The sequence below is a fragment of the Candidatus Viridilinea mediisalina genome, assembly GCF_002532535.1.
Taxonomy (GTDB): Bacteria; Chloroflexota; Chloroflexia; order Chloroflexales; family Chloroflexaceae; genus Viridilinea; species Viridilinea mediisalina.
On sequence record NZ_NQWI01000023.1, the window covers coordinates 1 to 57,671 of the forward strand.

40 protein-coding genes (1 of these 40 running past the window's edge) are annotated in these 57,671 nt (G+C 57.5%); 22 read left to right on the top strand and 18 right to left on the bottom strand.

Annotation, left to right across the window (positions count from 1 at the left end; all coding sequences use genetic code 11):
• Positions 1-137: 137 nt before the first annotated feature.
• The 5 genes from phnE (CJ255_RS07245) to cobO all read right to left on the bottom strand — a co-directional run bounded on the left by phnE (CJ255_RS07245) (position 138) and on the right by cobO (position 4,855).
• Complete coding sequence (gene phnE, locus CJ255_RS07245; RefSeq protein WP_097643420.1) at positions 138-950, bottom strand: phosphonate ABC transporter, permease protein PhnE; 813 nt, start codon at positions 948-950, stop codon at positions 138-140.
• The gene (phnE, locus tag CJ255_RS07250; protein WP_217352421.1) at positions 950-1,762 is read right to left on the bottom strand and encodes a phosphonate ABC transporter, permease protein PhnE; all 813 of its coding nucleotides are present in this window, start codon (positions 1,760-1,762) and stop codon (positions 950-952) included. Before phnE (CJ255_RS07250) ends, phnE (CJ255_RS07245) begins: the two co-directional genes overlap by 1 nt.
• A 111-nt stretch (positions 1,763-1,873) precedes the next feature.
• A complete protein-coding gene (gene phnC, locus CJ255_RS07255; RefSeq protein WP_097643422.1) occupies positions 1,874-2,680 on the bottom strand; it encodes a phosphonate ABC transporter ATP-binding protein in 807 nt (268 codons plus the stop codon).
• Positions 2,681-2,845: 165 nt separating this feature from the next.
• Positions 2,846-3,880, bottom strand: a complete 1,035-nt coding sequence (gene phnD / locus CJ255_RS07260; RefSeq protein WP_097643423.1) for a phosphate/phosphite/phosphonate ABC transporter substrate-binding protein — start codon at positions 3,878-3,880, stop codon at positions 2,846-2,848.
• A 123-nt stretch (positions 3,881-4,003) separates the two neighbouring features.
• Entirely contained in the window at positions 4,004-4,855 is an 852-nt protein-coding gene (cobO, locus tag CJ255_RS07265; protein ID WP_245863239.1) for a cob(I)yrinic acid a,c-diamide adenosyltransferase, read from the bottom strand.
• 169 nt (positions 4,856-5,024) lie between these two features.
• Here cobO and CJ255_RS07270 point away from each other — a divergent pair, with 169 nt between their 5' ends.
• On the top strand, positions 5,025-5,621 hold the full coding sequence (locus CJ255_RS07270) for a Uma2 family endonuclease (protein WP_097643424.1): 597 nt from the start codon (positions 5,025-5,027) through the stop codon (positions 5,619-5,621).
• A 209-nt stretch (positions 5,622-5,830) separates the two neighbouring features.
• Here CJ255_RS07270 and CJ255_RS07275 read toward each other — a convergent pair whose 3' ends face one another.
• A complete protein-coding gene (locus CJ255_RS07275; protein WP_097643425.1) occupies positions 5,831-6,679 on the bottom strand; it encodes an alpha/beta fold hydrolase in 849 nt (282 codons plus the stop codon).
• A gap of 401 nt (positions 6,680-7,080) precedes the next feature.
• On the opposite strand from CJ255_RS07275, the gene CJ255_RS07280 reads away from it, so the two are divergent.
• Complete coding sequence (locus CJ255_RS07280) at positions 7,081-7,563, top strand: plastocyanin/azurin family copper-binding protein (RefSeq protein ID WP_097643426.1); 483 nt, start codon at positions 7,081-7,083, stop codon at positions 7,561-7,563.
• Between the two features lie 176 nt (positions 7,564-7,739).
• On the opposite strand, the gene CJ255_RS07285 is transcribed toward CJ255_RS07280, so the two are convergent.
• Positions 7,740-8,285, bottom strand: coding sequence for a hypothetical protein (locus CJ255_RS07285; RefSeq protein WP_124681851.1), 546 nt, complete (start codon positions 8,283-8,285; stop codon positions 7,740-7,742).
• Positions 8,286-8,702: 417 nt separating this feature from the next.
• Positions 8,703-9,728, bottom strand: a complete 1,026-nt coding sequence (sppA, locus tag CJ255_RS07290) for a signal peptide peptidase SppA (RefSeq protein WP_097643428.1) — start codon at positions 9,726-9,728, stop codon at positions 8,703-8,705.
• Between the two features lie 11 nt (positions 9,729-9,739).
• Between sppA and CJ255_RS24635 the strand changes: the two genes are divergently transcribed.
• Positions 9,740-9,868: a hypothetical protein gene (locus CJ255_RS24635; protein ID WP_281257193.1), complete on the top strand. Its 129-nt coding sequence runs from the start codon at positions 9,740-9,742 to the stop codon at positions 9,866-9,868.
• A 49-nt stretch (positions 9,869-9,917) separates the two neighbouring features.
• Here the strand turns inward: CJ255_RS24635 and CJ255_RS07295 are convergent, their stop codons facing one another.
• Both CJ255_RS07295 and CJ255_RS07300 read right to left on the bottom strand, forming a co-directional pair.
• The gene (locus CJ255_RS07295; RefSeq protein WP_097643429.1) at positions 9,918-10,136 is read right to left on the bottom strand and encodes a Franean1_4349 family RiPP; all 219 of its coding nucleotides are present in this window, start codon (positions 10,134-10,136) and stop codon (positions 9,918-9,920) included.
• Between the two features lie 52 nt (positions 10,137-10,188).
• Positions 10,189-14,664, bottom strand: coding sequence for a tetratricopeptide repeat protein (locus CJ255_RS07300; protein WP_245863240.1), 4,476 nt, complete (start codon positions 14,662-14,664; stop codon positions 10,189-10,191).
• 142 nt (positions 14,665-14,806) lie between these two features.
• Here CJ255_RS07300 and CJ255_RS07305 point away from each other — a divergent pair, with 142 nt between their 5' ends.
• On the top strand, positions 14,807-15,109 hold the full coding sequence (locus CJ255_RS07305; RefSeq protein WP_097643431.1) for a nucleotide pyrophosphohydrolase: 303 nt from the start codon (positions 14,807-14,809) through the stop codon (positions 15,107-15,109).
• Positions 15,110-15,193: 84 nt separating this feature from the next.
• Here the strand turns inward: CJ255_RS07305 and CJ255_RS07310 are convergent, their stop codons facing one another.
• Positions 15,194-19,318, bottom strand: coding sequence for a trypsin-like serine protease (locus CJ255_RS07310; protein ID WP_097643432.1), 4,125 nt, complete (start codon positions 19,316-19,318; stop codon positions 15,194-15,196).
• Between the two features lie 152 nt (positions 19,319-19,470).
• Entirely contained in the window at positions 19,471-20,673 is a 1,203-nt protein-coding gene (locus CJ255_RS07315; RefSeq protein ID WP_097643433.1) for a two-component system sensor histidine kinase NtrB, read from the bottom strand.
• A 232-nt stretch (positions 20,674-20,905) separates the two neighbouring features.
• On the opposite strand from CJ255_RS07315, the gene CJ255_RS07320 reads away from it, so the two are divergent.
• The 8 genes from CJ255_RS07320 to CJ255_RS07355 all read left to right on the top strand — a co-directional run bounded on the left by CJ255_RS07320 (position 20,906) and on the right by CJ255_RS07355 (position 26,762).
• Positions 20,906-21,277 (top strand): roadblock/LC7 domain-containing protein, encoded by a 372-nt coding sequence (locus tag CJ255_RS07320; protein ID WP_097643434.1) that lies wholly within the window; start codon positions 20,906-20,908, stop codon positions 21,275-21,277.
• A gap of 163 nt (positions 21,278-21,440) precedes the next feature.
• Complete coding sequence (locus tag CJ255_RS07325) at positions 21,441-22,193, top strand: DUF4388 domain-containing protein (protein WP_097643435.1); 753 nt, start codon at positions 21,441-21,443, stop codon at positions 22,191-22,193.
• A 15-nt stretch (positions 22,194-22,208) separates the two neighbouring features.
• A complete protein-coding gene (locus CJ255_RS07330; protein WP_097643436.1) occupies positions 22,209-22,742 on the top strand; it encodes a GTP-binding protein in 534 nt (177 codons plus the stop codon).
• A 324-nt stretch (positions 22,743-23,066) separates the two neighbouring features.
• The gene (locus CJ255_RS07335; protein ID WP_097643437.1) at positions 23,067-23,615 is read left to right on the top strand and encodes a protoglobin domain-containing protein; all 549 of its coding nucleotides are present in this window, start codon (positions 23,067-23,069) and stop codon (positions 23,613-23,615) included.
• 252 nt (positions 23,616-23,867) lie between these two features.
• A complete protein-coding gene (locus tag CJ255_RS07340; RefSeq protein WP_097643438.1) occupies positions 23,868-24,629 on the top strand; it encodes a DUF4388 domain-containing protein in 762 nt (253 codons plus the stop codon).
• A 16-nt stretch (positions 24,630-24,645) separates the two neighbouring features.
• A complete protein-coding gene (locus tag CJ255_RS07345; protein WP_097643439.1) occupies positions 24,646-25,197 on the top strand; it encodes a GTP-binding protein in 552 nt (183 codons plus the stop codon).
• Between the two features lie 342 nt (positions 25,198-25,539).
• Positions 25,540-26,088 (top strand): protoglobin domain-containing protein, encoded by a 549-nt coding sequence (locus CJ255_RS07350; protein ID WP_097643440.1) that lies wholly within the window; start codon positions 25,540-25,542, stop codon positions 26,086-26,088.
• 158 nt (positions 26,089-26,246) lie between these two features.
• Positions 26,247-26,762, top strand: coding sequence for a PadR family transcriptional regulator (locus tag CJ255_RS07355; protein WP_097643441.1), 516 nt, complete (start codon positions 26,247-26,249; stop codon positions 26,760-26,762).
• 147 nt (positions 26,763-26,909) lie between these two features.
• Here the strand turns inward: CJ255_RS07355 and CJ255_RS07360 are convergent, their stop codons facing one another.
• The 3 genes from CJ255_RS07360 to CJ255_RS07375 form a co-directional block, all read right to left on the bottom strand.
• Positions 26,910-28,961 carry an NHL repeat-containing protein gene (locus CJ255_RS07360; protein ID WP_245863242.1) on the bottom strand — a complete coding sequence of 684 codons (2,052 nt, stop codon included), beginning with the start codon at positions 28,959-28,961 and terminating at the stop codon, positions 26,910-26,912.
• Positions 28,962-29,279: 318 nt separating this feature from the next.
• A complete protein-coding gene (locus CJ255_RS07370) occupies positions 29,280-32,075 on the bottom strand; it encodes a CHAT domain-containing tetratricopeptide repeat protein (protein WP_097643442.1) in 2,796 nt (931 codons plus the stop codon).
• Positions 32,065-33,594, bottom strand: coding sequence for a zf-HC2 domain-containing protein (locus tag CJ255_RS07375; protein WP_097643443.1), 1,530 nt, complete (start codon positions 33,592-33,594; stop codon positions 32,065-32,067). The genes CJ255_RS07370 and CJ255_RS07375 overlap by 11 nt, the downstream gene beginning before the upstream one ends.
• A gap of 187 nt (positions 33,595-33,781) precedes the next feature.
• Between CJ255_RS07375 and CJ255_RS07380 the strand changes: the two genes are divergently transcribed.
• A complete protein-coding gene (locus CJ255_RS07380; protein ID WP_165774602.1) occupies positions 33,782-34,486 on the top strand; it encodes a tetratricopeptide repeat protein in 705 nt (234 codons plus the stop codon).
• 147 nt (positions 34,487-34,633) lie between these two features.
• Entirely contained in the window at positions 34,634-35,554 is a 921-nt protein-coding gene (locus tag CJ255_RS07385; protein WP_097643445.1) for an Ig-like domain-containing protein, read from the top strand.
• Positions 35,555-35,613: 59 nt separating this feature from the next.
• Here the strand turns inward: CJ255_RS07385 and CJ255_RS07390 are convergent, their stop codons facing one another.
• The gene (locus CJ255_RS07390) at positions 35,614-39,546 is read right to left on the bottom strand and encodes a clostripain-related cysteine peptidase (protein ID WP_165774603.1); all 3,933 of its coding nucleotides are present in this window, start codon (positions 39,544-39,546) and stop codon (positions 35,614-35,616) included.
• 282 nt (positions 39,547-39,828) lie between these two features.
• On the opposite strand from CJ255_RS07390, the gene CJ255_RS07395 reads away from it, so the two are divergent.
• Positions 39,829-40,035, top strand: coding sequence for a Uma2 family endonuclease (locus CJ255_RS07395; RefSeq protein WP_097643447.1), 207 nt, complete (start codon positions 39,829-39,831; stop codon positions 40,033-40,035).
• On the opposite strand, the gene CJ255_RS07400 is transcribed toward CJ255_RS07395, so the two are convergent.
• Positions 40,005-42,944, bottom strand: coding sequence for a C1 family peptidase (locus CJ255_RS07400; protein ID WP_097643448.1), 2,940 nt, complete (start codon positions 42,942-42,944; stop codon positions 40,005-40,007). The two genes, CJ255_RS07395 and CJ255_RS07400, sit on opposite strands and share 31 nt — an antisense overlap.
• 238 nt (positions 42,945-43,182) lie before the next feature.
• Entirely contained in the window at positions 43,183-44,019 is an 837-nt protein-coding gene (locus tag CJ255_RS07405) for a purine-nucleoside phosphorylase (RefSeq protein ID WP_097643449.1), read from the bottom strand.
• Positions 44,020-44,106: 87 nt separating this feature from the next.
• Here CJ255_RS07405 and CJ255_RS07410 point away from each other — a divergent pair, with 87 nt between their 5' ends.
• From CJ255_RS07410 to CJ255_RS07440, 7 genes are all read left to right on the top strand, one after another.
• Positions 44,107-44,910, top strand: coding sequence for a DUF4058 family protein (locus tag CJ255_RS07410; RefSeq protein WP_097643450.1), 804 nt, complete (start codon positions 44,107-44,109; stop codon positions 44,908-44,910).
• 646 nt (positions 44,911-45,556) lie between these two features.
• On the top strand, positions 45,557-47,641 hold the full coding sequence (locus tag CJ255_RS07415; RefSeq protein ID WP_097643451.1) for a glycosyltransferase family 39 protein: 2,085 nt from the start codon (positions 45,557-45,559) through the stop codon (positions 47,639-47,641).
• Positions 47,596-49,752 (top strand): hypothetical protein, encoded by a 2,157-nt coding sequence (locus CJ255_RS07420; RefSeq protein WP_097643452.1) that lies wholly within the window; start codon positions 47,596-47,598, stop codon positions 49,750-49,752. Before CJ255_RS07415 ends, CJ255_RS07420 begins: the two co-directional genes overlap by 46 nt.
• Before the next feature lie 179 nt (positions 49,753-49,931).
• On the top strand, positions 49,932-52,151 hold the full coding sequence (locus CJ255_RS07425; protein ID WP_097643453.1) for a putative glycosyltransferase family protein: 2,220 nt from the start codon (positions 49,932-49,934) through the stop codon (positions 52,149-52,151).
• 55 nt (positions 52,152-52,206) lie between these two features.
• On the top strand, positions 52,207-54,447 hold the full coding sequence (locus CJ255_RS07430; RefSeq protein ID WP_097643454.1) for a DUF8728 domain-containing protein: 2,241 nt from the start codon (positions 52,207-52,209) through the stop codon (positions 54,445-54,447).
• Positions 54,448-54,573: 126 nt separating this feature from the next.
• Positions 54,574-55,353: a 3-keto-alpha-glucoside-1,2-lyase-like domain-containing protein gene (locus CJ255_RS07435; protein ID WP_097643455.1), complete on the top strand. Its 780-nt coding sequence runs from the start codon at positions 54,574-54,576 to the stop codon at positions 55,351-55,353.
• A gap of 348 nt (positions 55,354-55,701) precedes the next feature.
• On the top strand, positions 55,702-57,671 hold the 5' portion of the coding sequence (locus CJ255_RS07440) for a hypothetical protein (RefSeq protein ID WP_124681853.1). The gene runs 64 nt beyond the window's last position; the window shows 1,970 of its 2,034 coding nt (coding positions 1-1,970); it begins with the start codon at positions 55,702-55,704; its stop codon lies beyond the right edge, outside the window.

Consider the following 57,671-nt stretch of genomic DNA (forward strand, 5'->3'; position numbering starts at 1 on the left):
GGCGGACATCGTAGTGCCGACTTTAGTCGGCTGAGGTCTTTGGCAGCGATGGGAAGCCGACTAAAGTCGGCACTACCTACGGCATCTCAGGGTGGCAAAGCAACGCGGCCCAGGACTTTTTCGCCCTAACAACAACCTCAGATAATCGCCTTGCGGACTTGGGCCGAGACCGCTTCACTGATCAAGACCAAGCCAAAGATCACGATGAAGATCATGCCCGCTTGATCCCAACGTAGCGCATTGACCGAGGCATCAAGGTTGAGTCCGATGCCGCCCGCACCCACGAGGCCAATCACGGTTGCTTCGCGGATGTTGATGTCCCAACGGAAGATGCTTACCCCGGCGAAACTGGGCATCACTTGGGGCAAAATGCTATAGCTGAGTACCTGGAGCGGCGTTGCCCCAGTGGCGCTGATGGCTTCAACCGGCTCGTTGCTGGTCTCTTCAATCGATTCATAAAAGAGTTTGCCGATAAAGCCAATCGAGCGTAGCCCAATCGCAATGATCCCAGCGAGTACCCCCGGCCCCAGGATGGCTACCAACAGCAACGCCCAGATCAGCGAGTTGACTGAGCGCGAAACGACGATGATCAGCAGGGCTACATAGCGCACAAGGATGTGGGGCGTCGTGTTGCGTGCCGCCAGAAAGCTGATCGGAAAAGCCAGTATAATCCCCAACAGAGTACCCAAAGTCGCAATATTGAGCGTATCCCAAAGAGGAAGCCAAAGCTTATCCATATAGGCCCAATTGGGTGGAAACATACGCCCAACAAACTCGACAAATTGCTGAGGTGCATCAGCCACAAAGTGCCAGCGGGTTGCCTCAGAGATGAAATGCCAGCAGATCAGCACAACAATAGTCGAAGCGATCCAGCCAGCATAGTGGCGCATGCGCGTGGCGCGATCAAAGCGCTGCCACACCTTGGTTGTTGCAGTGGTCTGGACAGGCATTATTGAAGCCTCTTACGAATAACCCCGGAGAGCAACTCGGTGATCATGACGAGCGTGATGATGATGATCAGGATTGCGCTCGACACATCGTAGTCGTAGCGACTAAAGCTTGTCTGGAGGGTCGAACCGATCCCTCCGGCACCCACGATTCCGACAATCGCCGATTCGCGTAGGTTAATATCGAAACGGTAGATACTCAGGCCAACCAGGCGCGGCGTCACTTGGGGCAAAATGGCATAGGTGAGCAACTGAGGAAAACTGGACCCTGTTGCGCGAATGGCCTCCATCTGCGCCGGATCGATCTCCTCAATATCTTCGGCCAGCAACTTAGCCAAAAAGCCAATCGTCGCAAAGGTTAGCGTGCAAACGCCCGCGAGTGGGCCAAAGCCAAACATCACCACAAAGACAATCGCGATAATCACCTCTTGGAAGGTGCGCGAAATGGTGACGATGCCGCGGCAAAAGAGGTAGATCGGCAACGGCGCGAGGTTACGTGCCGCCCCAAAGCCCACCGGAATCGCGAGCATAACCCCCGCCACAGTAGAGACCACCGTCATCGTCAGGCTTTCGAGAATCCCAGCCTGGATGTCGCGCCAACGGGAGGTAAAATCGGGCTGTAGGAAGGCGCTGAAGATGCGTGCGGCCCGATCCATCCCGCGAGCGATGCGATCAGGATTGACATTGACTGACGAGAGCGCCAACACAAGATAGACAAGCGCACCAATGATCAGCGCCCAACGGAGCCATGGATTGCGAATGAAGGGCGGCTTGCGCCAAGTGCGCCCCGCTGCCATGGGAGCATATGAAGCCATAGTTTGATTTAGGTTATACCAATTACCATTGAATAGGCCGCATGCCTAATGACATTCAAGCGCATTGAGACGCCATGTCCGGCTATCGGCTATCGGCTATCGGATTTGGTATTATACGGTAGCCCGTGCCTCTAGCGTCAACTCAGCAGCCTCACTGTCACTACTACGCTCTTGGTTCCAATCCTCTTCGCCGTAGATGGTTGTGAGTTGCTGGTTGGTTAGGCCATCGGGGGGGCCATCATAGACAATTTCACCGGCACGCAGGCCAACGATGCGCTGGGCAAACATTTGGGCCAGCGGGACATCATGGATATTGATCACCACAGCAAGGCCCCGTTCGCGGGCCAACTCGGTGATCAGACGCATAATCTGGCGTGAAGTCTTGGGGTCAAGGCTCGCCGTTGGCTCATCAACCAGCAGCAGATCAGGGTGCTGAATCAGCGCTCGGGCGATACCAACCCGCTGGCGTTGACCACCTGAAAGCGCATCGGCACGCTTGTCAACAAACTCGCTCAGACCAACCCGTTCAAGCAGATGGAAGGCCGCGGCCACATCAGATTGGGGGAAGCGGCGGAACCAACTCTGCCAGAAGTTCACATAGCCAAGCCGCCCAGAGAGCACATTCTCCATGACCGTAAGCCGTTCAACCAAGGCGTACTCTTGGAAGATCATGCCAATCCGCCGTCGCACTGCACGCAATGCACCACCACGCAAGCCGGTAATCTGGGTCTGCTTGAGCCAAATATTGCCTGAGGTTGGCTCAATCAGCCGGTTGACACAGCGGATCAGCGTACTCTTCCCGGCCCCCGAAGGGCCGATCAGAGCCATAACTTGACCTTCGGGAACGACAAGGTCAACGCCCCTGAGCGCTTTGTCGCCAGTGGCGTACTGTTTCACAAGATTCTCAAGGCGTAGCATAGGCTCTCTTTATTTTTATTAGCTCGAAAAAGCCCTGGGTTCGCATGCGGCATCGCGGTGGCTTCGACAAGCTCAGCCACCGCAGCGTCGCGGTGGCTGAGCTTGTCGAAGCCACATACCTACCGAAGCCAAGCGGGTTTGCAGACTGATACAATCCCATCTTAACTACGGTTGCGTATAGGTAACGCCCATAGCGGCATCAATCTCACGGATCACCGCCCAGTACTCCTTGTAGGTAATGGGAATGAACTGGGCCTCACCCGACTTGCTGAACTCCTCTTCCAGCGACGTACCAGCCCAATCAAAGCTGAAGAAGGCCTCGCGCACCTTCGCGGCCACTTCGGGATCGAGGTTGTAGACGTGGCCATAGCCGGTGGTGGGGAAGGTCTCGGAGACATAGATCGCCCGCACCTGATCGGCGCTGATCACCCCGCGCTCAATCATGCGCGACAGCACCGAATTGGCAATCGCGGCGGCGTCGTAGTCCTCATTGGCTACCCCCAAGATCGAATTATCGTGGCCACCCGAGAAGGTTGCCTCAAAGTCACTGCCCTCAACCATGCCAAACTGCGACTCGAGCAGAGCCGAAGGGGCCTTAAAGCCCGAATTGGAGGTGGGCGAGGTGAAGGCAATCTGGCGACCGCGCAGATCTTCAATCGCTTGCACATCGCTATTGGCGGGTACGATGATCTCCATTTCATAACCAAAGGAACCATCAGCCGCAGCCATCATCGCAAAGGGCACAAAGCCCGCAAAATTGACTGCAAAGGGATTGCCGCCGGTATTGAAGCCGGCCACATGCAGACGACCAGCGCGCATCGCCTCAAGCTGGGCCGCATTGGAATCGACCGCAAAGAACTCGACTCGCTTGCCTGTCACCGCTTCCATATGGGTCAAAAAGTCGGCCCAGGCATCGCGGTAGACGGCAGGATCTTCAACGGGAGTATAGGCAAAGATCAGGGTGTCTGGATTGACCCATTGAGCCGGGTCTTTAGGCAGATCAGCAACCAGATCACCATCCTCATCGCAGAAGCGGGCATCCATTTCAGCCGGGCGGGGGCATGGTGCTTCTGCGGCGGGCGCTTCTGCGGCGGGCGCGTCGGGGGCAGCCGGTGCAGGCGCAGCGGGAGAGGCGCCACAAGCGGCGAGCAATAGCAACGCGATCAACGTAAGCAGACTAAGAGGCAACTTCCGTACCATAGAGCGTCTGTCCTTCCTCACAATATGCCATAGCTTATACACAAGCGAAGCTATGCTAGGTGAGGAAGGTTATGGTAGGATTGCCTCTGAGTTAAGATTAGTTTAAGATTGGAGTATGCCAGCTTAAAACTCGATCCCCTTCTGGGCCCGAATGCCCTGATCCACGAGGGGATGCTTGAGTGCGTTCATCTCGGTTACGAGGTCGGCGGCGGCAATGAGGGCCGGGGGGGCATTGCGCCCAGTGATGATCACATGGAGCATAGGCGGCTTGTGGGCCAGCAGCCAAGCGACCACCGCTTCAACCTCGAGCCAACCATAACTGAGCAGATAGGTGAACTCATCGAGCAGGAAGACATCATAATCACCCGAAGCAATCTGGGTTTTGGCAACTTCCCAGGCTTGCAGTGCTTTGGCTTGGGTCTCTTGCAGATCTTGGCTCTTCCATGTCCAGCCATCACCCATAGGATTCAGGGCTACGCCCAGAGACTTCAGCGCCCGCAGTTCGCCATAGTTGGCATTCTCATGCTTGAGGAACTGGATGCCCCCCACCCGCAACGTGCGCCCCTTGGCCCGCAGGAGCATACCAATGGCTGCGGTGGTCTTCCCCTTGCCGTGGCCCGTATTGACAATAATGAGACCCTTCTGCCGCTTGGCGGCCCGTGCGGCCTCGCGGCGCGCCTGCGCGTCTGCGGGCGTCTCGATGCCTTGGAAGACATACTCGGCGACTGGTCGCCCCTCAATCATGTGTTCCTGCACAATCCGCCCAAAGAGTGCCTCGTCAACCTTATGGTACCAAATGGCCTCTGGGTAGACCACCATAATCGGCCCATTGCGACAGACACTCAGGCAATTGGTGAGTGTAAAGCGGATGTGGGGCGGGGCCAACTCATAAAAGCGCATCTGAATGCGCTCGGCAATGTTCGGAAGATCTGGCGCACAGGTTTTACAGAGAAAGAGATGGTGAGGAGGGCGCATAGTGCCTCAGCGGGTGTTGCAGTAACGTATCTCTTAACGATAGCATGATCTTACCAAAACGTCAAAGGTAGCAACACAACCATTGACAACTCACCCGAAGACGTGTATAATAGAACAAATGAACCTGCGTTCTTCAATAATTAATCCAATACCTAAAGGCAAGCATCCTATGACACTTGAACTCGTGATGCGTTCACTCGATAGCAACTGGTGCTACGAACGCTGGGAGCAGTTGCCGCTCAATGGTCATCGCTACGAAATTATTGATGGAGTCCTCTATATGACAACCGCGCCGAGCAACTTCCACCAGTGGATCATTCGTATGTTGGATCGCTATATTGGCACACCGGCTGAACTACGTGGCGATCTCTATGTACTCACCGCCCCGATTGGGCTGCTGATGCCCGGATGCGATCCAGTGCAACCCGACTTTCTGCTGGTACGGCGCGAGCGAGCGGGGATCATTGCCGATCGGCGCGTGCGCGGTGTGCCCGACCTGATTGCCGAGGTTCTCTCGCCTACGCATCCAGAGCAGGACACCAAGATTAAGTGTGCAGCCTATGCGCGCGCTGGAGTGCCCGAATACTGGATGGTACGCCCGGCTACCCGTGATGTCATGGTCTGTTGGCAACCCGATCAGTCCTTGGGTACCTATACCCAGGTGCGCCTCTATGCTCCCGGTGAGCAACTGATTGCGGCAACCCTTCCCGGCGTAGTGGCTCAGGTTGATGATCTGTTTGCTGGTGCGCCTGATACGACGTTGTAGAGGTACAAAGTACTCATACCAATTTAGGGAAGGATACTGGATACTGGATACTGGATACAGGCATGAGTCATCAGGATGCGCTGAATGCCTCATGCCTGTAACGAGCCCTGAAACCTTCCTTTACCGTTGAATATGCTGCAACTCATTGGGATGCCATGTTCGGCAATCTGCAATCTACAATCTACAATCTACAATCTACAATCTGCAATTCACCAGGGCGCTACCCGGTGGGCATGGGCCAAGAAGCCGCCCAGCAGGCCCGCGAGGGCGCGCGGGGTTTCAAGGTGGGGGAAGTGGCCGCAGTTGGGAATCACGGCGAGACGCGCATTGGGGATGGTAGTGGCAGCAACACGCCCGGTCCGTTCGACCGGAAAGACGCGATCTTGGTCGCCCCAGATTAGCAGGGTGGGCACTTGGATTTGGCTAAAGCGTTTGCGTACCCCTGTGCGGTTGACATCAATCGTGGCATAGCAACGGCTGAGCGCCCTAAGGGCTCTGCTGTTCTCTGAGCCGAGCATGGCTGCCCGCCCAAGGGCGAGGAACTCGTCGGTGACAATCGGCTGCGGGTTGGCAAAGGAAGCCTCGTACATGGTGCGCACCACAAAGGGGTGCGACGAGAACCAGAGCAGCAGATGACCAATCACAGGCCAGCCCCCGGTCTGGGTCAGAAAGGGTGAGCGCACAAACCCATCCGAACCAACCAAGCCCAAACCAGCCACGCGCTTGGGTTGCAGAACCGCCGTGCCGAGCGCATACTTGCCGCCCATGGAGTGGCCCACAAAGAAGGCCCGTTCAAGCCCTAAACCATCCAACAGCCCCGCAAAGAGATCGGCCATCAACGCAAGTGAATAGCGAATATTCCCCGGCTTATCCGAGTGGCCAAAGCCTAGGGCGTCAACCGCCAAGACGCGATAGCCCATGTTGGCCAAGTAGGTACCCGTGGTACGCCAATCCTCGGCGGAACGGGCAAAACCGTGTAACATAAGCACCGCAGGCCCGTTGCCAAGCTCCATCCAGTGAAGCCGGTGGCCATCAATGGTAAGATAGTGACTCTGCATAGTTTGTCAATCTGCCATATGCAATCTGCAATGGTGTTAGTCTAACGCTACATGGGCTGGCTGGCAAGTGTTCAGGGAGGGTTCGTAACCACGTTACGCTTGTTGCTGGGGCTGCGCCCCAGACCCCGTTTTTTTGTACGGTGTTGGCGGCGAAGCCGCCAACACCGTACAAAAAGGGTTTTTTGGGGAGAGGCGAAGCCTCTCCAAAACCCCCACCGAGGGTTTAACGTAATGCGTATGCGCCCAACCCTTTACAGTTTGCGCCGCAGGTAGTGCCGACTTTAGTCGGCTGAGGTCGCCGACAACCCCCGGATGCCGACTAAAGTCGGCACTACGACGACAATGGGAGAGGCTGCGCCTCCCCAAACCCTCGCCGCCCGCCTTACCTCAAGGAACAACACATGACAACCAAACGACGTAGATGTGTACTAGGTCTGCTCTTCATGCTGACGCTCCTCCTCACTGCTTGTGGCAACGGGAATGCTGCGTCAACGGACGGGCCACCCAGGCAGCCGGGTGAACTTGAGGTCACGGCTGTGGGGACGAATCTTGCCTTTGAACAGACAACGATCAACGTCAGGGCGGGGCAGGCGGTGACCCTGACGCTGAATAATGGTGAGAGTTCGCTTGAACATAACTGGGTGTTGGTGCGCGGCGGTGAAGATGTGGCCCGTACTGTTGCGGGGGCGGCGCTGACGGCAGGGCGTGCCAACCACTATCTGCCGAGTGATAGCAGCGATATTCTGGCAGCAACGCAGGTCTTACCACCCGGCGAAGTAGAAACGATCAATTTTGTCGCCCCTGAGCCGGGGATCTACTTCTACATATGTACCGTACCAGGCCACTACCCGCTTATGCGCGGGCGTTTGGTGGTGGAGGAGTGATACCATAGCCGATAGCCGATAGCCGATAGCCGATAGCTAATAGCTGAGCGCGGTACGCTTCACTCCTGGTCTTATACCAATTACCATTGAACAAGCCGCATGCCTAATAACATTCAAGCGCATTGAGACGCCATGTCCGGCTTTCAGCTATCGGCTATCGGCTATCGAATTTGGTTCTACACAGCAGCAAGTAGCCGATCTGCCAAGTCGTAGCAGTGGTAGCGTGCGTACAAATTGGTGCGTTTACGCATCAAATGTAGATTGAGTAGCCGTGCTGCATACTGGACACCGGGATCGGCGATGAGCCGCTCAAGCTGATCGAGCCCATCAACCATGAGGCGCACTTGATCGTGGCCCGCTGCCTCATAGTTTGATGGCTCGAAACTCGCTTCGGGGTGGGCCGCCGCGAATTGCTTAGGCTGGGCGTACACCTCGGTAAATCCCTCCATTGAGACGTTGAGAAAGGCCCACAACTGCCCCGGATCTTCTTTGAAATACCCCACGACAAAGGTTTCCATCACATTGATGTTGAAGCACGCCAACCGCGGCCATGTACTGATGTTTGTCGCAGGCAGACAACTAATACTCCAGTAAGCGGGTTCGGTCGCAGCAGGACGGGGAATGCAGTGCAACGGAATGATCAGCGTGCCGTGCTCATCAACCTCCACCTCCACTGGTGCGGCGATGCGATACACGTCCTGATACTGTGGGTCATAAATCAAGCCTGCAGACTTTAGTCGGCTGAGGTCTTTGGCAGCGATGGGAAGCCGACTAAAACGCTTGGTGTGAGTTGTCGTACACGGTTTTGCATCAGGACGCCCTCGACGCGAAGGCCACGCAGCCAAACCAAACGGATTGCAATGTCGCCGATGGCGTTCTAATGCGCTGCAAACGATCTCACACCAAGCGTTAAAGTCGGCACTACCTACGGCGCAAACAGGAACGTTCCTACGAATCTTCGCTCGGGGTGACCAAGCAACAGGGCAATCAACAACATCCGCTTCCCTAACGTCGGCACTCCAACGGTAAAGCTGAAAGTGCGTTTCTGCACCCATCCCTAAACCCTCTGTGTTCTCTGTGCCTCTGTGGTGAAATCCTCTGTACCTCTTACCACAAACCCTCTGTGTTCTCTGCACCTCCTACGGCTGCCAACGGTACTCCAAGATCGGCACGGGCGGGTCGGTGAGGACGCGCAGGCCGAGGGGGTCGTTGGGGGCTTGTGGTTGTTCGAGGTTGCTCATCAGGATTGAACGCAGCGAACCGACGCGGGTGTAGCGTACCACCATGGCGCTCTCGATGCCGGCCAACTCCTTTGCGCCCTCAAGCGCCGCGTCGAGGTTGCCCAACGCATCCACGAGGCCCAGATCGTAGGCTTGACGCCCGGTGTAGAGCCGTCCGTCGGCGAGGGTACGTACCTGCGCTTCGTCCATGCCGCGCCCATCAACAATGACCTGCACAAAGCCATCGAAGGCATCATCAACAATTGATTGCAGCACCGCCATCTCTTCCGCTGTCGTTGCGCGGGTGGGCGAGCCAATATCCTTCATTTCGCCACTCTTGTAGACGATGCTCTGCAATCCAAGCCACTCAAAGGCCTCTTCGTAGTTCAGGGTGGCCAGAATCACCCCTAAGCTGCCCGTCAGGGTGTCGGGGTTGGCGTAGATGCGCTGGGCGGGCGTGCTGATATAGTAGCCACCGCTGGCGGCAACTGAGCCCATTGAGACCACGAGCGGTTTGCCGGTGTCGCGGAACTTCTGCAACTCGGCATGGATTTCGTTACTGGCAACCACCCCACCGCCAGGGCTGTCAACCCGGAGCACCAAGGCCCGTACTCGGCCATCGCGGGCGGCTTGGCGGATCTGGCTGATGATCTCTTGCTGCGAGAGTTGGGTGCTAAAGAGGTCGGTAGCGCCCCCAATTGCGCCAGTAACATCAATGATCACGATGCGGTTGGCTCCCGCCCCCTCAACCACTTGCTCGTCCCAGCTTATGGCAGGCACTGGCCCCACGCTGCCCCCGCCACTGCCAGCGGCTAGGAGTAGGGCAAAAGCACCCAAGGGTAGCAGGGTGCATGAGAAGAAGATGCCAAGAATGATCGAAAGGGCAATCAGCCAGCTACGGTTCGATCCGGCAGGGCGTGCTTGGGGGGCTGGCGTTTGCTCCATAGAGGAATCCTTTGTTTACATGGCGCGGTGGCTTCGACAAGCTGGCTTCGACAAGCTGGCTTCGACAAGCTGGCTTCGGCAAGCTCAGCCACCGCGCCACCGAGCTACCGCGCCGCTTGGCCATCCCTAACATTACATGATTGTGCTGTGGTGGCGGCTACGCCGCCACCACAGCACAATCATGAGAGCTTAAATAAAGCCGCGTCCGGCGCTCTTCGAGAGACGGGCATCCAGTTGCCCGGCAAACGCCTTGAGCCCCTCGTGATCGAGTGCTTCGAGGGCGGTCAGCTCCTCTTCGCTCAGTTCGTAGTCGGCACAAGCGGCACGGGCGTTGGTGATCAACTGCTGGCGGAACTCCGCGTCGGTGATGGCGCGGCCAATGACCTGCTGGACAACTTCTTGAGACATGGTGCTACTCCTTGGTGTTGCAGTGTGCGACAGGTAAGCCTGTGCATCTGCATCATTCTATACCCATACGACGAAGTTCGCCGTGGGCACCGATGGTCTGGAATGTAGTATGTGCTTGTTCTAAATACGCAGCAGCGGCGGAATCGTTACATGCCGCGAGGGCGCTGCCAAAACGGGCTTGGGTGCGGGCATACTCGAAGTTGCTCTTGGTGGCTTTGAGGAGTTCAAGTGCGGCGCTGAAGGCTTCTGCGTAGGGGTGGCCCTGGCGAGCGGCGATTTCAGCTTGTAGGCGCAGTGCAATGCCTTGATCCAGCTTGCTTCCAAGACTCGTAGCAATTGTAGCAGCATTCTGGGCATGCGTGGTGGCGGTAGCGAGGAGAATCTGCTGGTTTGCTGCATCCAAATGTGATTGGGCGCTCGCCACCAGCCCGGCTTCGGCGAGGGCGTTGAGCGCTTCGACTTCAAGTTGGGGCAGTTGACTCTGACGCGCCAAATCGAGGGCTTGCTGGGCCAATTCAAGGGCTTGGGGCGCTTCGTTGCGGGCGCTGTGGGCGACAGCGAGCAGCGCAAGGGTATTGCCCTCTTGGTAGGTACTCTGCTGCTCACGGTAGATAGCCAGCGCTCGGCGGTAGGCCTCAATTGCGGCGTCGTAGTCGCCCCGGCTGTAGGCAATCAGGCCCAGGGTGTCGTCGGCCTGCGCCACGCCCGCCTGATCGCCCATCTCTTCGCAGAGCGCCATGGCGTCGCGGCAGGCCGCTTCGGCTTCGGTGTAACGGTCGAGGCGGTAGTAGCCATATCCCGCGTTGAGCAGCACGCTGCTGAGGATGTATTTGGCGCTGATCTTGCGCGCAAGCTGCTCGGCCTGGCTGTAGTGGCCAACCGCACGGGCGTAGTCGCTCTGGAGTTGCGCGAGGTAGCCTAAGTTGTTGTGGGAACGGGCACAGCCATAGAGATCGTCAATCGACTCTTGGGCCGCCAAGGCATTGGCAAAGTGGAAGCGCGCCTCGTCGTAGGTGCCGCGCATCGCGTAGAGGGTGCCCATGAGCTGTTGCAGGTCGGCTTCGATCCGTTCATCTTCACAACTACCCTCATCATTGCGGATGCGGGTCAGGCCAAAGCGGCAGATTTCAAGCGCCTGATCGATTTCGCCCAGACGCCGCAGCACTTGCCCCATGTCGGCGTAGATCGCAGCGAGCAACAGCGGCGGCACCTCGTCGAGGTTGTTGCGACAGAGCGCTTCGGCGCTACGCAGGTGTTCGAGTGCTTCGCGGTAGCGCCCCTGCTTTTCGAGGGCGTCGCCCCAACTCCGCAGCACTTCGGCAGCCACGGCGGGCGGCATCGGTAACGCTGCGCCTGTGGCAAGCTTGGCGGGATCGAGCAGCGCGGCATATTCCGCAATCGCCTCCTCGTAATGGCCCAAAATGCAGAGTACATCGCCCAGCGCCTCACGGGACTCCCAGGTGAGCGGGTTGTCGGGCTGGTCGCCCAGCGCCTCAACCGCCCAACGGTAATACTGGATCGCTTGGTCGTTGGCATAATCATCGCGGGCGGTATGGCCAGCCAGCAGCAGGTAGGGCACCGCTTGATCCGGCTGGTCGCTCAGACGGTAGTGGTGGGCCAAGAGGAAGATGGCATCACCATGCGAACGGGAGGCGCGACTGAGCAGGGAGCCATTGCGTCCAATCTGCACCAAGCCGCCGCTGGCGTATTCGTCGCGCAGTTGGTTCAACTCGTTGGCATGGATGGTGGCGAGATATTCAGCGATGCGTCGGTGCAACTCGCGGCGCCGGGCATAGAGTAGGCTCTGGTAGGCAACTTCGTGCAGCAACGCATGGCGAAAGTTGTGGATGCGCTCAGGGCGTTCGCGCTCGGTCGCCGTGAGTTCAGCCTGATCAAGCGTCAAGAGGCGGCGCACCAGCATGGCGATGTCACTCTGATCACTGCGGGGTTGGATCGAGTGAACAATGTTCACCGGGAAGCGCTGGCCCACAACGGCAGCAACACGCAGCAGGGCGCGTGACGGTTCATCGAGACGATCAATGCGCGCCAGTAGCAGACCATTGAGGCTATCGGGCAATTCATCGAGCTTATCGGCATCAGTTTCAATTGCGTACAGCAACTCTTCGATGAAGAGTGGATTGCCAGCGGATCGTTCAACCAAGCGTTGATGGATTCCAGCATCCAACGGTTTGCTGCCAACCATTTGGGCAATCATGCTTGCCGCCGCCTCGTCGCTCAGCGGGCCGAGTTGCAGCAGATCGGCGTTATCGCCCTGGGGTCCACTGCCCCAACAAATCTCGCCGCGATGCAGCCCCAATATCAGCATGCGATCACGGCTGATCTGAGCGGTCACATATTGCCAGAGATCGAGCGAAACCTGGTCGGCCCAATGGAGATTATCCAAGAGCAGCAGCAGCGGTTGCTGTTGGGCCGCAGAGCGCAGCAGATCGAGGATGATTGCAAAGCGGCGCTGCTGGCGTTGACCTGGATCGAGGCCGCGCACAATGACGCTATCGGCGGCCTCGAGGCGCACAAACTCGGCCATGAGCGCAAGCCAATCGGCGGCAGGAATACCGGCTGCATCGAGGATGGCACTCAGCTTGGCGTGGCGAGTGGCCTGATCATCATCGCCAGCGATGCCACAGAGCGCCCGCAGCATGCTGCCCCATGGCGCAAAGGGGGTCGAGAGCTCAAAGGCCAAACAGCGCACCGTAATGATGCGAAAGGCGTGCTGCTGCTCGGCGAGCAGAGTATAGACCAAGCGAGTCTTGCCGATCCCAGCGTCCCCCTGGATGCGTAGCGCCCGTCCGTGGCCCGCGTGGGCGCCCGCAAGGTGGCCACGCAACCAGGCCAATTCGGCGCTGCGCCCAATCAGCGGGATTTCGGTCTGCTCATGCGTTGCAGGAGTCTCATCACGCTCACCGACAATCCGCAGCAGCGCCAGGGGCTCACTCTTGCCTCGCAGCGCAACCATACGCTGATCGCTTAGGCTCAGGGCGTGATCGAGTTGCGCCGCCGTCGCAGCGGCACAGCGAATCTCGCCCCAGGCGGCAGCACTCATGACTCGCGCAGCAACATTGACCGCATCGCCCATGACGGTATACTCTTTGCGGTTGGCGGTGCCAACATTGCCAGCAAAGACATTGCCGGTATTGAGCCCAATCCGTAGTGCGAGGTCGTTGAGGGCGGGATGCTCGGCGCCAATCAGTGCGGCAAGGGCATGACGTACATGGGCAAAACCCTCATGGAACATCAGCAAAGCGGCGCGTCCCGCCCGTTCAGCGTGATCTTCGTGAGCAACCGGCGCACCAAAGACCGCCATCAGCTTATCGCCCTCTTCGGCGAGATCGAGCTTATTGATAAAGCCGCCCATCTGGGCCACCGCAGCATGCATCGGGCGCAGCAGCGCATCCACAACAGCAGCGGCCTGATCGGGGGGCAAGCTCTCGATCATGCCACTCAGCCCCGCCACTTGGGCAAAAAGGACAGTAACCGGGCGTAGATCGGCTTCCACATGGCTACGGTTGGGATCGGCCAAGATGCGCGCCAGCAGATCGGCGGGCAAATAGGGACTCAAGCGATCCAGTTGGTCGCAGAGCATATGCATGCCAGCAACTGAATACTGAGGCGCAGGCGGATCGTCGGCGGCTGGGGTGGTGGGCATGAGCGTGCCACATTCGAGCGCCTGAACCCGCACAAAACCATCGGCCAGCGGCTCCCCAGTGGCAGGCAGGCGCAGCGCCTGCCAAGCGTGCAGGTCAAGCACCACCTCACCCTTACCGGCCAAACCCTCAGCGCGGGCGACATTGCGAACGGCATGGCCCATGGCGCTATAGCGCAGCGCAAAGGGCGGCCCGGCACTCACCAGCGCAACGGAACCAGCAGCAACACCGATATGCATCGTGAGCGGAAAGGTGCCAATCCCAGGCACTTCACGGGTAAAACCAGCCAATTCCTGCAATAGGTTCAGGGCGGTCTGGGTTGCCGCACAGGCCGCCTGTGGCCCCTCAAAGAGCACCAGCAGGGCATCGCCCCCAAAATTGAGCAGATCGCCATTCGCCTGTTCAATCAGGCTAATCATCGTATCAAAATAGCTATCGAGCGTCGCCGTCACTACCTCTGCGCCCTCACGCCCCAACGAGGTCAAACGCTCAGCGAGGGCAGTCGAGCCACTCACATCGGCGAAGAGCAGCGCACCTTCGACCCATTCGAGCCACGGGCCATGCTGAGTACTATGCAACTCACGGGCCACCAAGCGGCGTGGCAGATAGGTCGAAATGGTATAGCGCGCCCCGGCCAATGCGGCCAGCGCCATATGGCTATCAAAGGTATGCCCCGCCCCGGCCAACGCCTTCGCGGCCAAATCGGCACCAAGGTAGCACGCCAAGCGATCCTTGAGCGGCACCTTCGGCAGGGCAGATGCTGTTGTGGGCGGTTGGGTCATGATGTAGTAAGTAGTAGGTAGTAGGTAGTAGGTAGTAGGTAGTGGGCAGTAGGTAGTAGGTAGCCTGAAACCATCCTTGCGCATGTTTCTCGCACCCTGTTCATATTGTACCATTGAGTATGGTAGGTTTGAGGAGGGTGAGGGTTCTTTGTTCGCACGAGGGCGGCTTGGGCTAGCCTCGATACCTTTCAAATTCGCACCAAGAAACTAGATGAGGAACAATACCATGGCCACGATCCAAGAATTGACCGATCAGATCAACCAGTTTGTGGCGGCCAAAGGTTGGTACGACCCCAACACACGCTTCCCGCAGACACCACGAAACATCGCTACCTCAGTTGTGGTGGAGGCAGCCGAGCTGCTTGAACACTTTCAGTTCAGCGATCAAGCCCAGGATAAAGCCGCGCTTGCCGGTGAGTTGGCCGATGTCGCCAACTATCTCTTTCAGCTTGCCTATCTACTCGAGATTGACCTTGAGCAGGCGATCCAAGCAAAACTCAAGCTCAACTATGATCGTTCGTGGGAGTAAGGGAATGGGCTGGCGTTGGAGTGCCGGCTTTAGCCGGCTTTAGTCGGCACTCCAACGCCAGCCCATAGACTTTTCAGACAGCCTCTAGCGTCGCACCAGTGGCAAATAGACCTGATGCCCGCCGCTGATATTGACACTACTACTCTCGCGCACGAGGAAACTGGTACTGAACGAACGGACAAAATCCCGCCCGTAGAGATCATAGAGCTGTGCATCTGCGAGGTGCAGTGTGCTCTCCTCGACCGGACGATTCAGGCGTAGGGTTAGTACGAGCAATTCACCACTCCCACTGATGGCCGTTTGGTTGGCAAAGGCGATAGTGATCTGACCTGGAATACTCTGGTTGCTGGTCAGTTGAAAAGCAGCAAGTTGCCCAGTTCGCGCTACCTCTACAACGCTCATGAGTGCAGGATCGTAGAGGATCGTCAGTTGACCAGCCGCTACATTCATCAGGTTGGTTCCATGCAGCACCACCTGCACGCTTTCGCCCACCTCACCACTGAGGTCGTCCAAGCGCAGCGTTGTCTGGGCAGCACCAGCCCGCTGCGTCGCCGGGGTGGGCGGGGTGGGCCATGCCTGATGGGCTCCATAGTAAAGGATTTGGGCAGCATCACTCGCATCAAGCACCCCATTGCCATTGATGTCACCCGCATGAAGCTGTTCGCGTGTGGGTTGGCTTAGTTGTAGCGCAAAGACCATAGCCTGGAAGGCATCTTGTGCATTCACCATCCCATCGCCTGTGATGTCGCCACGAATGTGGGCGCTTGCGCTCCCAACAACACTGAAGACCCCATGTTCTAGGATCAAGGGCGGGTTGCTACTGCTCGTACCATCAGGCGTAGCGAGGCTGAGCGTCGAACCACCTTGTCCTGCCGGGGGCGGCATGAAGTTGATCAAATCCAAGTTGCTCTTCGCCTCTTCGGCCCCAATCACCCTGAAGGTAATCTGGAAGAGCGAACCATTCCCATAGAGCAGCCTTGGTGGCAGTGTGTCGGGAATGGCTGCGATGCGTAAACGGGTCACGTTGGTTTCACGTTCTTCGAGGGCGTATTCCCACGTATAGTTGAGCGTTAGTGCGGTACGACTGATCCGCACGGGCCTCAGTACGGTTGGATCAAAATCTAACCAGATGTCAGCCGAAGCTAACCGGATCTCCGAGGCATTGCGAATGTTGATCGGCACAATGATCTCTTGATCACGTTGACCAAACACATCGGGAATCCAGAGGCCCAGTTGGCCAAAGGTGACACATGTGGTGTCTGAGATTGCCAAGATCTGCCCAGTCCTACTCTCGGCCTGGATCTGGTAGCAGTAGCGTGTGCCTAACACGAGATCATTCGTCGTGTCATTAGCTACATCTAGGAAGAAGGTGTCAGACGTTGTACCAATCGTGGTAAATTCACCAGTTGTGCGTCGCAGAACCTGGTAACGGGCAATCTGGTTATTGTTGGGCACCGCCCAGCGCAAAGCGACACTCGGCCCTCCCGGCTCGGCCCACAGCGCAAAGTTCTGCGGGCGTGGGGTTGCCGTTGGCACAGGTGTTGGTTGCCCTGCTTCGCTCATGAACAGATTGAGCGCCACATGATCCAGGAAGAAATTGCTGTTCAGGCTTGCGTCGGTGCTAACCTGGAAGCTCAAGTTGGTACTTTGGCCCAAGAATCTACTGACGTCAACCTCATGGCGGACCCATCCGTTGGTGTTATTGCTGGTACACAGCTCAAAAGTGGCCAGCGTCTGGGTGCCTAGAGCCACCGTTGCGAAATCATAGCCACAGACATCCTGCGAAGCAATCCAGTAGAAGAAGCTGAGTTGGGCTGCAACCGGCGCTGTTCCTTGTTGTCGTTCAGGTGCAACGAGGCTCACCGCTTGGCTGAGTTGGCTCTCTTCGTTGTGGGCACCGCCCATCCAGACCGCATAGGTGGCATTGAACGGCTGTATCGCGCCAGGGAATTCATTGGCTGGCAAAATGAGTGCGCCTAGTTCACCAAAGGCGCGCGAATTCTCCGTCCAATCCCCGTTGGCTCCTTGGGCAAAATCAGCATTACGCAATACTTGATGGGCCTCCTGCGCTGGCGGTGGCGTCGCCGTAGGACTCGCTGTTGTTGTAGGTACCACCGGCGCGCCAGCACCCTGTTGCAGCGCAACATCATCGAGGAAGAAGTTGCTAATCAGCGAACCATCGGTCGTCACTTCAAAGATCAATTCGGCACTCTGCCCAGCATAGGCCCGGAGGTCAATTTCGTGTCGTGTCCATGTCGTCACCTCATTCGCTGCACAGAGATCAGCAGAGGCAATGCGGGTATTGTTGAGCCGAAGCGAGAAGAAGTCGTAGCCACACACATCGCTAGAGAAGATCATGTAGTAGAAACTGAGCGTTGGTGTCCCAGTGGGAATGGTGATCCGTTGGCTCAAGCGTGCGGTTTCATGATCCAAGCCACCTAACCAGGCCAGATAGTTGCCGCCATAGGGCGCAATTGAGCTGGGTAGGCGACTCTGTGGGTAGATGATCGCTCCGCTACCCCCAAGATTCGAGGAGAACTCGATCCACGTACCATTCGATCCCTGCTCAAAATTGCCGTTCTGCAGCACACTAACGCTTGGTGCGGTGGCTGTTGGACTAGGCGGCGGCGGGGCGCTGGTAGTAAGCGCAACATCGTCCAGGTAGAATGAACTGAACAGTGAATTATCCGTCTGAACCTCGAACATAATGGTTACATTCTGGCCTGCGTATGCTGCAAGGCTAACTTCGCCACGTACCCATGCTTGGGTGAGCGTCTCTTCACAGAGATCCATGTTCCATACCGCTGTGCCATTGATGAGCAGACGGGCCCGATCATAGCCACAAAAATCCTCAGAAAAGATGCGGTAGTAGAAATGTAAACTGCTATGCTGGGCTACAGTGACGCTCTGTGCGAGGCGTGCGGTTTCGTTGTGTAGTCCTCCTAGCCAAGCGATGTAGTTGCCAGAACGGGGTGGCACGGGTAAGGTGCGTTCCAATTCACGTTCCGACACGATCAATGAGCCTGTTGCTCCAAGAACCGAGGAGTACTCGCTCCATGCCCCGTTCGGCCCCTGCTCAAAATCGCCATTGTTCAGGGCTGACCCGCTGGGCGGTGGGACTGGAGTCGCAGTGGGCCCAATTGGGGTGGGCGTCGGCTGCGTTGGCGCTCCCCCAACATGCTGATCAATCCACCCAGCATAACGGCTGACCCGCGCATATACTCCGGGATTATTGGGGAGCGCACATTCACGTCCCCAACTCACGACACCACTCAACACATAGTTACCTGGGGTTCCGGCCACCAGGGGGCCACCACTATCGCCCTGACAAGAATCAAAGCCGCCCTGGCTGTAGCCGGCGCAGAGCATGTTATCGGTGATGCCACTGCCTAGCAAGCTCCTACAAGCGCGAAGTGAGACAATCGGCAGGCGGACTTCCTGCAAAATCGAGGCAGTATGACCACCATAGCTTGTGGTTCCCCAACCCGTTACCCAAACCAACTCGCCAGCCTCAACCAGCGCATCATGTTGGGGACTACGGGCGTAGGGGATGGGTTGCACATGGGTGTTCAACGTCGCAGGTTGTGCCAACCGTAGTAGGGCGATGTCATTATCAAAATTTCTTCGATTATAGTTGGGGTGGATAATGATCTGAGCGACATTCAATGACTGCTCGTTGCCTTCCGTAACACTGCGGTTGTGTTCACCGGCTATCACGCGCATATTGTTCGCACTGATGCCCTCATTGGGGTCTACACAATGGGCCGCAGTCAAGACCCAATCCGCCCGGATCAGGCTGCCGCCACAAAGGTATCCAGCAGGAAGCACCATCACCTGCCAGGGCCATGCCCCCGGTTGTGCATTCTGACCACCGACGATGCGGCTTTGGCCATGGGGTTTCTGGTGATCAACTCCATCGTCGGGCAGCAGTGGCTTACTCGGTACATCCTTGCGTACCAGTGGGCCTTGGCGCTCTTCGTGGGCAGGTGTTGGTTTGGTTGCAGACGGATTGGGGCGCACGAACGCGTTGGGATCGTTGCTCCGCAGCGTGAGAACCTGTTCTTTGTCGGGAGGCTCTCCCTTTGTTGCTTGAGCCAAACCAATTGATTGTCCCTTGCTTGGCATAAGGCCTACACTAAGCACAAGCAGGAAACAGGCAAACCCCGCAATCCACCAGCGCACCCTTGTGTCGATCTGCTGCTTACTCATAGTCGAAACCTCTTCCGGTTACGATTCCTTATCTGAAGGACTATAGGTTATACCAATTACCATTGAACATGCCGCATTATTAAGAACGCCAAAGCCCATTGGAACGCCGTGTTCGGCAATCTGCAATCTGCAATCTGCAATCGTAAATGGTATTACTCCTCTTCTACGTCATGCTGTGGTGCGGCATCGTTCCATGGCAACAGCACTATGATGCTCGTACCCACACCCACATGACTTTGCACCTCAATTGAACCAGCATGCTGCTCAACAATCTGTTGGCTCAGATAGAGCCCCAAACCGACTCCTTGGGCTTTACCTGAACGAAATGGATCAAAGATGTAGGGCAGTAAATCGGGGCCGATGCCAACCCCGGTATCGCTTACCACCACCTGGCAAGCACGATCAGTCTCTTTGCGCTGCGCTTTGACCCAGATCGTACCGCCTTGGGGCATTGCTTCCTGAGCATTCAAAATCAAGTTGAGAAAGACTTGGCGTAACGCATCGGCTTGACCCACAATTAAGGGCAGGTCATACTCGAGGTCAAGGTCAAGCTGTACTTTCGCCTGGTGCAACTTGCGTCGCGTGAACTGGGCCACTTGGCGTAGCACTTGGTTCAGATCAAGCGGTTCCCATGCCAACTGGGGCGGACGGTAGAGTTGGCGTAGGCGCTCCATGGTGCGTGCCATACGCTCCAGTTCACCCACAGCCAAATTGAGGTACTCACGCGAATTTTGACCAATACTGCGATCCTCTCGGCACAACTCCAAGCATGACATCACACTCTGGAGCGGGTTGCCCACCTCATGGGCTACACTCGCCGCCAAACGGCCCAAGCTTGCCAGTTGATCTTGCAGCAGCAAACGGCGCTTAATCTCCTCGTCACGGGTCACATCACGCCAGCGTTCGAGCCACTGCTGACCTACGAGTTCGCTCTGCAACGGCACCCGTTCAACCTTAAACCAGCGTTGTTGGCCCACAACATCAGTGCAGAGAATGCGCCATTGGCTGACCTGATCACCGAACGACTGCGTTGCTTCAGGGATCAGCGGCTGCTCTTCATCGCTTGGCCCCTGCACGGTCAGGCGCAATTCGGCACTACGGGCCAGATCATCCCAGAGTTGCCGATAGCCCACTCCCACCACTGCTTGGGGCCGTCGCCCAATAATCTGGGTGCAAAAACTGGTATTGGCCGCCAGCAGGCACCCCGTTGCATCAATCAACAGCAAGCCTTCGGGCAGATTGTCAAACACAACCCGCAACAGATCGCGTGAACGGCGTAACTCTTCAGACTGCTGGCGCAGGTTCTGTTCAAGTTCTTTGATGTAGTTGTCTGCTTCGTTGGTCATACGTGGCATGGTACGTCCTTTTGTAGATAACCTGCGAACGACAATGATTACACGGTGTTATATTTCTGCAACTCATGTTATGCTTGTAATGCAATAAGCAGCGCTTTGCTATGATCTTGTTATCCACAAGGGCTGGTTCATCCGCTATACTCACATCTGTGAATAGCGTGTTGAGTAATTCCTGGTAGAGCTACCCACGCACGCCCCCATAAGCAACTCTCGTAGATCGAAAGGAACGACCATGGCATCGCGACAGGAACAGATTGCAGCCGCCCTTGACCGTCTAACCGCCAATGTTGGGAACGATATTGCCGGTGCTGCCGCCGTGAGTATGGACGGCATCGTCCTTGTATCGAAGATGTCGGCTGAAGTCAACGCCGACCGCGTTGGTGCCGTAGCCGCCACGATGATGGGTGTGACCCGCCGTGTCTCTGGTGAATTGAAGATTGGTGCCACGGAAGAGACGATCATTAAGGCCGATAATGGGCTCTTCATGGTTCTCCCGGCAGGCGACCAGAGCCTCCTTGCGGTCAATCTACGCCAGGGTGCCAATCTGGGCTTGGTGCGGATCGAAGCCCGTGATGCGGCCAAGTCAATTGGTCAAGTCATCTAGGTAAGGTAACTGGCAACTGTCTGTCTGAGCGAATGGTTTCATAGGGAGGGCCTGGCCCTCCCATACCTTTATCTTTTGGACAGCGGCATTACTCTCAGGAAACCACCTTGCCTTACACTCTCGCTCATCCCGCCTGCCCCATAGCTCGCCCAGCGAGGTTGTTATGGCCCTCGAAGGCACTCTTCAGGACATGTCGCTCAGCGACCTCTTCCAGGTCTTCCGCATGGGCCCCAAGACCGGCGTCCTTATCCTTGCCAGCATGGCAGAACGCGGGATCATCTACGTAGCCGAAGGTAAGGTGATCGATGCGGTATTGGCCTCTAGCCCCGATAACCGTGTTCAGGCTGCTCAGGAAGAGGCCGTTATCCGTATGCTCCTTTGGGATCACGCCTCGTTCGTCTTTCGCCACGACGCAAATGTCCTCAATCGCCCCCCACGGATTGCCCAAGACTCCGAATGGCTCGTTATGGAGGGAATGCGTCGCCGTGAAGACCCGGCGCGTGCCACACCGTACCAAACCATTACCCTCGATACGCAACTCCAACTCTCACCCTTGCCTAGTAGCGCCGAGAGCGGCGTCAGCCTTGATGTCAATCAGTGGCGCATCCTGAGCCAAGTGTCCAGTAGCCCCAATTTGCGCTCTATCTGCGATGCTACTAGCATTGAGCCTACGCAGGCCATGCGGACTGTGGCTGAGCTCTTGGCGATTGGCTTGGTTGAGATCGTACCCCCCACCCCAGCCCCCAAAGCCCACCCCAATGCAGTTCACCACGATCCGGTTGTTGCCCTAAACCCGGCAACTGCCGCTGGCTCGGAACTTGCTACGACGGCTGTGCAGAGCAGTGGGAAGGACGAACGTCCCCAGGTTGGACGCACCCTACTCGAGGCGATTATGCGCCGTATCCGCGGCCTGTAAGGGAGGAAGGCGACGATGCAGGCGCTCAAGATTGTGATTACCGGCAGCTATGCTGCTGGTAAGACCCAACTCATCAGAACGATCAGCGACATCGAAACCATCTCCACCGACTACGAAGTGACCCTTGATGAAGAGCGTCAGCTCAAGCGTGAAACAACCGTCGCCCTCGATTTTGGCACGATTGCGATCAATGATCAGGTGACGCTCTACCTCTTCGGGACGCCCGGCCAAGAGCGCTTCGACTTCATGTGGGAACATCTCACCGTTGGATGTCTTGGCTATGTGGTCATGGTAGATAGCACCCGCCCCGGCCACTTTGCCGAAACGCAACGGCTCATGAGCCGCTTTACCGAGATTACCGACGCCCCCTTCGTCGTTGCCGCCAATAAACAGGACGATGAGGCCGCCCTACCTGTCAGCTATGTGCGCCGCCGCCTCGGCGTCCCCCTCGAAATCCCCGTCCTGCCCTGTGTCGCCACCGACCGCCCAAGTGTGAAAGGTGTCCTGCTTGGCCTACTCAAACATATCGCGGCCCAGAATTCGCAGTAATACCAAATCCGATAGCCGATAGCCGATAGCTGAAAAGGGAGCTATCCGGTGGGGATGGCAAAACCTTATGTTGGGAGCGCGGGCGGGACGCCCGCACTCCCAGGTTCGCTTTGCGTGTTGGCGGCTTCGCCGCCAACACGCAAGAGTAGTATGTATAACCATAGTAGAAAATAGATCAAACCACCGAAATCGCGCCTTTTTTAACCAAAAACTGCGCTAGTTGGTGTTATAATAGGTAGGATGAGGAACCCCTATGTGTTATCTGGCATAAGGGCAATCATCATTGGTGCCAACATCGTTAATAGCAATCACGGAGACACCCCTATGGCCCAAGATCGTGCAAGCTGGACGGTCAAAGACGAAGCCGCCCTCGAAGAGTTGATTCAACTGATGAACCTGCGTCCCGAAGAAGGAGCCCTGCTGAAAGACCTTGGTCCCAAGGCAAAAGAGCACGCCCCTACGCTCACCAAGACCTTCTATGATCGCCTCTTCGCCCATCCCAATACGGCTGAATATCTCAAGGATGTGAGCCTTGATCGGTTGCACGGCATGGTGCAGGAGTGGTTCACCGGCATGTTCTGTGGAGTCTATGATACCGAATATGCTCGTCGCCGCCTGCGCATCGGTGAGATCCACGTCAAGATTGGTCTGCCGGTGCGCTACCCCCTCGCCATGATTGATGTGGTTATGCCCTATGGCGATCAGATTTCCCGTGAAAGCGCGAAACCCGAAGAGACGGTCGCAGCTTTCCGTAAGGTCTTGGCCATGGATGTCGCCATCTTCAACCAAGCCTACGAAGATAACCAGTTGCGCCACCTTGCCGAGATGGTTGGTGGTGAGCGACTCGCTCGTCGTCTGCTTAGTGGCTCTTAGTTGCACCTTCCATACCATTTGCGAGGACGCGAAGGCGCGAAGACGCGAGGGCGCGAGGGCGCGAAGATGCGAAGGCGCGAGGACGCGCCGCTTCGCCTCACGCATCCTCACCGCTTCGCCTCATGTATCCCCCATCTCACGCATCCTCACCGCTTCGCCTCACGCATCCCCCATCTCACGCATCCTCGCAAGATATGGTATAGCAACCTTCCGCTTTTCTGAAACCATCCCTTAGCGTTTTTAGGAGAAGGTATGGCCCTCGAAGGTACGCTTCAGGATATGTCGCTTAGCGACCTCTTCCAGGTCTTCCGGATGGGTCCCAAAACCGGCGTGCTGATTCTGGTCAGCACCGCCGAGCGCGGTGTGATCTATGTAGCCGATGGCAAGGTGGTTGATGCCGTCTTGGCCGGAGGCCCTGATCGCCGCGTGCAAGCGACTCAGGAGGAGGCCGTCATCCAGATGCTGCTCTGGGATAACGCATCATTCGTCTTTCGCCACGATCCCAGTGTCATGTCACGCCCCCCGCGCATTACCCACGACTCTGAATGGCTGGTCATGGAAGGCGTGCGTCGCCGCGATGATCCCGCTCGGGCCATGCCCTACCATTCGATTACGCTCGATACGATGCTGCAACTCTCTTCGTTGCCAAGTAGCGCCGAGAGCGGTGTCAGCTTGGATGTGAACCAGTGGCGCATCCTGAGCCAAATTTCGCGCAATACCGATGTGCGGACCATCTGCGAGGCTACTGGTCTACCCCCTGATCAGACGATTCGCACCGTTGCCGAACTGCTGGCGATTGGCCTGATTGAGGTCGTTATCCCCTCTGCACTTCCACCCCGGCCAAAGACGCCACCTAAATCGCACCATGATCACGTTGTCTCGGTCACTCCGGCAGCCCATCTGACCCCTGAATTGGCCGCTGCTGCTGTCGTCGGCGTTGGTGCCGGTGATGAGCGCCCTCAGGTTGGACGCGGCCTGCTTGATGCAATTATGCGCCGTATTCGCGGCCTGTAAGGGAGGAAAGGCTACGATGCAGGCGCTTAAGATTGTGATTACTGGTAGCTACGCCGCCGGTAAGACCCAACTCATCAGAACGATTAGCGATATCGATACCATCTCTACCGATTACGAAGTGACCCTTGATGAGGAGCGTCAACTCAAGCGCGAAACGACCGTCGCTCTCGATTTTGGCACAATTGCGATCAATGATCAGGTGACGCTCTACCTCTTTGGGACGCCCGGCCAAGAACGCTTTGATTTCATGTGGGAACATCTTACCGTCGGTTGTCTTGGCTATGTGGTCATGGTGGACAGCACCCGCCCCGGCCATTTCGCTGAAACCCAACGGCTCATGAGCCGCTTTATCGAGATTACCGACGCTCCCTTCATCGTTGCGGCCAATAAACAGGACGATGAAGCTGCCCTGCCCGTGAGCTATGTGCGCCGCCGCCTCGGGGTGCCTCTCGAAATCCCCGTCCTGCCCTGTGTTGCCACCGACCGCCCAAGCGTCAAAGGGGTGCTGCTTGGTCTGCTCAAACATATTGCCACCCAAAACCAGATGAACCAGGAGCAGAGTGCTTAATACCAGTTACGAGTGATGAGTGGCGAGTGACAAGCAGGGTATACCTCTTCGATAGCCGATAGTTGGGGTTGGAGTGCCGGCTTTAGCCGGCTGAAGCCGGCACTCCACCGCAGACCCGCCGATCTGTCAGGCAAAAACCAAGATACAAACCTACTACAGAACATCGTTAAAAATACAAGCTTGTTCTATATTTCCCAAATAACCAATTTGCTTTGCATAAATGCCAGATTTTAACCAAAATCTTGCTGCTACAAATAGGTATTGGTGCGCTATAATTGAATTTGTCATATATGACAATGGTTTCTCCATTATCCTATATTCTTCCCATACAAAGGGGTATCCATGAGCCAAGATCGTACAAGCTGGCAGATCAAAGACGAAGCTGCCCTCGATGAACTCATCCTGTTGATGGGTCTTCGTGCCGAAGACGGTGCTACGCTGAAGGCGCTCGCGCCTAAGGCTGAAGCCTATGGCCCGACGCTTACCAAGACCTTCTATGATCGCCTCTTTGCCCATGCCAATACGGCCGAGTACCTGCAGGGCGTTGATATGCAACGCCTGCATAGCATGGTGCAAACTTGGTTCATGGGTATGTTCGCTGGAGTCTACGACCGCGACTATGCCCGACAGCGGCTGCATATTGGCGAAGTCCATGTCAAGGTGGGCCTGCCGGTGCGCTACCCCCTCGCCATGATTGACGTTGTTATGTCCTTTGGCGATCAGATTGCCAATGAAAGCTCCGAACCAGCGGTTGCCCTCGCAGCCTTCCAAAAAGTTTTGTCGCTTGATATTGCCATTTTTAACCAAGCCTACGAAGACCATCAACTCCGCCACCTCGCTGAACTTGTTGGCGGTGAACGCCTCGCCCGTCGTCTGCTTACGGGTACGTAGAGGTTTGGCGTCATGCATCTGGGGCTACGCCCCAACCCCGCTGTTTTTGTGTTGCGGTGTGGCGGAGAAGTCGCCACACCGCAACACTTTTCTATTTGACAAGCCCCCTCGCTTGCTTGTATACTCAAATCTGACTAATCAACACTCAAAGGCACGTTATGGATCGTCACCTGCTGCTGCTCGGCTTGCTGCGCCACCAAGAGATGCATGGCTATAAGATCAATGATTTCATTGATCAGCAGATGGACTTCTGTGTCAATCTGAAGCGCTCAACAGCCTACTATATCCTCGATAAGCTCTGTAGTGATGGCTATGTGCGCCTTGAGACCGAACGGGAGGGCAATCGGCCTGAACGGCACGTCTACCACATTACCCCCGAAGGCGAAGCCCGTTTCCAGGCGCTGCTGCGCGAAAATTTGGCCAACTATCGCCCTCCCGTCTTTGCTGAGGATGTTGGTACCATTTTTCAGCAGCAACTCCCCCGCGCTGAGTTGGCCGAATTACTGCAGAACCGCCGTACTCAGATTGTGGCCCACCAAAAACGGCTTGAGGTGCTGCGTACCAAACTACCTCCCAATCACCATGCGGTTATTGAACACCATCTGCTGCATATTGCGGCTGAACTCACATGGGTGGATCGTATGCTGGTCACTGTTGAGGAGCATCATGAGTAAGGTTGCGATTGAGGTACAGAGGGTTGAACCACAGAGGCACCGAGGGCACAGAGGTATTGTTGTGGAGGGAATGCCAACAGGTAATTGCTTTGCCCCAAATTTCTCTGTGTACTCGGTGTCTCTGTGGTGAAATGCTCTGCATCTCTATCATGGCAGCCCCAAGAGCTCCACGGCATCAATCTCGCTCCAATTGGCCCCTGGCCGCTGGTCAATGGTGAGCCGCACGGCGACGATGCGGTTGAGGGTTTGCGGGAAGGTGACTTCGAGCAGTTGGGGACATTGCTCGCTCAGGGCTGGTTCGGCGCTATAGATGACGCTGGCATTGCCCCGTTCATCAAAGAGTTCGATCTGGCTGATGAAGCCCGGGTTGAAGCTCTGGTGTACGATCACACCCACGGCGAAGACGGGCGTTGCATAGCGCAATTCCAGAATCTCGAGGCTATTGGGTTCGGCTGCCGCCCAGGCGTTGGGGCTGTCTTGACAACCTTCCACCCTGGGGGGGCCAGTGGCGTTTGAGGGGGGATAGTCGGGCGCATAGTAACTGGAGGCGTTGGCTTCGCTGGCCCACTGGCGCAGCAAATCTGTGGCGGTGATGGTGGGCGTTAGGGTAGGTGTTTCTGCCTCGGCAGTAGCGGCTGCGGTTTCATCCGCTTCAGTTTCTGTAGAATCGGTCACACTCTGTAGCCGCAGGGCACTCACAGCACTATACTCGCCACTGTTGTCACTGACCCAGACGAGATCACCTGGTGCTACAACGATGCCATTGGGCAGACTCAGTTCGCCGGGGTTGGGCAGATTCCCCGCTGAGGTAGGCTCGCCGCCACGCGCAATCACTTGACCATTGGGATTGAGTTTGACAATCCCGGCGCTATAGGTGGCGAGATAGAGATTGCCCTGGGTATCACGATCAAGCGCTGCTGCCGCCAAGGCTTGCGGATCGACAGGATCGCCCAAGCGCGCCAACTCGCTGCCATCAGGTGCGACCTGAACCACACCGCCAAAGGTTTCAGCCAAGAAGATTGAGCCATCGGGCGCAACCACCAGATCGGCAGGCGCAAGATCATCGGGCAGCGCAATGCGCTCCAACAGATCACCTTCGGCGCTAAAGCGTACCACACTGCTAACCACCCGTCCCCCCTCGCTACCGGGCCGCGCATCGAGGGCGTAGATGCTGCCATCAGGCCCCATGGCGATCCGTTGGGGCGAAGCGAGCCCAAACTGGGCCAAGCCGTCACCGGCGCTACCCCAGCGTTTGATGAATTCACCCTCGGCGCTAAAACGGGCAATCGCGTTGCGTCCAAAATCGGCCACAAAGAGCTCGCCATCAGGCGCACGCGCCACATCATAGGCATCAAGCAACTCATCGGCCCCAAAGGTCATCAGCAAGATCCCGTCGGGCGCAAAGACCCAAACACCGCGACGGCTCTCGGCAAGGTAGAGCGTGCCATCGGGGGCTACCGCAAGGCCACGAGCGGCAACAAAGCGTCCATCGGGCGGGCCAGCCCGTCCGCCCAGGCGCAACACAAAACCGGGTGGCCCCACATCAACAATCAACGGCTGGCTCGCCTGATGCACCGGGGTTGCGGTTGGGGTTGGGGTTGGCAACGGCACAAAACGGAGACGTTCCAGCAACGCCGTATAGAGCGGTTCTTGCGCCTGCCAAGCCTCACTCGTAGCCTGAGCAAGCACCCGCAACGCCACCTCTGGCCCCAGAATAACGGCCAGCCGCCCGGCCACCCCTGGCCCACTCAGGTCAGCCGCAAGCCCGGCATAGCCCTCAAGCACCAGCGTCGTCGTCGGGCCAAGGGTATAGTCTGCCTGTTCCACCGCGCTACTACTCAAATCAAAGAAGGGTGCCGGATCGCTGGCTGCCGCCTCACCAAGTTGAGCCTGCAATGCTACGAGGGGCGTTGCATCAAGGGTAAAGACCAGATCAGCGCCCGGACTCCCCAAATTCAATGCCGCCTCCGAAGCAGCAAGCTTGAGCGTGCCATCGCGCATCACACTGACCCATCCGGTTGGCAGCGTGAGCATCAAGCCAAGCTCACTCACCGTCAACTCATCAGTCAAATTCGGCAGCGGCGTTGCCGTGGGCTCAGGCGTTGCCGTCGGCTCAAGCACCGGCGTTGAGCGATTCAGGAAAGGCATAGCACAACCACTCAGCAGAACCAACAGCAGCAGGAGCAACAAGGGGCGCATAGGGTTATCCGTAGGAACAGAGGGGGGGCAGAGGAACAGAGGGGGGGCAGAGGAACAGAGGAACAGAAGAGCAGAAGAACAGAAGAGCAGAAGAGCAGAAGAACAGAAGAGCAGAGGAACAGAAGAGCAGAGGAACAGAAGAACAGAAGAGCAGAAGAACAGAAGAACAGAAGAGCAGAAGAGCAGAAGAACAGAGGCGTGCTAGTGGGCAGTATACCACTACGGACAGAAAGCGTGTTCATGGGGAAGGCGTCGCAGCTTTATTGCGTTCCTTTGCATTCCTTTGCAGCAATGAACAGATTTTCTGTCCGCTACCGATCACCGGCGCGTGAGCACATAGCCCGCCCATACCGCTGGGTGGGCACATTCCTCGTGGTTGCTTAGTTCCCGTTGGGCGGCCCGTAGCGCTGCTGTGGCGGTGCGGCCTGTTGCGAGATGTTGGTAGAAGCTGGCCATGCATGTGGCAGCCAGTTGATCTGCAAGTGGCCAGAGGCTGGTCATGACCCGTTGTGCTCCGGCTACGAGTAGGGCGCTCTGGAAGGCCAGCAGCGATCCGCCGCTCTCCATGCCGCTGGCGGTACTACAGCCGTTCAGTACGACCAGTTCGCATCCGGCGAGGCGTAGGTCGTAGCACTGCTCCAGTGTGAGCATGGCGTCTGTCAGTTGTAGGCTGGTGAAGATGGAGGGTTCTGGATCGAGTTCGCTGTGGGCGCTGAGGTGTAGGATGCGCGGTGCCTGGGTGAGCGTGCGGAGAACATCAAGCGCTTGCGGATCGTCGAGGTAGCTCTGGCTCCCTGGTAGCGCTGCAGCGACCGCCGCGATCTCGGTGGCGACTGCGCTGAGGTTGCCGGCAGCAGAGCAACCGATTAGCAGGGCTGGGCCAAGTGGGGCACGAGGTGGTTGCGGTGCCGCTAAGAGCGCCCCTGAGGGGATGAGTTCGATTTCGTAGTGTGTAAATAGGTAGTCTGTACCATCCCAGAGTGCGGCGAAGGGTATAAGGTGTAGCGGGGCGCAGGGGGCGATCAGCAGGTGGCCGCTTGTGGGCATGGCGGGCAGGGGGGCGATGAGTTGGCTGTGGAGCCGTTGTAGGAGGCTGCGGGCTTCTTTGAGCATGCGCGGCTGTTGCTGCTGCCGTTGCGCCGGAGTGAGGCGCAGGTAGTTCAATAGTTTCAGTTCGAGCCGGTTGAATAGATCGTTTATCGCATCTACTGAACCAAGTTGGGTCGTATGCACATGCCCCTCAGCATCGGCACAGATTGCCAGCAATGTATCACCGCAGCGCACATATTCAATGAGCCAAGTGGCGGCAAGGTGGCGCAGCAATGGCCTTGGATCGCTCGGCAGTTGCACTGCTGGCCCCGTTTGGTTCTGGCGCACACGACGGCGCTGTTCGAGGTAGGCATGCTCCTGTTCACGCAAGCGGGCATGGAGCGCCTCTAGCACTGCTGGCGCTTCTTCTTCTTGTTCAGCACGCACAATCTGCCAGCGTAGGGTGGCGAGTTGCTGACGTGATAACTCCAGCTCCTGGGGATGCTGAGGTTGATTGTGCAGTGCAAGTAGATCAAGCAGCGCGCCCCCATTGGCACGCCAGGCATAGTGGAGCGCCTGGAGGGGCTGGTTGGCCTGCGCTGCCAACTGCACCAACTGGGGCAGGAGGTCGCTCCGCTGGGCCTGAAAGCTGGCCGTTAGCTCGGCAATGCTCAGATTGGCACGCAGCAACTCATCAAGCTCTGCGGCAGCTTCCAGTTGCTGACGGGCATGTTCAGGCTCACATGTGAGCAACAGCGTTCCAAGTTGAGCCGCGATGTCACGTTGCAGCCAGATGAGATGCGTCTGCTGGCTTTGTGTTAGCGCATGCTTAAGGTGCTGCAGGGCAAGCTCTGGGTGCCCCATGCGTTGGGCGAGAAGCCCCTGGAGCAACTGTTGCCAGACCTGCAATCCGGGAGGTAGGTCGTTGGGCAAGGGCAGGGCGAGCAACCGCGATGCCTCGTCCAGTTGGTCTCGATCAAGCATGAGCGCCGCATGTTCAAGTTGAGTTTTGGCACACTCAAGCGGCAGGTGTAATTGGGTGAATTGTTCAGCCGCCGCATGCAAGAGCGGCACCAGTTGCGGATCGTCAGGATTGCGTTTACGCCGCACCTGGGCTTCAGCCAGCAACGCTTGGGCGACATAGTGCTGCATACCTTCGGCAGCAAAGCGGGCATGGGCCTGACGGCAGGCGTGGCGTGCTTGGCGCCAGGCCCCCAAGCGCACCAAGAGATCGGCCTCGAAGAGTAGCAGCGCGGCATACTCCATCGTCACGCCCAATGTTTCAAAGCCCGCACGAGCCTGGCGGAACAGGCGCAGAGCACTGGCTGGTTGGCCCAGGGCCACAGCGAGTTCAGCAAGGTTCAGATCAATGCGCGCCACCGTCAGCCACTGCTCTAATGCCACCAGCCGTTCACGGCTATCACGCAGCAACGCTTCGCTCGCGGTGATGCGCCCAACCATGCCCAAGGTAAACGCCTGGTTGACTTGGAGTTCGGCCCATTCTACATACTTGTGGTGGCGCAACGCAAGTGGCAGTGAAGCCTCATTGACCGCCAGCGCCTCGTGGTAGCGCCCACACTCATAGAGCAGCCAGCCATAGTTGATGCCCAAATTGACCAGAAACGGTTCGCCGTGTGGCCCTAGTGTTTGCAGGAGTTGCTGGGCGTGGGCAGCAGCCGTGAGGGCTGCCTCCAATTGACCAAGGGTGGTATAGGCAAAGACGAGATTACTTGAGAGGCGTGCAATAGCCTCTACATCAGCGGCCTGTTCATAGCCAGCGAGTGCCGCTTGGTAGCAGTGCAATGCTGCGGCGGGCTTGGTGAAAATAGCCCAGTTGCCACGCGCCCACTGAGCCAGAGGGGTAGCCAACGGTTCATGTGGAAGCTGCGCGGCAACCGCGAGCGCCGCCCGCGTGATCCGCTCTGCCGCCGTGGGATCGCTGCGGTTGAGCGCATCACTACGCTGTTTTAAGCGCGCAATCAACTCCAGCGAGAGCAGCGCTGCATGGTGCATCAACCAAGCAGACCATTGCACATCGGGGGTAGCAAGCAACTGTTCTGCAAGCGGGTCAAACTCAATCGGCATCTACTTCACCAATTATCAACGCTTTGATCAGCAGCTCCAGATCGGTCGTGACGATGATCAACTGGTAGCGTCCAGCGGCTAGGTTGCGTAGGGTAAAGGTACCATCCTCATCAAGCTCGGCGGGCTGGTCGGGGCCAGCGGTTGCGGCGAGACGCACCTCCTCAATGGTACCCATAAACGGAGAACCATCGGGGGCACTCAGTTCGCCCGTGAGCGTCCAACGGGGGCTGCTGCGGGCCATGTGGCGCAGACTGAGCGTAATCAGCACCTGGGGGGTGCTGTAGATCTGTGCTTGACCTCTCAGTTGCAGGGTGAGGGCTGGTTGCAGGATCGCTTCAACCACCTGGCGCACCTGCGCAAGTGGGCCGGGCTGATCGAGCGGCACAGCATCAAAATGGGCCAGCAGTGCTAGTTCAGCCTGACAGTGGGCACAGGTTGCTAGATGTCGTTTGAACACCAGCCTTGCGGTGCCCTCCAATTGGTCTTCTTGGTAGGCCACCAACTGTTCAGGTGCGGGACAGCCATAGCGGTAGAACAACTCCTCCACTTGCGCGACTTCGGCAGCAATCGTCTGAGCGCGTACAAGGCAAGCGAGGTTGGCTTCAACGGCAGCACGCACTTCCACTGGAGCAAACCCAGTAACGTAATCGAACAAGCTTGCCTCATCAAGTTCGCACGGAATATTCATGGCACTACCTTCTTTTGAAGAACTATTGATTCGCATTTCAAGAGATGTAGGCCCACGGACTTTTTTGCGTGACGATGACGCAGCAGCAGATGGATTAGAGCTATTTTGGTCAATTGCGGCCAGGTTTGCCGAATCGGTGCCAGCGGGAGCATCTCCTCTTATGCCAGCGAGTTGGCGCAATTCAGGATTAGCCCAACAGCGGCGGCGGATGCGTTGGGCAAGCGCATAGACGCGCCCCACGTCGGCAAATCGCTCTGGGAAACGGGCGGCAATCTCAGCGGGTTTATAGCCCTGCACCATCAGCAATTCAAAGACGAGACGTTCTTCAGCAGTAATCAGAATCGTAGCTAACAACGTTTGCAAACTTATTGCCAGATCAGCGTCAGACGGAGGCAAGGCATGGTACGGCTCAAGCGGTATATCATCATCTATATGGCGGCGTTGCCAGCGCAATTGGATCAACACAGCACGCTTGGTACATGTCGCCCAAAACTTCAACAAGCGTCCCAACTCATCACCGATGAAGAGATCGGGGCGTTGCGGCCCAACCCGGCCAAGAATACTCTTCGCTTCCTGTATAACATCCTGCAACGTCTCAGCATCGAGCAAATTGGGATTACCTGTGGCGGAAAGAGCATCAAGCACCCATTTATTAATCATAGGGTGGAAGATCGTATCAATCGCCATCCACGCCTGTTGGTCACCGGCAAAGGCACGGCGAAAGACCTGAACACAGCAGGGCGAATGGCGTTCGCCAGTTTGACGGAAAGCACTGCGCTCAGCTTGGCAACAGGCAATTACCGGCTCAAGGGGAGGAAGGGTGGTTGTCATATTGTGTAAGTCTCTGGGTCTAAGAGGCTGTCTGAACAGTCTATGAACTGGCGTTGGAGTGCCGGCTTCAGCCGGCTAAAGCCGGCACTCCAACGCGTGCCCCCGGCTTTTCAGACAGCTTCTAAGGTTACGATCCAAGGTTTAGATGTTCTTCTCTATTATACGCCTAGCTGCGGGAGCTCTAGCTATGGAACTCTTTATCATCGGGCTCGTGTTTGGCCTTATGGCGATGAGAATGTTTATGCGCATGTTCCGTCGGTCGGAAGCGCCTGTGGTGGTGGTGCATTGGCCTGAGCGTAGATCAGCATCACCGGGCTGTTTGCGCTTTTTCGTTGTGCTTGGCTTGTTGGCGGGGGGCTTCATCATCTCCTCCCACTTTTGGCCTGCACAAGCAGACCAACAGAGCCTAGGAGCAACCATGCGACCAGCCACGCCGTCTCCTTTGGTTGGAGCGATGGTGGCACACACACCTACGCTCACAACGCCACGCGAAGGAGCAGAGGAAAAGAACCGTACAGGTTTGGCGCTCTTTGCCGGAGGCGACTATGCTGCTGCTGAAGTCTGGTTCCAAGCTGCAATCAGCGCCGATCCCAGCTACTACGAACCCTACAACAATCTCGCCTTCTGCCTCTACGAGCGTGGCGATATTGAGCGAGCAATCGGGTTATGGCACACGGCCCTCCAGCTTGATCCTGGCAGCCCCGATGCCCATGCTGGGCTGGCGACAGCCCTCTGGATGGTTGGCCAGCACCATGAGGCGCAGCAGAGCTACCAGCGCGCCTTGGAACTCCAACCGCTCTATGGCAATGCGGACTGGATGGCCCAAGCGCGCTACTGGAGCCCCAAGATACTTGCTGACTCACAGCCGCTACGGGGGCGATTGGTATTGTAGATTGTAGATTGTAGATTGTAGATTGTAGATTGTAGATTGTAGATTGCCGAACATGGCGTCCCAATGGGCTTTCGCGTTCTTGATAATGCGGCATGTTCAAGGGTAATTGGTGTGAATGTCCTATCCGTCCATGAAGGAGTCCTCCACATGTTCTACCTTGCGCGCCACAGCACACTCCTACTCACCATGCTCTTTACGCTACTGCCTATGACTACGACCGGCTACGCTAATCTCGCAGATCTCGATCCGATTATCCTCCATTACCCGGATGCCACCTTCAGCGAGGAGCATGCGGGTCAGAATGGGCTTTTGCAGCCCAACCCCACTATCTCTGAGATAGCCATCTATCCCGAGAGCTTGAATAGCCTCACGGTGATAAGGATCTCGGTCTGCACTGATGCTCCACATTTTCAGTTGCGCTGGTCAATGGATGGGCCAGACGGTTTTATGACCGAGATCTTTGTGCGTCCGACCAGTTGCTCGTCAGATTTTGGTCATGGATCGCGTGTGATGCTTAATGCGGTGCTTGGGCAAGTCTTCACGCTTTACCTATGGTCTAGCCAGCAACTCCTCTCCGAAGATGACTTTATGCAACGGGCGGCGCGCTGGCGCATTACAGTCATCGGTCTAGGACGGATCAATACTGAACGCATCCCGCCACTGACCGTACCAGCAGCCACTGTGGAAGAGCCGAGCAGTGGTGCAACAGCGCAAGGCACAATCACGGTGCGCGGATGGGCGCTCAATGCCGCTTCGTGGCATGGCACGGGCGTTGATCAGGTACAGATCCACAGTGGTGGCCAATTACTGGACACGGCAAGCTATGGGCAGCCACGCCCCGACGTGGGCACGGACTACGGAGATCCGCGCTTCAACAACTCCGGCTACTCTTACCAACTCGACACCACACGGCTCACCAATGGCTCGCATACTATTCAAGTGCGTTATCGCAGCAGCTTTGATGAGACATGGCATATCGTGGAGCGGGAGATCAATGTCAGTAACCCAGAAGTGCCGATTGTGCGCCCATCTGAAGTAAAAGTCTACCTTCCTCTTGTGCAACGGTAGCGGGTGCGAAGGAATGTTTCAGAGATCGCTTACCGCCGCCAAAAGATTCAGACACCTCCCTACCGCCGCACCAAGGGCAAAAAGACCTGGTGGTGTGGCGTTGGAATCGGCACCGGGCTCGCCGTGGTCGTCGGGCTGGCGGTGGCCGTCGGGCTGGCGGTGGCCGTCGGGCTGGCGGTGACCGTCGGGCTGGCGGTGACCGTCGGGCTGGCGGTGACCGTCGGGCTGGCGGTGACCGTCGGGCTGGCGGTGACCGTCGGGCTGGCCGTGGGCGTGGGCGTGGGGACCACATCCAGATCCATGCCGGTCAATGGCCCTGGCAGCGGTTGACGCGGGCCTGGTGGTAATACACCAATCCCGGCTATCAGAAAGTCGGGCCAACGGGTGGCGCTGGTAAATTCAAAAATACGATTATCAATGTAGTTGTCGAAGGCTACGGTGTCTTGCCGACCAGGGTAGAAGATTGAAACGCCGGTGGCGTCGGCAAGGTTGATGTACGCCCCATTGGCATAGCGTATCGGTAGGTTACCACTGCCCACGCGGTTGCTACCGGCCACAATGAAAGCACGCGGGCCGCTGAGTTCGCGGATGAGCGCAAAGGCGCGTTCTTGCACCGCTGGGTTGCTGATGCCCATCTGGATACGACTGGCCCAGGCAAGCAGATCGAGGTAGTCGTCCAAGCCATCATTCAGGTAGTCGCCATTACTGTCAAAGCGCGGACTAGCCCGCCAGATATTTTCCACTTCAGCGAGCCGTGCCCGGTCGTTGTTGACGTGTGCCGCCAATTCAGCAGCGAGCGTATCTATCGCCGTCGCCATCGGCTCGGCGCGTCCAAGATCAAGTGTGGCAATGGTATACGGCACCTCCGCCTCATCGCCCAACGTGGCATAGGTCGAGGTGACCTTGAGCGCCACGTGAGCCGGGGTGTCATTGGTTCCAATCGCGTTGATGTAGCTGTCGTAGGCAAAGAAGTTCCAACCCAAGTATTGTGAGGCGATGAGCAGCCGCGATTGAGCCGGTACGTCAGCACGCGGGCGCAACTCATAGGCCACCTCTAGCAGATTCATCGAGCATGCATCAAGGTGAATAACATCAATCGGGGCCACCCCTTCGGCCCGCAGAGCCCGACCAAGCTCGGCAGTAGTCATGTAGGCGCTGTAGTTGAGCACCCCGTCATCTTTGAGATCACTGGTGCGATCCCAGGCAATCCCTTGGATGGCCTGGCCATGATTGGCAACCGCAAGGTAGTAGTGGTTGGCCGGGAAGTTCGCCTGCCCCCAGCGGATGAATTCACTCAAAGTCTCAGGATCATCCATTGCCTTTTCGCCCACGCTGATGCTACTCACCTGCGGTGGATTGCCAGGGGTAATCAGCACACGGTAGGTATCGCCGTCGGCAGGGCCATCAATTTGGGCAGCCACCCGAATCGCCGGATTACGCAGCGAAGTCTGGAGTTGCTCAAGCGCCGCAAGGAAGGCGTTAAACTGACTACCCTGATCAGGATAATCGCCCGCCAGATAGAGCAGCGCTGTCCAGGTAATTTGGGGTGGTTCAGCCACAAAAATGGTTGTTGTTGCCGGATCAGACCACGTACCTGCACTGTTACGAACCTCAAGCATCATACGGTGCATGCCAGGACTCAGGCTAGTCGCAGCGCGGCTGAGCGTAGCGGCGTTGCCAATCACCCCATCGAGGCTCGATGTCCAACGGTAGGCGGTGATCTGCGGATTCTCACGACTATCCTGCCCCATCCCACGGATCGTCAACGTATCCTCTGCTTGCAGGCTCGCGCTGCTGATGTGGTTGATGGTGGCAATTGGCTTGGCGTAGCTCATGGGGCGGAAGATTTGTACCCGATGGTTGCGTGTGTCAGCAACATAGATCCGCCCCTCTGGGCCAGCCGCAATACCCTCTGGCAGATAGAGTTCGCCGAGGCTCGCATTGCTCAAATAGGTCATTGGTGTAATGGTATCGGGCGGCTCACCCCAACGGCTGAGGAGGGTGCCATCGGGGTGCAGTTTGCTCGCTCGTGAGACTGAAAACTCGGTAGTTAAGATGTGGCCCTGGCTGTCCACCGCCACACCCCGTGTATGACTGACACCACTCAGTGTCTCTAGGGCAGCCCCACCACCTGCGGGATAGCGCCGCACTCCACTAATCATGCTGACATAGAATGAACCATCACTGGCTAAGGCAACATCCCGAGGGAAAGAAAGATCGAAATGTTGCCACAACAGCTCATTGTTAGCGTTTATGAGATAAATTAAGCTAGGACTATCGCGTTGGTATTCTACGACATGGATTACCCCCGCATCGCTCACAGCGATTGCGCCAGGTAAAACCCAATTATTGGGATGGGCATCAAACGATTCGAGCCAGACACCTTGGGCTGTAAAGCGATCAATCCGCCGGTTGACCGTATCGGAGACATAGATCGTACCATCGGCACGGCGGGCAATGCCAAAGGGATCGTTAAATTGACCTGGAGCAGAACCTTGGCCACCCCAACTGCGGAGCCATGTCCCATCGGCACGAAAGTGCTGAACGCGGTGATTAAGCCGATCAACAACATAGAACGAGCCGTCGGGCGCGACAGTAATCCCGGTCGGATGTTGAAGTTGCCCTGCTGCTGCGCCACGCTCACCCCAAGGGGCCACCCAATTGCCGTTCGCTTCACGAAGAAGCAGACGATGGGCGCCCCGTTCAGCCACATAGAGCCGTCCATTCGGAGCAACCGCTACAGCACTAGGGGTTCTGAGCGTTTCACCACTCGGTTGCGCGGTTGTCCATTCATTCAATGGAGAACCACTGCTCGATACACGTTGAATAACATTCATCCGAATATCGGTAAGGTAAGCGTCACCCTGAGGTGTGAAGGCGATGCTGCGGGGTTGGCCAAAAAAGCCCGGACTAAAGCCCCATGTATCTAGCAGTTGGCCACTGGTGTTGATCTTCGCCACCCCGCCATATTCACCGGACATACTTCCATCACGCCGCCATGCGGTGACATAGAGATGCTCATCAGGGCCAAAGGCCATACGGCCCCAGAGGGGGCCACCCATAGCCTCCATTGGCCGCCATGTTGCAATCCAATCCCCGGCAGGAGAGAATTTGTGGATGTCACTCATTGTGTTGGCAACATAGACATTGCCATCCAGATCGACTGCAACACCAGCCGGATACTCGAGTTGCCCTGGATTTGTGCCGCGCCCGCCCCAAGTGGTGATCAACACACCTTCGGTAGAAAACTTCTGGACGCGATGGAGCATGTATTCTACAACATAGACATTTCCAAAGGAATCTACTGTTATTGCATCGTAAAAAGATGGAAAGAACTGCCCCGGCATGGTGCCCAATGATCCCCAAGAGTGTATCGGAGTTCCTGTGCTATCAAAGACCTGTATACGCGCATTGACAGCATCAAAAACATAGACGTTACCATCTTGATCAACGGCTACATCGGTTGGATCATTGAATTGCCCTAATAGTGCAGGATTCCAGATCTGACGTTCAACCACGTAATCATCAGCCGTCCGCCGCGCCAACACCACATCTACCTGCTGGCTACCCGGGCGCACGGTGTAGCTCACACTCTGCTCGTGGCTGCTGTAGCGCGCGGTGACGGTGATGCGTTCACCGGCTTGAATGTTCAACGGTGGTTCGCTCAGGCTAAGGCGATAGGTGGGTTTATGCGGAAGATCACTATATGCTTGGGTGTAAAGAGTGACACGTTCGCCCTGTGCGTTGGTGATGCTCACTTCGGCACCGGCCACCACAGTGCCGTCAATATAGACAAAGCCGCTGAGACAGCAGGCCGCCAACTCGCCACCGGGCGGGGTGACGCTGCCGCAACCACGGGGCAGGGCTTCGGGGCCGCTGGTGCTGGCTAGGGGCGCAGCCACAACCTCTTGCTCCCCATGCAGCATCCGTGTGGAGAGCATGGTGGCGAGAAGCGCAAACGACAGGAGCAGAAAGAGGAAGGGAACGCGCATAGCTGACTCGTCTTCTTTTTTATGACACGAAAACACCATCTGCAACGCTATAGTAACATAGCATTTGCGTTGACTAGACGCTCGGCGCTACAATGATGAGGATGCGAGGATGCGAGGGCGCGAGGGCGCGAGGGCGCGAGGGCGCGAGGGCGCGAGGGCGCGAGGGCGCGAGGGCGCGAGGGCGCGAGGATGCGAGGATGCGAGGATGCGAGGGCGCGAGGGCTTCACCTCACGCATCCTCGCAAGATGGTAACGCGACTTTCAGACCCATAGGAGTACACGATGGTCGTAGCTCGCCATCAATTCACTGTGACGGCCTACCACCGCATGCGCGATGCTGGCGTGTTTGCCGCCGATGAGCGTGTGGAGCTGCTTGATGGGGAGATTGTGCATCTGAGTCCAGTTGGGCCGCGCCATGCCGCGATTGTGCGCCGTTTGAATGCGTTGCTCAAATATGGCTATGTGAGTAGCCGTTCAGGGCGTTCGTAGGGCAGACGTGCCGCCGGGTCGCCGAGTACGATGTAGTTGCGGGCGTCGTTGCGGGCCACCCAGAGTTGCGCTAGTTCCAAGGGCTCTACCTGTTTGTTGAATTTGATGTTGTTCAACTCCTCGGTAAGCATCATGGCGCGCTGGCCTTGAAGCGTGTTGAACTGATCCGTAGCATCGCCAAGTGGACGGCCCTGCAACAAGCGCCCGATGATGTCCTCAAAGCCTTGCGTCTGTGCGCGTGCCCCCTCGGTGCTGCTGAAGGAGTAGGTCCAGGCCCGTTCTACATGGCCCAAGACGCCAAGCGCTCCGTTGAGCAACAATTGCTGCGGCAGTTGGGCGATCAGCGGGAAGGGCGCGATGCGTGGGCGCTCCATGCTGGCATCGAAGATAAACTCGTCGTAGTCAGGGCAACCGGCGCCGTAGCAGGCAAAGAGGCAGACAAAGCTACCTTCCAGTTTGGGGCCACCACTCAGATTGCCCAGATCTTCGGCGGCAAACCAGTGGTCACGGCTGACATTGCCGATTCCGCTCCAATCGGCCATAACGAGGCTACCCTGGTGCATCAGCAGATCGGTGTGGTTGAGCGGTAGCCCTAAGCCGTGGCATGCGGTGAAGAGGATGGCCGGAGGGCGTCCGTCGCTACCACCACTCAGCAGGCGCTCAAAGTTGTTGCGCGTGGCCGTCGCACCCAACAAGAGTTGATGACCAATTCCGCGTTGTTGTGGCAGGGCATCCGCAGTGCTACTCCATTCCGCCAGAGGACGCACCAGTTCATCAGCACTCCGCTCCGTTGCCATATCCATATCGTGGCGCGTGCCCACATAGGCCACCTCCGGGCGCAAGCGGGCGGCGGCTGCCGCATCGCCCAATTGCTCAAAGCCCACCAGCCGTTCCGCGTAGGTCGTATAGTCAACCAAGCGGTGCTGGCCAAGCTCGTCGCTAAAGCAGAGCCGCCCAACTGCCCAGAAGAAATCGAGATCATACTGGAAACTGAGCGGAATATAGGCTTGATCTTGGTCATGCAGCGGGCCAGGGCGCCCAAGGAGCAACAGGTAGTACGGCACACCGCGTGCGGGGTCAACCGGCCCCTGCCCCACCTTGTGGCGTGCCAACCAAGAGCCAGCACGTTCGCCCGGCGTATAGATCAAGACCGGCGGCACGCGGCCCCAATCCTTACGCTGGAGCGTTAGGCTGCCAGCATTGGTATGGCGCTGATACCACGCGCCCGCCGTCTCACCCTCGCGGAAGTCCACCTTGGGTGTGGCATGGCCCATCTGCCGCATCCGATGCTCGATCAGCGGCCAGATCGCCTTGAGCAGGCTTGCCGGTTCTGTGGCATTGATCACCACGGCCCAACGGGCCGTTTCGACCCAACTAGGATCAACTTCCGCGATCGTCCCTGCGAAATGGTTGGTTGCATAGTAGGCTTTGTTCCTATAGAGCGACTGATGCTCACGCGATTCTTGGCCCGCCTTGCCTTGGGCTAAACGGGCTGCCGTCGCAGCATCAATCTGGAGCAGGGGCTTGCCTTCCGGCATCAGGCCATTGGGGTAGAGCTGCTCACCCGCCGAACCCTGAGCGCCGCTCAAGAGTACCAATGGCCCACTGGCACCGCGCTTGAGTGCCTGGGCCGCCCCACTTGCCGCTGGCCTGCTGGGGGCTGATGTGCGCTCAGCTTGGTCAGGTAGGGCAGCGGGGGCCGGGTTGGGCCGAGGTGCAGCACTCGGATCGAGCAAGCCAGCCAAACGCTCCACCAAGAGGCCCATGCGCGTGTGCAACTCCTTGGCCTCGGCGTAGAGTTGGGCCAAATCTGGTGCAGCTTGGGCCGCCTGCCCCGCCTTGCCTACCGACGCATCCGGTGGGCGTGGGGGCGGCGTAGCAACACGCACCCGCTCGAGGGCCAAGGCAAGCAGCCCATTGCTATGCATCAAGCGATAGGGCACATGGCAGAGTCCGGGGCCATCGCTGTTGCCGTTTGCCCATGTGGCCCCCCACGAGTTGCGGGCAATAAAGTAGCCCCCGCCCGGCGCACTAGGATCATTGCGGTAACCCAAAAGGCAGAGCGCATGACCACCACGATCCCGTTCGCCGGGCAAGGCTGGGCGCAAACGGCCCAAATGGGTCGCCTGCCAGGAATCTTCCCAGTGTTCGCGGATATCCAGGCCAACTAGGATGGGCCAGCCTTTGGCTATGACATCCTTAAGCACATTGATGTTGTTGGGGGGCAACGGATGGAAGCGCTCGACACGGCGCAGCGGTGCTTCACTCTGTGCCTCGGGGGGCGGCGGGCCATGTCCAGGGTTGTCGTGATCACGCGGGCTTGGCGCATAGGGCCATGTTTCAGCCAAACAAATCCCCGTCTCACGCAGCACCTCAAAGGCAACCAGCGGCAGCGTACCGTGGTCGCCAGGTACCCCATCTACCTCCTTACACGCCCAGTAGAGGAACTGCTCGGAGAGGGGCGTTGGCGCTTGGCTTACCACCTGGAAACTGGCGGCCAGAGCGAAGGCAACACAGGTATTACGTACCCCCTGATCGCCTGGCGGTGGCAGATCGCCCAAAGGCGGCACCTCGGCGGGCAAGGAGGTTGGAATGCTAAAGGCCGCCGCATCGGGGTTACGGTAATCACCAAGCACCAGACCGCTCCCGTGTTCAATGCTCACCGGCACGCTAAACGAGAGCGCCTCGGGCGGCGACTGTTGGCGCACAAATTCAACCAATGCCCGCAGGTTCGCTTCAGACATCCCTAAGGCCAACGCCAACGCCGCAAGGCCACTGCCATACTGTGCATTGGAGGAGCGAGCCGTCGCAATCAACTCCTCAACCGAAGTAATCCAATACTCCTCGGCCAAGCGTTTGCGTAGCGCAGCAGGGATCGCGCTGATCTGATCGAGGGGGTGTAGTGCCATAGGTGTACTCCTTACACGGGGATGCAGAGGGTTTTACCACAGAGACACAGAGCGCACAGCGTGTGCTTGGCCAATTTGTGCATAGGCAAAGCAGGAACGTGGGAACGTAGGAAAGCTAGGAAAACAAGCTATCGTGCTAAAATAACCTCACATATAAACCTCTCTGTGCCCTCTGTGCCTCTGTGGTGAAAAATCTCTGTGCCCTCTGTGCCTCTGTGGTGAAAAACCTCTGTGCCCTCTAAAAACCCTCTACAAACGCTCCTCTCCGCAGCACCTCGCGGATCAGCGCCGCAAAACGCGGCTTCGCCGCCTCGCCTGCATCGAGTACCTCGGCGTGGTTTGCGGGGGGGCCATCGGGCAGGGCCAGGTTGGTAATCAGCGAAAAGCCCAAGACACGCATCCCGGCGTGGCGTGCCACCACCACTTCAGGGGCGGTAGACATGCCCACCGCATCGGCCCCCCAGAGCCGGAAGGCGCGCAGTTCGGCCCCACTCTCGAAGCTTGGCCCTGCAACCATCAGGTAGACCCCTTCGCGCAGGGTAAAGCCCAACCCAGCGGCAGCCGCATGAGCCAGCGGCACCCACTCGCTCTGGTAGGCACCAACCATGCCCGGGAAACGCGGCCCCAGCCGATCATCATTGGGGCCAAGCAGGGGCGTATGGCCCGCCAGCCCAGGCATAAAGATGTGATCGGTAATGAGCATAATATCGCCCACCTGCCAGGTAGCGTGCAGCCCACCAGCCGCATTGGTCACCAGCAGCGTCTCACAGCCCAACGCACGCAGCACGCGCACCGGGAAGGTGACTTCGGGCATACCATAGCCCTCATAGAAGTGGAAGCGTCCGCGGAGCACCGCCACCGGCTGACCGGCCAACAAGCCCAGTGCCAACTCGCCACGATGCCCCGGCACCTTCGGCTCATGAAACCCGGGTAGCTCCGCATAGGGGAACACCACCGCCTCATCCAACTCATCGGCCAACGCAGCCAAGCCCGAACCCAAGATCATGCCAACGCGGGGCACAAGGGCGCTACGGGCGCGAATGAGCGAACATACCTGGTTGATGTGATCATACATTGCTTGATTGTACAGCAAAATCAGCCCATCTGGGATGTGGTATGCTAAAATCCAACGAGCCTGTTCCCCAAAGAAAGGCGCTGCCCAATGGACTTCCCCTTTGCCGGAATGAATCCCTACCTCGAAGCCCCCAAGCTCTGGCCTGATGTGCATCACCGTTTAATCACGGCAATCAGCGATCAACTCGAAGCGCAGATTGGGCCCAACTATACGACTGCGATTACGCCTTATGTGAGCTTAGAACGTGCTGAGTTGCCCGCAACGCGCATGGCCGTCGTGCCCGATGTGGCGATCTTCGAGAGCGCACAGGCGTATGTGACGCCACAAGCGTCTATGCAGCATCCCTCGCCCTCGATTACCCCGGCACCGCTGCGTGGGGTGGCCCCGCTGCTGGTGCCGATGCGCTACGCTCGCCTCGAAATTGTCACGCTGGATGAAGGCGCCCTCGTGACCGCGATTGAACTGCTCTCACCTGCCAATAAGCGTCCCGGCCCCGATGGGGCCGATGCCTACGAGAAGAAGCGCCAAGCCATGTTTCACAGCCCGGCCCATCTGCTCGAAATTGACCTGTTGCGTGCCGGGCGGCGCCCACTGGTACAGGCCGATCTGCCGCCAACCCCCGGCTTCATCTACCTGAGCCGGGCCGCCTCGCGCCCGCAGATCGAAATCTGGCCCGTGACCTGGCAAGAACCTCTGGGCATCGTGCCGGTGCCGTTGCGCCATCCCGACCCCGATATTCCCCTTGATCTCAATGCCTGCCTGCGCCAAATCTACGCTAGTGCCCGCTATGGGCGGCGCATCGATTATACTGGCCCACCGCCCCCCCCCGACCTCACGCCCGCCGAAGCCGCGTGGCTCGCTGAACACCTGCATGCGCGTGGGCTGCGTTGAGTAGGGAGAGAGAGTTTTGGACAAAAGGATCCAAAACAGCAACGAGCAGAGGTACTGAGGATTGCACCACAGAGGCACCGAGGGCACAGAGTTTGGAATGTGAGGGGATGTCAACAATAATAAGGGAAGCGGATGTTGTTGATTGCCCCATTGAGACCGTAGGTAGTGCCGACTTTAGTCGGCTTCCCATCGCTGCCAAAGACCTCAGCCGACTAAAGTCGGCACTACGATGGCCGCTCAGGGAAGCGAATGTTGTTGATTGCCCCATTGCGTTGCCACCCTGAGCGAAGGTTCGTAGGAACGTTCCCGTTTACGCCGTAGGTAGTGCTGACTTTAGTCGGCTTCCCATCGCTGCCAAAGACCTCAGCCGACTAAAGTCGGCACTACGATGCCCGCCCATAATGTACTATTCAGCATGACAGGCTGCTGGGATACTTGAAAATTTCTGCTTCCCCCATGGACTGTTCAGCATGACAGGCTGCTGGGATACTTGAAAATTTCTGCTTCCCTAAGTGCGGTCTGTTCCCTGTTCCCTGCCCCCCTGTTCCCCTGTTCCCCTGTTCCCTGTTCCCCTGTTCTCTGTTCCCCTGTTCTTCTGTTCCCCTGTTCTCCGTTCCCTGTTCCTCATATTCACGGAAAAGCCATCGTGACTCGTCGTTTCTCGCTCTACACCTTGGGTCTGTTCGCAGTTGTGCTGGTGGCAGTGCTGGTGCGCGTCTGGTTCTGGTCGTGGCAGGCCACGGCTGGCGCGGTGCAGCCCGGCGACCCGGAAGAGTATTATCGTGCTGCGCTCCATCTGATGGAGGGCGGCTACCATGATACCGGCAAGTGGCTGCGTCCCCCGGTCTATCCGATCTTTTTGGCACTCAGTTTTACTATTGCCGGAATTGACCTGCGTTGGGCGTTGCTCGCCCAAGCCCTCGTAACCGGCGTAGGCATCCTAGCCTTTGTCTGGCTGGCGCGGCGGCTCTTTGCGAGCCAAGCTATTGGCCTACTCAGTGGGCTGTTGGCGGCTCTCTTTGTGCCCTTTGCCAGCTTTAGCAGTGTGCTCTTCGCCGAGGCGATCTTTGTCATGCTGATCGTGCTGGCCTTGGTGTTGGTGGATCGCACCATTGAGGATGGCGACTGGCGTTGGGCGCTTGTTGCGGGCCTGGTGCTGGCCATGGCCACCCTGACCCGGGCGGTCTCGTTGCTCTTTATCCCGATGGCCGGGCTGCTCATGCTACTCTGGGCCAAGCCCCCCGCCAAGCCCAAAGGGATGGCCGGGCGGCTGCTTGCGCCTGCGGCCCTTGCGCTGGGCGCAGCGCTACTGATTAGCCCCTGGGCTTTGCGGAACTACCTTGTGCATGAGCGGCTGATCTTGGTGGATACCAACGGCGGCATCAGTATGTGGTTTGGCACCGTGCAGGGCGAAGCGGATCGCATTGCGGGCGAAGCGGCCATTTTTGGCCTGCCCAACCTTGCCGACCGCCAAGCCCTTGCGGTGGAGATGACGCTCGAACGCTTTCGTGAAGATCCGCTGTTCCATCTGGTGCGGGCACGCTACAAGATCGCCTCGCTCTTCCTGCTGCAATCGCGTAGCTATGCCGTGGGCGATGTGGTAACAATCAGTCCAACCAATGAGCAGATTGTACTCAGTGCGGGCGAGAATCCGCGCCCCCTGAGTCTGCTGGCCGATGCCCAGTATATCTTTATCATGCTTGGGGGCATTGCTGGTTTGAGCTTTGCGCCCTCGTGGCGGCGTACTACCCCGCTACTGCTCTGGTTCGGCTTAGGCGTACTGCTCTCGGCCATCACGATTGGTCATCATCGCCTACGTCTGCCCTTGGTGGCCATCTTTGTACCCTTTTGCGCCTATGCGCTCTGGCGCATCCCAATGGCATGGCGGGCGCTCCGCCAAGGCTTGAGCCGCCCCCAATGGATGCGGGTTGGCCTGATGCTGACGGGCTGGCTGGTCTTCTTTGCGCTGATCTTCAGTACCCGCTACATCACCTGGATCAGTGTGGAGCAGAGCGCCAGTGTGGGGCGGCAAGCCCTGGCCCAAGGCGACTTTGCGACCGCTGAAGCGGCCTTCTTGACTGCCCATGCGGCTGATCCAGAAAACTCGTTGCGTGCGCTTGCCCTAGCCGATTTGGCCATGCTCCAAGGCGATCATGAGACAGCCCTGGAGTGGTTCGTGGTGGCGCGTGAAGCGGAGCCACGCAGCCTCTACGCCTTGGCTATGGAGAGTTGGCTGGCTACCATGCTGGGCGATCAGGCTGCGGCTGAGGCTGCCCATAACGAAATCATTGAGTTTGGCCGCGATACCAACGACTTCTACACCTGGGCTTGGAGCGCGACCCCCACGCCGCCAGATGCGCGGGTGATCCCTGGGGCAACCGCAGCATTGGGTCACTTTGTTGGCTTTGCGCCGATTACCCCCGACCTCACTGAGGGGCGTTGGACCCTTGGCAGTGCTCAGGTGCGTGTGGGCGGCAGTGGCTGTAACGAGCTCCAGGTTGATCTGCGCGGCCCCGCCGGGCGGCCCGTCACCCTTGAGGCCGTCGGTGTGATCCAGACGGTTACGCTAAGTGGCAGCGAGCAGCGCCTGATCCTGCCCTTGGGCGCGGGGGCATGTCTGCCCGATCAGCCCCTCGTGCTGAGCATCACTAGCCCACGCAGCCTGCTTGATCTGGAAGCAGCGCCATGGAACGTGGGCGTCGCAGTCTTGGCCGTGGAGCGCGACTCGTGATGCGCCAACGCCTGCTGAAACACAGCCTTGTGCTAGGTCTCTACACCCTCCTGACCCTTGTGGTGACCTATCCCATGCCGCTCCACATAGGCTCGCATGTGATTGCCAATGGCCCAGGGCAGGTGGATGCCTACTTGGGCATCTGGAATATTTGGTGGACAGCCCAGGCGCTCACGAGTGGCCAGAGTCCCTTTTTCACCCCGCTGCTCTTCCATCCCCAGGGGCTTGATCTCTTCTGGCAGACGTTGAGTCTGCCCCAGGGCTTGTTGGTCTTGCCCCTCACCCTCACCCTTGGCCCCTTGCCCGCCTACAACATGCTGATCCTCTTGAGCTTTATCCTCAGTGGCTACTTCACATTTCTGTTGCTTGGCTATATCTTGAACGACGGCACTGAGCAGCGTCCAACCGAATTGGCCGCACTGGTTGGGGGGGCCGTCTATGCCTTTGCACCCTTTCATCTGCAGAAGGTCTTGGATGCTCAACTTGAGGTCGCCTCGATCCAGTGGTTGCCCTTGTGGGCCTGGGCCACCTATGCCTTACTGGTGCGCCCACGCTGGTACTTGGTGCTACTGAGTGGCGCGGCACTGCTCTGGGTAGGCTTGGGGACGTGGTACTACGGCCTCTTCACCCTGATGACAAGTGGGGTGATGGCGGGGCTCTGGGCGCTGGCCCAAACGCAGCGCGGGGGGCTTGAGTGGCGACTACCAGGCGGAGCTTGGCGGCTCAATCTGACCTACTTGGCTTGGGGCCTCGGCCCACTGCTGCTCTGGTTCGTCCTCATGGCCCCTCGGCTGTGGCACATGTTCACCTATGGTGATACGCTCCTGGGGGATGCAAGCGAACATGTCCAATCCTATGCCGATCTGATCGCCTTCTGGTTACCCAACCCCCACCATCCACTTTGGGGGGCGCAGGTAACAGCTTTTTACGAAGGGATCAATGCGGGTTCGACCCTTTGGAACGTGGCCTTAGGGCTGGTGGGAACCGGCCTGGGCCTCATAGGGGTGGTGAAGACGTGGCGTACCCAATGGCGCTGGTTGGTGGTTGGGATATTTGCTGCTGCGATTGCTGCGGGTTCTGAACTGATCATTGCGGGCTGGCAGACTGGTGTGCCTGGCCCCTATGCGCTGATCCGCGATCTGCCGGGCGTGCGTTCGAGTCATCGTCCCAACCATTTTGTGTTGATTACCATCCTGACCGTAGCGCTCTTTGCGGCCCTTGGGGCGCGACTGCTGTTCATGCGCCTGAAGCGGGCGCATGGGCCTTGGGCCGCTGCTGGCTTGATCGTTGCTGTCGTGTTCATTGACGGCTGGGCTGGCCCCTTGCCCCTCTTCCAGCGTCAGGTACCGGAGGCATTGAGATCGGGGGATGCGCTCACAGGTCCCTTCTTCCCGGTGCCGCCCCACCTCCATTTTTCAAATAGTGAACACCTCTGGAACCAGATTCAGCATGGTCAACCCATCCTTGGCGGCTTCATTGGGCGCGCACCGCCCTACCCGCTCGGAGATTACGCCCCCGGCGTCAAGGCGCTGCGTTTTGGCCACGTAGATCGTGACGACATTCTGCATCCGGGCTGGCCCGAACTGGCCCGCGAGAGCCTTGCCGCCTACGACTTGCGCTATGTCATCTTTCACCATGCGAGTATGGGCCCGCCCCTGCCGCTGATGCGTGAGTATGCAGCCGAAATGGGGCTTGAGACCGTGTACCGTGACCACGAGGTCACGTTCTATGCCGTGCCTAGCCCGGAAGTGCCGCGCCCACTGGCCTTCTTGGGGGCTGGATGGGAACAAGTGGAAGCTGTAGAGCAGCAGCATTGGCGTTGGATGGGCGAACAGGCCGATCTCTACCTGGTCAATCCGAGCGACACGCCGCGCGTAGTCCGCCTCACGCTTGATCTGGAGGCTTTTGCCCATGCGCGTCCGCTCAGGCTGCATCTGGCTGATGGTGCAACCTTCAGCCTTGAGGTGAGCCGCGAGCGCATGCAGCGCACGTTTCACCTGATCGTACCTGTCGGCGAAACACGCCTCCGTTTGGAGGCACCAGCAGATGCGTTGGAACACCAACCAACGCGCCGTTTGAGTCTGGCGGTGATGGGGATAATAATCGAATAGGTGTGACCAACATGTGTAGCTAGGGATGTGCGAGGGAACCAGGTTCCCTCGCGCTCCCACTCTGTCCGAAGGGTTGTAGGGCACCGCCCTACAGATTTTGATCACCCCCCAATCGAATAGGCAGAGCCAGAGAATGTGCTATACTCTGGGGGTTATTGTGATGGAGTTGATAGCGAACAATGGTGCGTGAAGAGCGGCAGCATCCAGAAGCGTTACGCCCTGCCTTGGCAGGGCCTGAGGGCATAGCCCAGCAACGTTGGCGCAGTGTAGCCCTGCATACTGGGGTAATTTTGCTTTACACCCTGTGTGCCATCCTGATAAGTTGGCCTATGGTGCGCTATTTCACCACTGGCATCATTGGGGCCGAACACGGGGTGGATGCCTTTCAGGGTACCTGGAATCTCTGGTGGGTGGCGACGGCCCTGAGTAGTGGCCGCTTGCCCTTTTTTACCAATATTCTCTACTATCCCACTGGGGTTGACCTCTTCTGGCAGACCTCGCAGGTGGCTCATGGCATAACTGCGCTCCCCATTACGCTGCTGCTAGGGCCGTTGGCCGGCTTCAACTGGACGGTGCTGCTCAGTTTTGTGCTGAGTGGCTATGTGACCTTCCTCTTTGCCCGTGAGGTGACGGGCCATACCCTGGGTTCATTGCTGGGCGGCATGGTCTTTGCCTTCTCGCCCTACCATGTGCAGCGTATGGTGGATGGCCCAGTCGAAGTGACCGCCATCCATTGGGTGCCGCTCTACCTCTTCGCGCTCTACACCCTGCTGGAACGCCCCACCTGGTGGCGCTCGCTCCTCTGTGGGCTGCTGCTGGTCTGGGTCGGCTTAGGCGGCTGGTACTATGGGCTCTTCTGTGTCATGACCACCGGACTGGCGGCGGCGGTCTGGCTCTTCGTACCAGGCCCAGGGCAACCTTGGCGCTGGCCTGATCGTCAGGCATGGATGCGAGCGATCTGGGGTGGCACACCGGCTATCTGGTGGCTCATCCTGATCGCGCCGCAGTTGCAGGGGCTCATGAGTGAACCCGACAAGCTCTGGGATTTGCGCGAGATCCATGCCTTACGTTCGGCTGATCTGCTCGACTTCTTCTTGCCCAATCCGTTGCACCCGCTCTGGGGCGAGGCGATCTGGGCAGCACGCGAGCAACGCTATCCGGGGGCGGTGATCTGGAATGTGGCCTTGGGCTGGGTTGGCATCGCCGTTGGCGTACTTGGCGCGGTGACGGCGTGGCCACTGGTGCGCCGTTGGGTCGCGCTGATTGGGCTGACGCTCCTGTTAGCCATGGGGCCAACCCTGCGGATCGCGGGCTATGATACGGGCTTGCCCTTGCCCTTTATGCTGCTGCAAGACATTCCGGGTATTCGTTCGGGCCAGCGTCCGAGCCATATCATGGTCATAGCCAGTGTACTCTTGGCTATCTTAGTGGCCTACGGCTTCGCTTGGCTCAGTCGGCGCATGACGGCGCGGGCCGCAGGGGGGCTGGCGGCGGGCTTGATTGCGCTGCTGCTCGCCTTCGATGCCTACGCTGGCCCAATGCTGATTCAGCAGCGTGAGGTGCATCCCTTCTATCACACCCTGGGGCCTGCGCCATTTGATGCAGAGGGCAATCCGCGCGGTGCGGTGATGCCGTTGCCGCTCTATATTCAGGTGAATCGCAGCGAAAACCTCACAACCCAGATAGTGCATCGTTGGCCTATCTTGGGCGGCTACCTCGCCCGCCCGCCCGCCTACACCTTCAGCCGCTATGCGCCGGGCCTGCGCGAGATCGAGGGTTATCCGCTGGTGGCCAATGATATTGTGAACCCCGGCTGGCCCCTGTTGGGACAGCAGAGCTTTGCTGCCTACGATGTACGCTACGTCGCCCTTGATTTGACGGTGGGGCGCGAAGAATATTTCGCCCGCGTGCGGGCTACCGCCGAAGCGTTGGGCTTTGGCCCGCCAATTGTGGCTGATGAGCGGCTTGAGGTCTACAGCGTGCCCGACACATGGCCCGTTGGGCCCTTGGGCTATCTGGGGCCAGGGTGGCAAGGTTTGGAGGAAGAGGGCGCATACCGTTGGCGTTGGATCGGAGAACAGGCTGAGATACGCCTCTTCAATCCACTTGAGCAAGCCCACCTTGCGACCATCACCCTCCGCATGATCAGCCATGAAACCCCCAGACCTTTGGCCTTCCAGCTTCATGGCAGCGACGCTGGTCAATTACTGATTGAAGCTCACCAACCCACAAGCCACCAAATTCGCCTGCTCGTACCACCTGGTCACCATACAGTAACGCTGGAAGCGCCCGCCACACCAGATCCGGCGCGAAGTGATGAGGCGATTAGTATCCGTTTTTTTGCCCTTGATGTTCGCTTTCAAGAGCTTGTAGGGGTAGACCTTACACCCTCACCATGAACCTATGTCGGTAACGTCACGTAGACCTACAGATCAACCCCACATGGGGCGATCCATGGCTTGGCTGGTAGAGCCCTGCCTCCTCATCGGTTTATTGGTAGCCTGGGTGATTGGGGCAGGTATGGTGCAACGAGAGCTAACCCCTCAGCGCATTGAACTGACCCAACCACTCATAGAGAGCGAAGCGCATTGGGCTGGGCTCTATGATCTGGAGCAGTGGCCCGCCGAGCCGCCCTTTCTCTATCGCTGGACAAGTGGTTATTTCTTTGCCCAAATACCATGGGCATACCATGCAGCGCCTCGTTATGCGGTACATGTGCGCTTATCATCTGGGCCAGGAGAACCACGCCCCTTAACCTTCCTGAGCAATGAGCAAGCATTTGCCACCACATTGCCGCAAGCAGGTTTTCGCGTCTATCGGCTCTTATTACCTCCTCCTGCGGAACCAGAGCCAAACCTGCGTTTTGCCATAGCAATTGAGCCATGGCAGCAACCAGGCGATCCGCGCCCGCTTGGCCTCATGATGACCGATCTGGAGTTTTACCGCTTACCCTACACTGCTCCAGAAAACCTCTTGATCGTCAGTATGGGTAGCGCACTGCTCTGGGGATTAGCGCGCTGGCGCGGGGCAAGGGTAGGTGGAGCCTTCATGCTCTGTACTCCACTCATCATTATTTTCTTGATACTTTATGCCTACTTAAAACCTTCTCCGCTCACATATGCCACCATGGTTGGTTTCAGCTTTATCGCAGCAGGGGCAGGTATCTTCTTAGCCCAAGGGGCTTTGTTACGGCTTGGCATCGCCATACTTGGCAGTATTATGAGCTTTAGTGGAATGATCTGGGCAAGTTGGCTTTCAGATGATGCCTTTATTTCATTTCATTATGCTCAAAACTTCTTACTTGGTCATGGATTGGTGTACAACCCTGGCGAGCGGGTAGAAGGGTATACCAACTTCCTCTACACGATGCTCATTGCGCTCGTCTTATGGCTAGAAATGGATCCCATCCTATGGAGTTACCAATCAGGCGTTATCTGGGCACTTGGGCTTCTGCTACTCACCTATACAGTAGGGCAACGCCTGCTTGGGTCGGTATGGGGGGGTGTGGCCGCACTCTTTGTCGCTACAAGCCAAAGTCTGCTGCTACATAGTACACGCGGGGGGGGCCTCGAGACAGCCTTCTATGCCATGCTGATCGTACTAGCCATCAGCCTTTACCTATGGCACATGAATGAAGCTGAAGAGGGCCTGCCCACACGGCTACGCTTATGCAGCGTAGGCATCGTCCTCGCGCTCGCAAGCCTCACACGGCCCGAAGGGCTGCTTGTATTTGCGCTCACCATCCTGCATGCGCTCGTCTACGATCTGCGTTGGTCGGAATGGGGGCATATCCGCGCCTTCATGCGGCGCAAGCGAGGCATCATCGCCTTGATTGCACCCTACCTGCTCATTATTATTCCCTTTTTCCTTTGGCGCTATAGCTACTATGGAGAATGGCTGCCCAACACCTTCTATGCCAAAACTGGCGGAGGCGGGCGGGCAGTCATGCGTGGTTTGGCCTACAGTTGGAGTTTTGCCCAAACGATGGGAGGGCCACTGCTCATCATTGCCCTAGGCGGATTCATCGCCAATTGGCGGCAGAGATTGGGCACTTGGCGGGGCTATATGCTGCTCATTGTGAGCATCTATACCACGTATATTATCGTAGTTGGTGGCGATCATTTTCGGGGTGAACGCTTCTTTGTGCCCCTTGTTCCGCTCCTAGCCATCCTGCTGGCTGATGGGTTGGCTACACTCATCAGTGCAACTAAGCAACGGCTTCAGGTCTATCGCACCGCACAATTCTTATTGATCTGCTTACTCATAAGTTACAGCTTTATGGCCCTCAACCGAACACGAGAATTTGAATATATCATACGAGGTTTGGATGAAAGTGTCGATATCTGGCGTGAAATTGGGTGGTGGATGGCCGACCATACGACATCAGAGCAGAGCATTGCGGTTGCAGGAGCTGGTGCGATTGCGTTCTATGGCCAACGTACAACTATTGATATGCATGGATTAAATGACCACTATATCGCCAGAGTTGAAATGGCGACCATGGGAACTGGGCCAGTAGGCCATGAAAAGCGTGCTCCCGATTATGTCCTCAATCAGCGTCGCCCTACCTACATTCCACATCTATGGACCGACTATTTTCCTAACGAGAGCTACCTAACCAGAGATTACCAGTTGATCACGATCAACACTCGTTATGGGCGGGAACTTTTGATGTGGCAACGGCGTCCTTCATGAAGATGTCAGTTGTGCATCAGGTAGGTCACGCATCCAACGGCTTGACAAAACAAAGCGTAAGGGCTTATGATCGACCTGATTCATGAAAACAATGAAAATTCTGTTCGCATAAAAGGAGTACATCTCATGAAAAGCAACCAACGCCAGCGTAACCTACGCCCGCTTATTGCGGGCATGACAGGCTTTACCCTCATGATCATTCTGGGCTTATTCCTCAGTTTAAGCAGTTTCCAGAGGCAAGGTCAAGCACAGTCAGACTCGCCCATCTTCCAGTTACCTGATTACACGCCAACTCCAACGGTTCCACCACAGCCCACGAGCGCACCTGTATTGGCTGAACAGCTCCTGCTCAAGCCAGAGCTGGATCGCCCCGAAGCGCTGGAAGCATGGGAGTTCGTTGATGTGGGCATGATGCTCCCAGAGGATCGCTCGGTCTGGAAGATCGAAGAGGGCGCGTTGCATCAGGATCGTACGGCAGCAGCAGGCAACCCCAATACCTATGAGACCATGGCCTTCATTGGCGATCCGACATGGAGCGACTATACCGTACGTATGCGCTTCCACGACCAGGGCAATGGCAATGTGGGCCTGGTTGTGCGCCGCCAAGCTGAGGATTTCTATCGGCTGCGCTTATTGGCCGACATCTATAGCGATACGCCCAAGATCATGCTCGAAAGGGTTGTAGATGGTGTCGTAACCCCACTTGCCACCCTTGATGAGCCGGGCTATGAGTTGCGTCTATGGAATGAATTGTCGCTCAGTGTCTCTGGCGATCAACTTCAAGCATCACTGAACGGTGAGCCAATCCTTGTAGCCGAGGATAGTACCCTAACAAACGGACAAGCGGGTATCTTTACGCGCGCAATGGGTAAAATCCGTTTTAGTGATGTGATGATTACCGAATAAGACTAAGGTTTCAGACCACGTTACAGTCTGAGTACATCCAGCACATTGTGATGCCTCATCATCTGTAGCATGTATCTCTAGTATTTTTACCCTGTTTATGATGAAGGGGGTTATGTAGTGGTAGTTCGCTCGTTCTTCGTAGGTGTACTTTGTGCATTGTTAGTCTTGGCTGGAATACTACCTTCGAGTATAGTTGCACAACATGATATAGATCTACGTGTGCTGTCTCAACAAGCAATACCAAGTTCAGGCGATGTCAAGTATCCTAGTGTTGCTACGGCAGGCAATCAGGCTGCTATAGCCGGTAGTGCTGATCGATCAACTGCTCGGTCTTGGGTGAAACCCGCTGTGGAAACGAGTTTCGGGAGTCCATTTGATCTTGGTGCTGCCGAAGGACAGTCTGATTGGATTGCAGCAGCCGTCTCAGGTCGTAATGACGGTATGTTTACCTATACATGGTCGCGGTTAGCCGTGGTTGGGCCATTGCTGCTGCGTCAACGCTATCCTAATGGCCAACTTTCAGGTGAAGTGACTGCACAGCCTCGCGTGACCGGACGTGAGTACTTCTTCCCTGAAGCAGTAACCGATCACGCTGGAACGACGGTTGTTATTTGGAATGGCAATGCACGCTATCGCTATGCCTTCGCCAGAGATGGCGATATTACGCAATGGCAAGGCCCCGGCCTCGTTGCTGATGTTGAGAGCTTTGGTCGTCCAAGCCTTGCAGTTGGTGCAAATAATGAGATAGGTGTTGCCTTTATGAGTAGAGGCAATATCTATATGGGCTTGTGGAATGGCATTGGCTTTGATATTCAGACCGTCTCTGAGACGAACCTCTTTGATGCTGATCCTTCAATGACCTTTATGTCCGATGGTTCGCCGGTCGTTGCTTGGCGTAGCTCGGATGGCGGGGTCTTTTATTCGGTGCGTCAGCCTAATGGGGCGTGGCCGACCTCGCGCCTCCTGAATGATACGGCTGAAGGTCGTGTCGGTGTCTCCGCAGATGCAGCAGATAATCTTGGATTCAGTTGGGTCGTTGATGGTAGGCTGTATGCAGCCTATATCTCTGCTGATGGTGGGGTGGTTGGCCCAATTCATTTACCTTCAGCTCCTGATCCGGTCTTTAATGGGGCAATCGCAATGAGCCTTGAAGATCGGTCATACATGCAGGTTGTGGTTGAGCGCTTTGGTGGCTTGGGTCTTCGCACCGATTACTTTCTCCTTTCGGCTCAAGGTGCTCTGGCTGTCACACCTACTCCAACCATTACTCCTACCCCAACCCCTCCGCCTATTAGCGCCCAACCCGTTATCGAAGGTGGCGCAGAGTTGGTGCGTGCTACCCAGAGTGTGAGTGTTACCTTTACTGAGGTTGAAGGTGACCCAACCCATGTGCGTTGGAATTGGGGCGCTGAACCAACCCATGAGAACCCTTGGGTTGCGTATCAGCCGACTATTGCAGTAACACTACCAACTAATCTCCAACAGTGTACCCCCTATACCCTCTATACCCAGGTGCGTGAGGACGAGACCGTGGAGGAAGAGCCGAAGAGTGCTTCGGTTGCCTTTGATAATGCGGTGGATGCGTCGATCCGGATCGCCAATCCCCACCATCCCACCACCAACCCAGTCTTTACCCCGCTCGTGAGCGAATTGCTTGATTTGGGTACCGATCATGGAGCCTTCGGTGGCGATCCTTCCTTCATCCGTGAGGCAGCCTTCTACCTTGAGATTGAGGGCGCTGATGATTGCTCCGGGCTCAAAGAGTTTCGCGTTGGAGCGTCAGCCGATACCCTTGGACGCCCCTTTGGGATCGTTGATGGCTTTTTTGCGAATATTGTCGCTATTCCTGGTTCTCCCTCCGATGGGCCAGTGAATGTGACCGTACAGGTGACTGATCAGAGCGGGAATGTGAGAACCGAGTCTGCGCGCCTCACGCTGGATCGGGTGCGCCCTGTCCTCGAGAGCGGCGAATTGGCTGAGATTCGCCTCAATGAGCATGCCAATATCCTCAGCACCCTCGTCTTTAGCAATGTCACCGTTACCGATACGTTCCCCGGAGGCTATTGGGGCGTCTGGTTGGCCAATAGCCTTAATCCGATCTCCAACCCCTTGATTGACCAGGGCCTCAATTGGATTCCTGTTGAGATTGGCCCCGCATGGCGTAGTGATAATAGCCAACCGATCGTAGACAATTGGAGCCTCGCTGGCGGGCTTCGCGTCTCACTGCCTAATTTGCGTAGACTTGAAGATCCAACCTTCTATGTCTATGCCCGCTTCCTCGATGGTGCTGGTAATCCTACCGATACCTTTATTAGCCA

Bases quoted from the DNA above. Each gene is read 5' to 3' on its own strand.
- CJ255_RS07390 (WP_165774603.1), bottom strand. From the start codon at position 39,546: ATGCGCGTTCCCTTCCTCTTTCTGCTCCTGTCGTTTGCGCTTCTCGCC.
- CJ255_RS07400 (WP_097643448.1), bottom strand. From the start codon at position 42,944: ATGGCACTACACCCCCTCGATCAGATCAGCGCGATCCCTGCTGCGCTA.
- CJ255_RS07320 (WP_097643434.1), top strand. From the start codon at position 20,906: ATGGCATCGCGACAGGAACAGATTGCAGCCGCCCTTGACCGTCTAACC.
- CJ255_RS07330 (WP_097643436.1), top strand. From the start codon at position 22,209: ATGCAGGCGCTCAAGATTGTGATTACCGGCAGCTATGCTGCTGGTAAG.
- CJ255_RS07385 (WP_097643445.1), top strand. From the start codon at position 34,634: ATGTTCTACCTTGCGCGCCACAGCACACTCCTACTCACCATGCTCTTT.
- CJ255_RS07345 (WP_097643439.1), top strand. From the start codon at position 24,646: ATGCAGGCGCTTAAGATTGTGATTACTGGTAGCTACGCCGCCGGTAAG.
- phnD (WP_097643423.1), bottom strand. From the start codon at position 3,880: ATGGTACGGAAGTTGCCTCTTAGTCTGCTTACGTTGATCGCGTTGCTA.
- CJ255_RS07305 (WP_097643431.1), top strand. From the start codon at position 14,807: ATGGCCACGATCCAAGAATTGACCGATCAGATCAACCAGTTTGTGGCG.
- phnE (WP_097643420.1), bottom strand. From the start codon at position 950: ATGCCTGTCCAGACCACTGCAACAACCAAGGTGTGGCAGCGCTTTGAT.
- CJ255_RS07310 (WP_097643432.1), bottom strand. From the start codon at position 19,318: ATGAGTAAGCAGCAGATCGACACAAGGGTGCGCTGGTGGATTGCGGGG.
- CJ255_RS07335 (WP_097643437.1), top strand. From the start codon at position 23,067: ATGGCCCAAGATCGTGCAAGCTGGACGGTCAAAGACGAAGCCGCCCTC.
- phnE (WP_217352421.1), bottom strand. From the start codon at position 1,762: ATGGCTTCATATGCTCCCATGGCAGCGGGGCGCACTTGGCGCAAGCCG.
- CJ255_RS07275 (WP_097643425.1), bottom strand. From the start codon at position 6,679: ATGCAGAGTCACTATCTTACCATTGATGGCCACCGGCTTCACTGGATG.
- CJ255_RS07425 (WP_097643453.1), top strand. From the start codon at position 49,932: ATGGTGCGTGAAGAGCGGCAGCATCCAGAAGCGTTACGCCCTGCCTTG.
- CJ255_RS07375 (WP_097643443.1), bottom strand. From the start codon at position 33,594: ATGACAACCACCCTTCCTCCCCTTGAGCCGGTAATTGCCTGTTGCCAA.
- CJ255_RS07280 (WP_097643426.1), top strand. From the start codon at position 7,081: ATGACAACCAAACGACGTAGATGTGTACTAGGTCTGCTCTTCATGCTG.
- CJ255_RS07315 (WP_097643433.1), bottom strand. From the start codon at position 20,673: ATGCCACGTATGACCAACGAAGCAGACAACTACATCAAAGAACTTGAA.
- CJ255_RS07410 (WP_097643450.1), top strand. From the start codon at position 44,107: ATGGACTTCCCCTTTGCCGGAATGAATCCCTACCTCGAAGCCCCCAAG.
- CJ255_RS07435 (WP_097643455.1), top strand. From the start codon at position 54,574: ATGAAAAGCAACCAACGCCAGCGTAACCTACGCCCGCTTATTGCGGGC.
- phnC (WP_097643422.1), bottom strand. From the start codon at position 2,680: ATGCTACGCCTTGAGAATCTTGTGAAACAGTACGCCACTGGCGACAAA.
- CJ255_RS07350 (WP_097643440.1), top strand. From the start codon at position 25,540: ATGAGCCAAGATCGTACAAGCTGGCAGATCAAAGACGAAGCTGCCCTC.
- sppA (WP_097643428.1), bottom strand. From the start codon at position 9,728: ATGGAGCAAACGCCAGCCCCCCAAGCACGCCCTGCCGGATCGAACCGT.
- CJ255_RS07360 (WP_245863242.1), bottom strand. From the start codon at position 28,961: ATGCGCCCCTTGTTGCTCCTGCTGCTGTTGGTTCTGCTGAGTGGTTGT.
- CJ255_RS07370 (WP_097643442.1), bottom strand. From the start codon at position 32,075: ATGCCGATTGAGTTTGACCCGCTTGCAGAACAGTTGCTTGCTACCCCC.
- CJ255_RS07270 (WP_097643424.1), top strand. From the start codon at position 5,025: ATGACACTTGAACTCGTGATGCGTTCACTCGATAGCAACTGGTGCTAC.
- CJ255_RS07395 (WP_097643447.1), top strand. From the start codon at position 39,829: ATGGTCGTAGCTCGCCATCAATTCACTGTGACGGCCTACCACCGCATG.
- CJ255_RS07300 (WP_245863240.1), bottom strand. From the start codon at position 14,664: ATGCGCAAGGATGGTTTCAGGCTACCTACTACCTACTGCCCACTACCT.
- cobO (WP_245863239.1), bottom strand. From the start codon at position 4,855: ATGCGCCCTCCTCACCATCTCTTTCTCTGTAAAACCTGTGCGCCAGAT.
- CJ255_RS07295 (WP_097643429.1), bottom strand. From the start codon at position 10,136: ATGTCTCAAGAAGTTGTCCAGCAGGTCATTGGCCGCGCCATCACCGAC.
- CJ255_RS07325 (WP_097643435.1), top strand. From the start codon at position 21,441: ATGGCCCTCGAAGGCACTCTTCAGGACATGTCGCTCAGCGACCTCTTC.
- CJ255_RS07420 (WP_097643452.1), top strand. From the start codon at position 47,596: ATGGAACGTGGGCGTCGCAGTCTTGGCCGTGGAGCGCGACTCGTGATG.
- CJ255_RS07405 (WP_097643449.1), bottom strand. From the start codon at position 44,019: ATGTATGATCACATCAACCAGGTATGTTCGCTCATTCGCGCCCGTAGC.
- CJ255_RS07340 (WP_097643438.1), top strand. From the start codon at position 23,868: ATGGCCCTCGAAGGTACGCTTCAGGATATGTCGCTTAGCGACCTCTTC.
- CJ255_RS07355 (WP_097643441.1), top strand. From the start codon at position 26,247: ATGGATCGTCACCTGCTGCTGCTCGGCTTGCTGCGCCACCAAGAGATG.
- CJ255_RS07430 (WP_097643454.1), top strand. From the start codon at position 52,207: ATGGCTTGGCTGGTAGAGCCCTGCCTCCTCATCGGTTTATTGGTAGCC.
- CJ255_RS07380 (WP_165774602.1), top strand. From the start codon at position 33,782: ATGGAACTCTTTATCATCGGGCTCGTGTTTGGCCTTATGGCGATGAGA.